We start from the raw sequence: 56,589 nt of genomic DNA, 5'->3' as shown, positions 1-56,589 counted from the left end.
CCCGGTGCCCCATACATGCGGGTTATAGCGGATGCCGAACGTCGCCGCCATATCGGCGATTTTTTTGCATTCGGTAATGCCGCCCGCCGCACAGGTATCGGGTTGCACGATGTCGAGTGCATGACCGACGAAGACATCGCGGAATCCGAAACGGGTAAATTCACACTCGCCGCCCGCGATCGGGATCGACAGGGCAGCCTTCACCGATCGATAGCCGTGCAGGTCTTCCGGCGGCACCGGCTCCTCGAACCAGGCGATGTTCTGGTCTTCCACAGCGCGACCCAGTTGAATCGCCGCGACTGCATCGTAGGCATGGTTCGCATCGATCATCAGGCCGATATCCGGACCGATGGCGGCCCGTACGGCGCGCACCGCGGCGATGTCATCGGCGATACCGAAGCCCACTTTCAATTTCACCGCGTGAAAGCCCTCTTCGACATAGCCTACAGCTTCTTCCGTCAGATAATCGAGCGGATTGCCCTGCTTGCGGCGATACAAGCCGGTGGCGTAGCATTGCACGGCAGTCCGCACCGGGCCGCCGAGCAGGTCGTAGATCGGCACTTGGAAATGCTTGCCCTTTACGTCCCATAAAGCGATATCGATGCCGCTCAGCGCCTCGATCAGCAGTCCTTTTTGACCATGATCGCGCAAATCCGCGTAGATTTGCTGCCAGATCCGTTCCGTATGCAATGGATTGGCGCCGATCAACCAAGGTTTCATGGCCTGGACGATCGCTTGCGTCATGCGGGCCGGGCCGTAGCATTCGCCCCATCCCGTCACGCCGGTATCGGTGGTGATCTCGACGAGCATGGCCGTGCGCGACGCGTACCACGCGCGCGAATAGGCGAAGGGCTCCGACAACGGGGCTTCCAGCAAGTGCGTGCGTACTTCGGTAATGCGCATTCTGCGTCTCCTGCAAGATAAAACACGATGCGCGGCGCCGCCTCAGCCCATCGCCGGTCCGAGCCGGCTTGCGATGGCGCGGCAGGCGGCGAGCAGCGGTTCGGTGTAACGCCGGTGGTCGCTCGCCTCGTGTCGGTAGGTCGGCATGCTGATACTGACGCAGCCGATGGTGCGGTTGTCGCTGCCGCGTATGGGGGCGCCGTAACAGAAAATCGCGATTTCGTTTTCCTCGCGGTCTTCCGCATAGCCGCGCTCGCGCGTCAGCAACAGATCCTGGCGAAGCAACGCGACATCCATCAACGTATGGGGCGTGTAGCGCTGAAAAACGGCTTTGGCGAGAAGCGCATCGCGTTCCGCACTGTCGAGGGTCGAAAGATAGGCCTTCCCGACCGAACTCGAGACCATCGACACGCGCGTGCCAATGCGCGATGCCATGCGTACCGCATGCGGGCTTTCGAGTTTTTCGATATACACCATTCCGAGATCGCTGGGGACCGCCAGATGGACCGTCTCGGCAGTGTGATCGCGTAGCGCAATCAAAGCATCGACGGCGGCGACGCGCAGATCGGAGCGCTCCCAACTGCGACTGGCCAGGCTGATCAGGCGCGTCCCTAACTTGAAGCTATTGCCATTCGGCGTCGGCTCGACCATGCCTTCCGCCTGCAGCGCCGAGACGATGCGATGCACGGTGGTTCTGGGATAGCCGCTCGCGGACGTCAGCCGTGCGATGGTGGCGGGTTCCTCGGCGTCCGCGATCAACTGGAGCACGGCGATGAATTTCGAGAAAGCGGCGGCGCCGGCAACCCCTTTCTGGTCGGCGGCGTGAGGAGGAGAGGGTTCGAATTCGGAGGTCGACATCGTTGGTGCGGAGCATCCCGGAAGCAAAAGCGATAAGCGCATTGTACTGGCCTCGCATCCGCGACCGTCTTTAACGGGTAGATCGCTGAATGCCCGTCGCCCCGATGCCGCGGGACGGAGCGCCGGCCGCGGCGTTTCCTCCCTTACGCCACCAGATAGCCGCCGTCGACGGGCATGATCGCGGCGGTCATGAAGGCGGCTGCCGGCGTGCAGAGGAAGACGGCTGCTTGCGCGACTTCCTCGGGTTTGCCCCAGCGTCCGAGCGGCGTGCGGGCGAGGATCTCCTTTGACCGACCGTCGTTGTCCTGGAGCGCCTGCGTCAATGGTGTCGCGATCCAGCCCGGCGCGATGGCGTTGACGCGAATCCCGTCCGCGGCATAGGCGATCGCCAGCGACTTCGTCAGCTGCGCGATGGCGCCCTTGCTGGCGCTGTAGGCCGGCACCAGGCCGCCCCCGAAAAAGCTGAGCATCGATGCGGTATTGACAATGCATCCCGACGAGGCGGCAAGCAGCGCGCGCGCTTCGGTGCATACGCGCATCGTCCCGTTCAGATTGATGTCGAGCACATCCTGGAAGACCTCGATTTTGTGTTCCTCGATGCGGCGGATCACCCCGGCGCAGTTGACGAGGATGTCGAGCTGCTCGAAGGGCTTGAGGACCTCCGTCACGCTCGCGCTGGACCGGACATCCAAGCGGCGCTGTTCGACGCCGGCGTCCAGCGGGTCGGGTACATCGGATGGCAAGGGCAGGCCGGCAGCCACGACGGTAGCGCCGAGCTGTGACAATGCGTTTGCGATTGCTGCACCGATTCCGGAAAGCCCGCCCGTGACCAGGGCGACCTTGCCTTGCAGAAGATTGTCTTGAAAAGTCATGTCGAATTTCGCTTCAGGTATTGGACGGTTGCGTGTCGAGAGGGGCCGCCGACTTCGCAGGCGCCACCTCCCGTACGACGAAGAGATAAACCAAGGCAGCGGCAAAGGCGATCGCCGCACTGATCAACAGCGCATTGACGAAGGAATGCGTTTGATCGACGACGATGCCGGTGATGACGGGCGCAAACGACCCGCCCAGATAGCCACCGAAGTTCTGCAGGCTGCCGAGCGAGGCCACCAGATGCCGGGGTGCGGCAACGCTCACGAGCGCCCACGCGCTGCCGCTGGCGAGATTGACGAAAAACATCGCCAGCGAGATATAGGTAATCGCCAGCGCCGTGCTCGGTGTGAATGCCGCTGGAATCGTGAAAGCCGCTGCGCCGATCAGGCCGATGCAGACCGGCCATTTCCGACTACGAATTGGTGCCATGCCACGGCGCAACAGATAGTCGGCGATGTGGCCGCTGCCGCCCATGCCCAAGGTGCCGAAAATATAGGGAATGGCGACGAGCCAGCCGGTATGGGCGATGCTGATATGGCGCTCCGTTTCCAGATAGCCGGGCAGCCAGGTCAGATAGAGCCAGACCATATAGATGACGCCCATGAAGCCGAAAATCATGCCCCAGGTATTCGGCAGTTTGAACAGGCCGCCCCATTCGGCAAAACTCAGGCCGGCGCCGCGGCTTTCCTGAACGGCATCGTTCTGGTCGAGATAGCGCACCTCGTCGTCGGTCAACGTCACTTCACCGCGATTGCGATAAATCAGGTACCACCCGATCGCCACGAGGATGCCCAGCACGCCCATGACGATGAACATCGTGCGCCAGCCTAGCGACAACATGATCACGGTCAGAAGGGGCGGGGCGATCATCGGCGCGATCGTCGACGAGGCGATAAAGGTCCCGGTCGGGCCACCGCGTTCATGAACGGAAAACCATTCGTTGACGACTTTCGCGCCGGCAGGAAACAACGGGGCTTCCGCTGCACCCAAGACCACGCGCGCGACGATGAAATGATTCAAGGTCTGAATGAAACCGCCGGCCAATTGCGCGACGGACCATACCAACATCCCGAGCCCGAGCATCACGCGCGAGCCGAAGCGGTCGAGCAGCGCGCCCACCGGCAATTGCGCAAACGCATAGGCCAGGGAGAATGCCGATAACAGCAAGCCGATCTGGGCGCCGGACAAATGGAGCTCCTGGCTGACCGAGTGATTGGCGATCGAAAGTGTCGAGCGGTCAAGATAATTCACTACGCCGGCAACCGTCAAAAATAGGACGGCAATCCGTTGCGTGTGTTTCAGACGCGCCGATTTGGGCTGCATAGATGTCTCCTCTGGCGGCCAGCGAGCGGCCGCTTTTCTTGTTTTTGTATCGTCGACCAGGCGAGGGCCCTGTCCAGGATGGGCGCACCGTGGCGTAAGGCCCGCCTGGATTCAGCGAATGAACTGGTCGACGTAATCTTCTCCGAGACCGACGGCCGCGTAATGCTTTCGGCACATGTCGATCTTCGTGAACACGTCTTCGTAACCGGTGTAATTGCCGAATGGGTCGCAATAGAACATCACGCCGTTGACCTGGAAATACGTAATCATTTCCTCCACGTCCTCGGGCACGTAGAGGGTATGCGTTTCGCCCGGCGGCTCGTAGACATAGCTGCCTTCGGTTGCAGTCCAATCATGCTCAAGGTATTTCCATCGCCCCTTCAGGACCATGCCATGGACCCCTTGCGGATGCCGATGTCGGCTCAAGACGCCGGATTTCCGGACGCGAAGCAGATTCATCCAGTAGCCTTGCGAGGCATTCAGGCAGAGCGGGCGGAACGACACGTTCTCCGCCTGTGGCACCCAGATCCGTTCATCGGTCGGAATGGCGAACGGCACGACCACCTCCTTCGCTGCTTCCTTCGGAAAGGGCAGTTGATAGGGGGTCATGGGCGGATAGGTGTTTTGGATATCGGGCATCGTCGAGAACTCTGTATATAACCACATTGTGGACATTCAATCCATATTGTGGTTTATTTTGAGATATCGAACATCCAGCCGTCAATCCTGGGGTTTTCACTGAGAACCGTGCATGCGGGGGTAACTCCCAATACGGGGCCGCCGCACAATTCGGTTAGTCTAGCGCCAAACTGATATATTAGTTTTCGTGAATAAGGACGTTTTTACTGCGTTCGGATCTCGCCGCGCGATAAAAGCGGCGATGTCATTGCCCGAGGGCAAACGATGCGCTGCCGGTACGACAACAAAAACGGTGGGAAGACGACGCGGTGCACGATATACGATACAAACGGCCGGCCCGTAGGCGATGGATTATCGGGGTCTTTCTCGGTCTCGGGATCATGGTCAATTACATCGACCGGATTACCTTATCGATTGCGGCCCCCCAGCTGTCCGACGCGTTTCACTTAAGCGCCGGGGAAATGGGCATTCTGTTCAGCGCGTTTTCCTGGACCTATGCGCTGTTGCAAATTCCTGCCGGCATGGTGCTCGATCGGTTCGGCGTCACCCGCGTGGGGCGCTGGGGGACCGCGCTGTGGGCGCTGGCCTCCGCGGCGACGGCGATGACGACCGGGTTTGTCGGATTGTTGTCCGCCCGCCTGATGCTGGGTGTGGCAGAGGCCCCAGGACTGTCGCTTAGCGCGAAGGCAACCGGCTATTGGTTTCCGCGCAAGGAACGGGCGCTGGCGACCGCGATATTCGACGCCTCGGCCAAGTTTGCGAATGTGATCGGCGTACCCCTCATCGCCATTGCAGTGGTGTCCCTGGGCTGGCGCTGGGGCTTCGGCATTTCCGCCGTGCTGAGCCTTCTCTATTTCGTCGGTTTCTTCGCGCTGTATCGCGATCCCACCGCGGACAAGCGCCTCGATCCGGCGGAACTGGCCTATATACAGGATGGGGGGAGCGCACCCGAAGGGGAGGCCACGGCGGACGCGGCCGGCATGCTCGGGTATCTGCTGACCAACGTCAAGGTTTGGGGGCTCACCATTGGCTATGTCGCGTACGACTATGCCTTCTACCTGTTCCTGACCTGGCTGCCGAGCTATCTGGTGCAGACAATGCATATGAGCATCATGAAGTCCGCGGCATTCACCGTCATTCCGTGGGGTTTTGCGACGCTGACCGATACCTTGATAGGCGGCTGGCTCATCGATCACCTGATCGGACGCGGCCGCGATGAGAGTCGCGTACGCAAGGCCATTCTGGTGCTGGGTCTCGTCATGGCGCTTGCCGTGATCGGCGTCACGCAGACGACGGATCCGATCTGGGCGATCGTCTGGATCACGATTTCGCTTGGTGGTTTGTCGATCGCCGGTCCGGTGACATGGTCGATGCCTTCATTGATTGCGCCGAAGGGCGGCGTCGGCACCGTGGCCGGCATCATGAATTGCGTCGGGAACGTCGCCGGTGCGGTGGCGCCGATCGCGACCGGTTTCATCGTCGGCGCGACGCATTCCTTTTCCTACGCATTCTGGGTGGCGGGCACCATCATCGTGATCGGCATTCTGTCGATCCTATTCGTGATGGGGCCGGTCGAAGCGGTGCCCGAGCCGAGGAAGAAGTCTGTGCAAACGGGCGATATCGCGGCGTAACCGCGGAGCCGCGTAAGCAGGTCAGCGGCGCGGGCGGCCGTGCCCCGTGACCTGGTGTCAGGGCGCGCGTCGGTCGGTGCTGGCGCCGGCGCGGCGCTGTCGCACGATATGGGATGCCGCATCACCGCGCGCGCATTGGCTGGCGCGGATATAGGACTCCTCGGTGCTGCGAATATGGATGGACAATTCCTTGCTCGCCTCTGCGATATCGCCACCGCGGATCAGCGCGACGATGGTCGAGTGCGTCTGATGGCACAGGTCGGTTTTGGTGTCGTCCTTGTCGAGTCGGGAGCGTAGCGCATTGATCTTGTCCGAGATCAGTCGGTATGACGCCTGCAGGTAAGGGTTTCCGCTGCAATCCAAGATCGCCCCATGGAAGGCGGCGTCATGATGATTTTGCGGATGCGTGGCCGCATTTTCCGCCGCCGATCCGCCCGCAGCACCAACCTCGTCGTCGGCCGTCAACGTTTCCTCGAGTCGGCGCACCAGCGCGGCGCTGTCTCGCAATACCGCGAAGCGCAATGCGGCGGTCTCGATGACTTCACGAAACCGGCAGATTTCCCGGACTTGGTCGTCCGTCGGCTGAAACACGAAAGTCCCGCTTTGCGGCTGTACGTCGACTAGGCCCTCATGCTTCAGCTGTAGCAAGGCTTCCCGGACGGGCGTCTTGCTGACGCCGAGCCGATTCGCCAGGACGCTCTCCGACAACTGGCTTCCAAAGGAAAATTCTCCGGCGACAATCGCCTCGCGGATATGCGTTTTAGCGGTTGTCGTCAGGGATTGCGGGCGTTCCAGTTTTGTCTCGGTACTCATGGGCAGGTCATGTGGGCGCGGACACCCAGCTTTGGCGATTCATAGCAGAAATATACCATGCCTCTCTTGCACGAAAGTTAATTGGTATCTAAGATATGAGTTAGCGAATCCAAACGACGTCGCTTTAGCGGCGCACCCGTCCCTTGGGGCGGTATAACGGAGACAAGTTTGATGAAGGAACGTAAGAGGTGCCTGGCTCGGGCGGTGGCGTGCGTTGCCTTGGCATGCGGTTTTTCCGGTGTCATGGCGCAGACGAACGCGGCGCCGATCGCACAAACCGTCGCCGAGTGGAATCGCTTGCCGTTCGTTTTCGACGATGCGAACGCCGCCCAGCGATACGACAGCGAGCAGCTGTATAAAAAAGTGCTTCTGCAGGGCGTCAAGCTCGATTCGCAAGGCAATATCTATGTCACGACTGCCCGATGGGGCGGTACGGACGTTCCGGCCACGCTGTCGAAACTGGTGCGCAAGGATGGCAATTGGGTTTTGCAACCCTATCCCAGTGCGGCAATGAACAAGGTTGGCGATCCGCATGCGCTGCAGTCGGTGCTGGGTTTCGAGATAGACCGCAACGACGTGATGTGGATCCTCGACCAGGGGCATATCGCCGGCGCACCCTCCACGCAAGGTGCCGAGAAGCTGGTTTTGTGGGACATAAAGCACAATCGCGAAATCCAGCGTCATGACTTCACCGATGCCGAGACCGATAAGAAGTGTTCGTTCCTGAACGATGTCGCGGTCGACAACGATAGCGGGTTCGCCTATATCACCGACTCCGGCATTCTCTGCGACCCCTTGCATGGTGGACTGATCGTCTACGATCAGAAACACAATACGGCGCGTCGGATTCTCGATCAAACGGTCTTCACCAATGATGAAGCCGGGTTCACTTTCCGGATCGATAACCAACAGGTCCTGCCGAAGACCCCGATGCGCACCGGCGCCGACGGTATCGCGCTTTCCGGTGACAAGCGGACGCTCTACTGGACCAACTTATCGGGACACGCGCTGTATTCGATCGATACGGCGCTGCTCCGCGATTTTCATTCCACTCCGACCACGCTGCAGACCGCTATCAAGCGTGTCGCGACGCTGCCGTCGAACACCGACGGTATGACGGCCAATCGGCACGGTCAGATCTATATGACGGCGCTGGAACACAACGGCTTGATGCGGTTCGACGAAAAAACCGGACGCATATCGACCGTCATCAGCGATCCCGATATGGTCTGGCCCGACACGCTTGCGTGGGGCCCGGACGGCGATCTGTATTTCGTCACGGGGCACCTGAACCTATGGGTTGCCAACGAAATGGATTTCGACCATCCGAGCGTGCCTAATTTCAGGATATGGAAGATCAAAGCGGACGGACCGAGTTACACCGCGAAGTGATTTTCCTTTAACTAACAGAGGTAATGGCCGTGGAACGCGCAGCGCGAAAAAAAGTCGTCGTGATCGACGACGGTTATGGATCGTATGACATCGAGCGTCGCATACTCGACGCAGCAGGCGCGGACGTCGTCGTCTCGCCGTGCGAGGGCGATGCGGCGGCGGTGTTGGATGCCACGCGGGATGCATCGGCGGTGCTGGTCCGTGAGTCACCGATACGCGCGGACGCGATCGGCGCGATGCAACGCTGCGAGGTGATCGTTCGCTATGGCATCGGCGTGGATAACGTCGATATGCAGGCGGCGCGCGAGCGTCGCATCTATGTCGCGAATGTCCCCGATTATGGGATCGAAGAGGTCAGCGATCAGGCAGTCGCGATGCTGCTCGCCATCGCGCGGCGTGTCGTGCCGCGGGACGCCGCCGTACGGCAGGGGGCGTGGAATGTGTCGCGTCAGGAAAAAATGTATCGCATTGCCGGGCGGTCACTCGGTTTGGTGGGCTACGGCCGGATCGCCCGCAAGGTCGAACAGAAGATGCGGGGCTTCGGTGTGACGCGCGTGCTGGCATACGACCCCTTCATTCGCCCCGCGGATCGTTCGGTCGATGTCGAATTCGTGGATCTCGATCGTCTCTGCGCTGAAAGCGATTACGTCTCCGTTCATTCGCCATTGACGCCCCAGACGCGCGGCATGTTGGATGCGCGGACGCTGGGATTGATGCAGCCGACCACGATCCTGGTCAACACGGCGCGAGGGGGACTGCTCGACGAAGCGGCATTGATGACGATGCTGCGCGAAGGACGTTTGTTCGGTGCCGGCCTGGACGTTTTCGAGACAGAACCGCCGCTTCCGGGAAGCGCGGTATTGTCCTGCCCCAATCTGATCGTGTCCGACCATACCGCCTGGTATTCAGAAGCGTCGGTGGCGGAGTTGCAGGAGAAAGCCGCAAACGAAGTGCTTCGCGTATTCCAGCAAGACGTGCCGCGGAACTGGTTGAATCGCTGGGATTGATGCATTAAGAATGAAGGATCAGTGTTTTCGAGTTGAAATAATTAGGTATACATAACAGTTGTAATAAACGGAGATTACGCATGGACATGCAGGCATTGCTGGATGGATTCGATAAGGTCGCAACGGCATCCGTGGCGGACGCCGTCGATCAGATTTGCGGTACGCGTGGCTTCATGGATCAAAGCATCAAGCCACGGATCAATGAAAAACGCATCGTCGGGCCGGCCGTGACAGTGCTCGAAGGGCCGACGTACGAGAAGGTGCCTCCGCAACACGCACTGGATGTCATCGACGAAGCCGCGCCGGGCAGTGTGCTGGTCATCGCAATCGCGGGAGAACTGAACGTGGCGGTGTGGGGTGGCTTGATGACGGCGGGCGCGGTGGCAAATGGCCATGCCGGAGCCATTCTTGACGGCGGCGTTCGCGACATCACGGAAATCCGCCGTGATTACGGGTTTCCGATCTACGCCCGCTCGATCTCGCCGGGAACGACGGTGGGGCGTTATGCCACGTTGGCTGCCAACGTACCGGTCGAGTGTGGCGGCGTGAAGGTCTCTCCCGGCGACATTATCGTCGCCGATATCGATGGCGTCGTCTCCGTTCCCCACGCGCACGCAGAGGCCGTATTGGCACTCGCACAGGAGATCGATTCACGAGAATTGGAGCAGGCCCAGTTGATTCTTCGAGAAAAGTCCCTGCGAAAAGGGCTTGCCAAGTATGGGCGGATCTAATATGCACGGGCTGATCGTGTCGATCGGGGAGCCGATGATTGAGTTCAATCAAGATCGGAGCGACCCCACGCATTATCTACAGGGCTATGGCGGCGACACCTCGAATTTTTGCGTCGCCGTCGCGCGGCAGGGTGGCAAAGTCGCCTTTGTCACGCGACTCGGCGACGATGGATTCGGCCGCCAGTTCTTGAAACTGTGGGAACGTGAGGGGGTGGATGTCAGTGGCGTGAGCACGGACGGGCGTGCGCCGACGGCTGTGTATTTCGTCACGCACAGCGATACCGGCCATGCGTTCAGTTATCTCCGCGCCGGGTCGGCCGCCGCGGGGCTCGCGCCCGCGAACCTGCCGACGTCGTTGCTGGAGAAGGCGAACTATCTGCACGTATCGGGGATCACGCAGGCCATCAGCGTGACGGCCTGCGATGCCGTCTTTGCCGCGATCGCGCAAGTTCGCGGCCAGGGTGGTCGCGTTTTCTATGATCCCAACTTCCGGCCGGCACTGTGGCCGCTGGCGCGTGCACGGGCGATCGTCGATGCCACCCTTCGCGATGTCGATGTGCTGATGCCGAGTCTGGAAGATGCGCAAGCGCTGACGGGCTTGGTTGAGCCGGACGCGATCGTCGACCACTACCTCGCGCGTGGCGTGGCGACGGTCTGCTTGAAACTGGGTGCGCGCGGCGTGTTGTTGGCGCACGCGGGAGTTCGTACGCGCCTCGAAGGGCATACGGTGAAGAGCGTCGATGCAACGGGGGCAGGGGATTGCTTCGATGGTTCGTTCATGGCGCGCATCGCCGCCGGCGATTCGCCGGAAGCCGCGGCGCGCTATGCCAATGCCGCCGCGGCGTTGGCCACGACTGGGTTCGGCGCGGTCGCGCCGATTCCGACACCCGACGCGGTAGCGGCCTTGCTGTAGCAAGCCGATAGGCGGGGGCGTGCTGCCTGACGCTTCGCCAGGCAGCCGGCAGGGCATCATAAAAGCGCAATGCGCACCGGAGGAGACAGCAGCATGGACGCGGATCTGACACTCGAAAAACGGGTAATGAAGAAAGTCATGCTACGACTTTTGCCATTACTGATTTTGCTTTATTTCTTCGCCTTTCTCGACCGGGTCAATGTCGGATTCGCGGCACTGACGATGAACAAGGCGATCGGCCTGACACCCTATCTGTATGGATGGGGCGCGGGCATCTTCTTTATCGGATATTTCCTCTTCGAAGTTCCCAGCAATTTGGCATTGTCGAAACTCGGTGCGCGTATCTGGATCGCGCGCATCTTGATGACGTGGGGCGTCCTCTCGGCGCTCGGCGCGTTCGTGATCGGACCCAAAACCTTCATCGCCTTGCGCTTTGTCTTGGGCGCGGCGGAAGCGGGGTTTTTCCCCGGGGTGATCTTGTATCTGACCTTTTGGTTTCCAAAGCGTTACCGCGCGCGCGTGGTCGCCTATTTCATGCTTGCCAATCCCATTTCCACCGCATTGGGCTCTCTCGTGTCCGGCGCGTTGTTGAAGCTGGACGGCGCCATGGGCATCGCCGGTTGGCAATGGCTGTTTGTGCTGGAGGGCTTGCCATCGATTGCCCTCGGCTTTGTGGCGCTCCGATTCCTGACCGACAGACCGAGCGCGGCGCGCTGGCTGAATGATCAGGAGCGCCTTTGGCTGGCACAGCGGATGGAAGGCGAGGCGGCCCTGGCACCCCGTCAGCCCGGGCGACTGGTCGACATCCTGTTCAACCGCTATGTCCTGATTTTCGGCTTGATCTACTTCCTGATCGTGACCGTGAATAACGGCATGGTGTTGTGGCAGCCGCAGATAATCCGTGCGACAGGTATTCCGGAAGGATGGATTGGCCTCGTGAACGCGATTCCCTTTTCTGTCGGGGCGTTGGCGATGGTGTTCTGGGGGCGTCGGGCCGACCGGACCGGTGGTTATCATGGCCATCTCGCCGTTGCGTGCTTTGTCGCGTGTGCGGGGCTGGTCCTGGCCGCCTTGTCGCCTACCGGGCCATGGGCCTTTGCGGGCCTCGTGATTGCCGCAATCGGCGGATATTGCGTGCTTCCCGCCTTCTGGGCATTGCCAACGTCGATGTTGCAAGGGACCGCGGCCGCGGCCGGCTATGCCTTCGTCAATTCCTTGGGCAATCTCGGCGGCTTTGCCGGCCCCTATATCCTTGGCTATGTGCGCTCGTCGACGCCGAGCTATACGGTCGGGATCGGTATCTTTGCCGTCGCCGCGCTACTCGCGGGCCTGATCGCGTTGCTGATCAGCGAGCGGGGTGCGCGCGTGCCGACAGGCAAGCCGCAGCGCGATACGGCGTAGTGTTTGCGCCGGGCTTTAGGATTCGCCGTAAGGCGCGACGCGGCCGCCCGGCCCCTGACGAACGCGCCACCAGGCCAGCGACAAGACAAGAAACCAGAGCGGTGTTGCGCAGAGCGCCGCGCGCGTATCGGCGCGCTGCCACAACATCAGCAGGATCGCCGCGAAGAAAATCAACACGATCACACACATTGGTCTTCCGCCCGGCATCTTATAGGCGGAGGCGAGATGTTGTGCGGGGCGGGTACGCCGATAGCGCAGATAGCTGAGCAGGATCATGGTCCAGACGAACATGAATAGCAGCGCGGATACCGTGGTCACCAAGGTGAAGACGGTCATCACGTCGGGGATCCAGTAGATCAGCGCGACGGCGAACAGCAGGCAGACGCAGGAAAATTGCAAGCCGCGGCTGGGCACCCCGCTTTTGGAGAGCCGGGTCAGCACGCTCGGCGCCTGTCCGCGCAGACCGAGCCCATAGAGCATACGGCTTGTCGAGAAGATGCCGCTGTTTGCCGATGAGGCCGCCGACGACAGCACGACGAAATTGATGAGGCCGGCGGCGGCCGGAATGCCGGCGAGCGCGAACAGGGCGACAAAAGGACTGCGATCGGGCGAGACGCTGGACCATGGCGTCACCGCCATAATGGCAAGCAAGGCGCCCACGTAGAAGATCAGGATGCGGATCGGAATCGCATTGATCGCGCGTGGCAAGGTACGACGCGGGTCATGGGTTTCCGCCGCCGCCGTCCCCACCAGTTCGATGCCGACGAAGGCGAACACGGCAATCTGAAACCCGGCGAAGAAGCCGGACAGACCGTGGGGGAACATACCGCCGTCTTGCCACCAATGGGCGATCGATGCCGGCGGCGATCCCGGGACCGCGAAGCCGGTTGCCACCATCACCGCGCCGGCCGCGATCAAGGCCAGGATCGTGACGATCTTGACCATCGCGAACCAGAACTCCATCTCACCGAACAGCGCAACGTGGACCAGGTTCAGGCACAACAGCAGGGCGATGCAAGCAAGCGCCGGGATCCAGGCCGGCAGATCGGGCAGCCAAAATTGCGTATAAGCGGCGATCGCGACGACATCGGCGGTGCCGGTCACGACCCAACATAGCCAGTACGTCCAGCCGACAAAGAATGCCGCACCCGGCCCCAGCAGATCACCGCAGAAATCCGTGAAGGATTTGTAGGCGAGGTTCGATAGCAGTAACTCGCCGAGCGCCCGCATGACGAAAAAAAGCACGATGCCGATCGTCAGATAGACGAACACGATCGACGGACCCGCCAAGGCGATCGTCTTACCGGACCCCATGAACAGGCCGGTGCCGATCGCGCCGCCGATCGCGATCAATTGCAGATGCCTACCGCGCAAACCCCGCTGGAGGTGCGACGAATTGTCTCGGGTCGCCTCCGGGTCCGCAGACATGCAGGCGGCATGAAGCGCATCGGTTTTGCCGGCGTGTGACCCTGCCGTAGGAGGCGCGGTAGCGCGCTCGGGAGGACCGAAGGGGGGAGTCGGTTTCGTCATGGTCGATCAGAGGTCCGGGTCAAATGAAACACGGCGCGCAGCCGCGCGCTCTGGCTGGCGCACTGTATCGCTCTGCATCGCTCCGACCTGGTGCGACATCGGCTGATGACCCCGCTGCCGCGACGACCGTCGCTAGCGGGAAAACGCGCCGTCCCGGCCTCCTTTGGGGCGCCGGGCCTTGCCTGGCGGGGCCTCCAGCGGAAGGACCGCGTTAAGACGCGAGGGATTCGATCGCCCGACAAGGGCCGGCGGATCTTTCCGGCCTTCCGAAACACGACGTAAATTGCGTAAAAGACGCACCGCCTTCCGGGTTCCCCGCCGTGGCGACAAGTGCTGCCCGCACGATATGACGACCAAGCGGTGCTGCAACGGACGCAAATGACCTATTTCAAAGCGAGCCGGCTTTGCAATGCGGGCGCGACGCGGAATCTGTCCCAAGGCCGCGACATATCCGGGCTTTTACGCGGTTTCTCGACGAAGAATTTTGTGCATGCAAGCGATTTTGATTCAGGACAGGCATAATCCGCAGTTCACGCGTGATGCTGCACTGCGGTATCGCCGGGATGACAAGCGGGGCCGCCGGCAGGTCAGGACGGCGTGCTGGATGCGTAAGCGGTTTCCCAAAAAATAAGACTTCTCGCACCTCCCTGCGATGCAGGAATCGAATATGTTTGAACTAGAACACACGCGGATCGTCGATCTGCCCTCGGCCAGCCGCATTGCGTATTTCGAAGCCGGTACAGAACATCGCGATGCACCGCCGTTGCTGCTGGTCCACGGCTCGCTCTGCGATTTCCGTTATTGGGAGCCGCAGATGGCCGCCTTGTCGGCGAAGCGTCATGTCATCGCCGTCAGCCTGCCGTATTTTTATCCCGTGACGGCGCCGCAGGGCGCGGCGTTCGGTATCCAGTCCCATGTCGATGCGTTGCTGAGTCTGATTCACGCGCGTAATTGGGGGCAGGTAACGTTGGTTGGGCATTCGCGTGGGGGCTGCGTTGCTTTCCATGCAGCGTCCCAGGATCCGTCCCTCTTCGATCGCCTGGTACTCGCCGACCCGGGCGGCAAGCCCGCCAAACCGGGCGAGGATCCGCGTCCCGTGGCCGCGATCGGTGCCGATGGGCGGCCGCAAGGCGCCTATGCACCCGAGGATCCGCGTATGCGTGCTGCGGCCCAGGTCGAAGCCGGTGACATCGATGGCGGCCTGGAAATGTTCGTCGATGCCGTCAGTCGTCCGGGCTATTGGCTGCGCAGCGCGGAAAGCTTCCGGACCATGGCGCGCGACAATGCCAGCACTTTGCCGCGGCAGGTTCGAGACACCTTGCCTTTGTATTCGCGCGAATCGGCCAGTTATGTGACCATTCCCACGCTGATCGTCAACGGCGACAAGAGCCCGCCTGGATTCCTGGCGACGTCGGAAACGCTAACCGACTGGCTTCCCTATGCGCAGCGGACGGTGCTCCGCGGTGCCTCGCACGGGATGAATCTGACGCATGCGTCGGACTTCAACCGCGAAATCCTCAGTTTTATCGGCGCCTGAATCCGCCCGGAGCCGCCTGCGCGTTGCGCTCTGCCGCGCAAACTGTTGTTTTATGCGCGAGCGCCACACCCCCGTCCGCGCCAGTGCCTAATCGCAACCGCAAGCGCGGCGAAAGACTCTATACTCAATCCATCCCGGGCGTCCTGCCGCTTGCCGGCCATCGCGATTCACCGCCTTGGCATAGGGTGAATATGTCAGGTCGCCAAGTCGGGAGTACGCATGCAGTGCAGTTCGGACGCACTTTCCACGGAAGGTTCGGTCGAACACGTGCGATGCGTATGGCGTTGCAATGGATGGGCACGTTAGGCAGAAGCACCGTCGCATGGAACGGACGTTCGTTTCAATCGTTGGTACTGCCAATTGATCTTCTGCTATTTGTTGTGTGATCAATAATTGTAAACACAACGCGTTTCATTTTCGTCATACCTAAGATGAGGATGGGCGTTGAACGAGCAGTCGATCAGGCGAAGCCTCCCCAGCGCACGTTCAGGAACGAGGGGGCGTACATGATTGTCGCGATGACGGGACGGACGGGGTCGGGAAAGACGACATTGACGCGCGCGTTGACGGGGATCGACTCTGCCGATCTGCCGGACGAGGCGCGCGGCGGCCTGTGGGTGAGTCCGGCGCAACGCTATATCGCGTCCACGCCCGATGGCGCGCCCGTCGAGGCCGACGTCGGCGCCAGCATCGTCCCGGTCATTGCCGTATTGGACGGACCGGCGAGTGTGCGCGCCCGTCAGGCGCATTGGGACATGATCGATGCGGTGATCTGGACCGTCGATGCGGCCGACGACATCGATGCGCAAATCGACGCGGAAGCGTTCAGCGCGGCGGGCTGCCCGGGCCGGCTCCAATGCGTCGTGGCGTTGACGCGCCTGGACACGCTGACGCCCGCGGCGGCGGAGCAGGCGCGCGCCGTCTTGCGCGCGCGTCTTCGCGCAAACGGCGATGCCGCCACCCCTATTTTTGAGACATGCGCGACCGATCCGTTCGACGAGGGCGTGCATGCCTTGCGCCATCATTTGGCATCGATCGGCATGTCGTTGCCGGTGCGCCCCGCGCGCACCCTTGCCGTCGAGCGTGTATTGGCCTACGAGGGCGCATCGATTCGCCTATCCGTGCTTCGGACCGATCCACATGGCCGCAGCGGGTTGACGGTGCTGGAGTCGTCCATCAGCGGGACCTGGTTGGTAGACGCGGCCGATTATGCGGAATGGTCCGATGCGGTGGTACGCACGCTGAGCGCGCACCACGCGGCCTCGCCGCATGACGAAGGGCTCGCGGCTTCTTTGCTGCGGAAGCAACTCAAGCCGTCGATCCCATCGGCGGCGTGGCAGGCAATCGCCGAATCATTGTGTGTGTCGGGACTGGTCGTGCGATGCGGCGCCTGCCTGCAGACGCCGGAGCACCGACGCGCCTCCGATGACGCCGAAAACCTGCCGGTGACGGCGATCATCGCCGACGTCGCCGCCGGGCGGTTCAATCCGCCCTGGGTGCGTGACATCGCCGCGCAACGGCAACTGCCCGAGGCCCAGGTTCGGCGCATCCTGCAGCAACTGGCGCACGAGGGGCGGGTCTATGAAGTCGTGCCGGATTTGTTTTATGACCGCTTTCAGGTGGCGATTCTGGCGCGCCTGCTGAACTCTCTGGCCCAATTGGGCGTGGGCTCGGCCAGCGGCGCCAAGGGCGAGGTGGCAGCCGCCATTTTCCGCGATGCCACCGGTGTGGGCCGGAAGCGGGCGATTCAAATATTGGAGTTTTTCGATCGCGTCGGGTTCACGCAGCGCGTGGGCGACAGCCATTGCGTCGAGACGGCGAGCGATTGGATGCGATGGTTCGATATTCAGCCGGAAGCGTCGGCCACCAAGCGGGGAGTGCCGGAAAACGGCGAAGGCGCGCATACGTCGGCGGGAGAAACGACGGCGAAGGAAAGGCTTGCTACGTAAGGTGAGGCGGGAATCCTGAATGTGGCGCGACGGGGCATCCTGTCCACGGGCCATCAGGCGGGCCCCACAGCGTCGCAAGCAATCGCGCGCCGCAAACGGGGCCGGGGTGCTGCTTAGTGACCTGCGCGGTTCTGAATGACGCGTTCCGCTTCTTGCGACCAGCGGCCGCTAGCCAGCATGACGCGCAGTTCCGAGTGACGCAGATACGATTGCCACACTTCTTGGAAGAAACGACGCACACCACTGCCTTGTGCGCGCGATTTTGCAGCGTTCGAAGCAAAGGAGGGGGTCGGCGAGGCGCTCATGATATGTCCTATATGACAAGTTCACACGTTTCGAGGGCTGTTCGACGCCACCCGGCGTCGTTCTTACAAGTGCCCTAGGTGTTAACCCTATTATAGGACGATCTTGATCAAGCGCAAGGGTTAACCCCTAACGTTTTGCCAGACTCAGCCGAGATGGTCCAAACCGTTGCCAAAAAGCCCAGCCTGGTAATCGCGGATCGCCTGATGGATCTCCTCACGGGTATTCATCACGAACGGGCCGTGCGACACGACCGGCTCGCCGATCGGATCCGCCAGGCAGAGCAGAAGGCGGGCCGACTGGGCGCCTGTCTGCAGCGTCAATGTATCGCCATCGTCGCCGATGCGCGCCAGGTGATGTTCCGGAAGCGTGGCGCCGGCAATCTCCACCGCGCCAGACACCGTATACAGGAATACCTGCTTCGCGGCCTGGGCCGGGATCGCCAGCGTCGCGCCGGGGCGCAAGGTGAGCACCATGGCCTGCACGCCGGTCAAGGAAACGATCGGTCCGTCGGTCTGCGTGCCAGCATCGGTCCACGTGCCTGAAATCACCGTGACGTCGGCGCGTCCCGCGTCCGCCTGCACGGTCGGCAGCTGATCCGCCTGGAGCCCGGTATAGCGCGGCGGGGTCATCTTCAGACGACTTGGCAGATTCACCCACAATTGCAGGACCTCCAGCGGGCCGCCGTCCCGTTTGAACGTATCGGGCGAAATTTCGGCGTGTATCAGGCCGCTGCCCGCGGTCATCCATTGGACGCCGCCGGCCTCGATCACGCTCTCATGGCCACCGGTGTCGAGATGGGCCAGATTGCCTTCCAAAATAAACGTGACCGTCTCGAAGCCGCGGTGCGGATGCGGACCGAAAGGGAGCCCGTGATTGTGCGGGGGATAGACCTGGGGGCCGTGGTGATTCAGGAACAGAAAGGGATCGAGTTGGTCCACACCGGGACTGGGCACGGGGCGGCGGGTCAGCAGATCGCCGATATCGTCGCGACGGGCGCGGTAGTGTGCAATAAGCGAACGCGGACGCATGGGGCGAGTCATCTCGAAAAACGAAAAGTCCTCATTGTAGGGGATCGTGGCCCTATTCTTTCATTCCCCATTGTCACGCGTCAGTCGTCTTCGCTCAGGCGAGCGCGGATTTCGTCCTCGCGCAGATGCGGCGCGAGCATTTCGATCAGACGATAGGTATAGGTGCGCAAATACGTGCCGTTGCGAATCCCGATCCGCGTGGTGTTCGGCTCGAACATTCCCGGCGTGTCGAAGACCACCAGATGGTCGTCGCGAACCGGATCGACGGCCATCGCGGCGAGAATACCGACGCCTAAGCCGACCTCGACATAAGTCTTGATGACGTCGGCGTCCATGGCAGTCAGGACGATGTCCGGGTTCAAGCCGGCCTTCTCGAACGCCGCGTCGATATGCGGCCGACCCGAGAAATCCTTGTCGTAGGTGATGATCGGATAGTTGGCGATGTCGGCGAGACCGACCTGCGATGCCTCGGCCAGCGGATGGCCGCGGCGCACCGTGATCACGTGATGCCAGCTATACGACGAGAAGGTCGTGATATCGGGATAGCGATTCAGCGCCTCGGTGGCGATGCCGAGGTCGGCTTCGCCGCTCAGAACCATTTCGGCGACCTGCGTCGGGCTGCCCTGGCGCAAGGCCAGATGCACCTTTGGGAACGCTTCGCGGAACCGCTCGATGACCTTCGGCAGCGCATAGCGGGCCTGCGTGTGCGTGGTCGCCAGCACCAGGCGGCCGGCTTCCTGGGCGGCGTAATGACTTGCCGCGCGCTTCAGGTTTTCCGTATCCAGCAGGATGCGCTCGATCAACTTCAGCACGCCGGTGCCTGGATCGGTCAATGCCGTCAGGCGTTTGCCGCGGCGGACAAAGATCTCGATACCGAGTTCATCCTCGAAATCCTTGATCTGCTTGCTGACGCCGGACTGCGACGTGTGCAGGACATTGGCGACCTCGGTCAGGTTGAGGTTGCGGCGGGCGGCTTCGCGAACGTAGCGCAATTGCTGAAAATTCATCGAGCGTCCTTAAAAAGCGGGCAGGATCGCGCCATGGTAGTGGCTCTTGATATAGGCACTGACGGCGGCGGATTGATACGCGGCGACCAGCGTCTTCACCCAAGGGGCGTGCTGGTCCTGCGTCCGTACCGCGATCAGATTGGCGTACGGGCTATCCGATCCTTCGCGCGCCAGGGCGGACGTCGTGTCCAGGCCGGCGTCGATCGCGAAGTTGTTGTTGACCGCCGCCGCCGTCAGATCGCCAAGCGCGCGCGGCAGCTGTGCGGCATCCATTTCCTGCAGCTTCAGCTTTTTCGGGTTGCTGGCGACATCGAGGACCGTGGCGTTATTGCCGTTCACGCCCGCGCCTGGACGTAGCGTGATCAAGTGTTGCGACTGCAACAGCAGCAGGGCACGGTTTTCATTCGACGGATCGTTCGGAATGCCGATGGACGCGCCATTCGTCAATTCAGACAGTTTCTTGATCTTGTGCGAGTAGATGCTCAACGGCGCGATATAGGTCAAGCCGACGCTGACGATCTTATAGCCGCGCTGTTGAATCTGACTATCCAGATAGGGCTTATGCTGGAACGCATTCGCATCCAGATCGCCTGCGTCCAGCGCGGCGTTCGGTTGCACGTAGTCGTTGAATTCGGTGATCTTGACCGTCAGGCCGTGCTTCGCGGCTTCCCCGCGCGCAACCTGCCAGATGTCCGCATCCGGACCGCTCATCGTGCCCAGTCGGACGACTTTCTTGGCCGCGCTGTCTGCGTCGGCGGCATGCGCGGTGCCGGCGAGGCCGGAGAGCGAGCAGACGGCGAGGCTGAGCGATGCGAATCCGATGCGGTTGATCCAGTGACGACGTTTCATGATGCCATTTCCTTGCTGCGGTGAGATATCTGCATGCGGCGGGACCCCTCAGGTCCTACAGCACAGCTCGGCATCCTCCCACACCCGTCTCAGCGGGGGAAATCACTTATCGTCATTAGGATATGCAGTCGATGGGCGGTGTATCGGCGTGAAAGTCCAGTGTTACGGTGATCCAGCCGCTCTCGTCGCACTGAATCCAGACGCCGCCGCCGTGCACGCGCATGATCGCGTGCACGATCGACAGGCCGAGGCCGCTCGATTCGGTCGATGCCGAACGGGACGGGTCGCGCCGGTAAAAGCGATCGAAAAGGCGGGCCAGATCGCTCGCCGGAATCGGCTCGCTCTGGTTGCCGATCACGATGCGTCCCTCGCTGCCGCGCAGCGTGATGCACGTTCCCGGTGTCGCATATCGGACCGCGTTCACGACCACATTGTTGATGGCGCGGCGACACATCAGCGAATCGGCGCGGACCTCGCCACTGGCCGCGATGTCGAAGCGCAGATCGCGCTCTTCGGCCAGGCCCTCGAAATAGTCGCCGATCGTCTCCAGCAGGTCTTGCAGCGGCATCGCGGTGCGGGCGCTTTCGGGTAATCCTTGGCGCTCATGGTCCGTCCGCGCCAGAAACAGGATGTTTTCGGCGATGCGGGCCAGTCGCTCCAGCTCCTCCAGATTGGATTCGAGGACCTGTCGGTATTCGGCGGCGGTGCGCGGATGCACGAGCAGCACCTGCGTCTGTCCGATCAGAACGCCGACAGGGGTACGCAGCTCATGCGCGAGATCGGCGGAAAACTGCAGCAGGCGTTGATAGCCGACGGTCAAGCGATCGAGCATCGCATTGAACGACGCCGCGAAGGTTTGCAATTCGGCGGGCGCGGCGCCGACGTCGAGCCGCACGGCCAGATTCTCCGGCGTGACATCGGCGGCGCGCGCGGCCATCTGGCGCAGCGGTGCGAGACTGCGCCGCAGACTCCATGCCGCCAGGATCAGCGTAGCCAGCAGGGCCAGCAATACGGTCGCGATCACGCGTTGGCGATACAGCGCCAGCACCTTTTCTTCCTGCGTCATCACATGCGCGGCGATGATTTCGATCGTCTCGCCGTGATTGCCGATGGTGGCGTCGGCGGCCAGCCAGCGCATGCGCCAGCCGTCGGGACGGCGACCGTCCTGCAGCGCGCCGAATTTGATCGGCTTATCCGGGGGCACCGGCGTCAGATCGGGGAGCGCCGTATGCTGAGGGTTGACGTTGATGAAAGGCGGCGCGCCGGGACGCCGGAACACGATGATGTCCTGCTCGTCGCCCATCATGGTCTCGAAAAGGGCCGGCCGTGCTTCGATCTGCTGCACCGTGTAGAGGTCGCGCAGCAGCGTGCGCATATGCTCGATCCGTGCGATCAACTGCAGGTCCGCGCGTTTGCTCAGCGCCGCGCGCGTGGCGTCGTAAAGCGACATGCCGACACCGCCCAGTGCGACGCAGACGAGAAGGCCGATCAGACAGGTGACGCGCGTTGCGATCGACGCGCCGCGCCAAGGCCGGCGCATGCGTGGCACCGATCGATGGGCCGCCATGGTGTCGGACGCGTCCATCGAATCGGATCTGGTCCTCGCATCCGTCGCGTCACGGCTGTTGCGTTCGAGCGTCTCAAGCACCGTCGGCGATCCCAAAAGCGTAGCCGATGCTGCGGACCGTATGAATCAACTTGATGGGGAAGGGCTGGTCGATTTTGGCGCGCAGTCGTTTGACGGCGACATCGACGACATTCGTATCGCTGTCGAAATTCATGTCCCAGACTTCGGAGGCAATCAGCGTGCGAGACAAGGCTTCGCCCTCGCGCTTGCAGAAAAGATGCAACAAGGCGAATTCCTTGTTCGTCAAAGTGATATCCACGCCCTGCCGGCTAGCCTTGCGTCTCAGCACATCGACATGGAGATCGGCGACCTGAAAGGTGTCCAATTCCCGTATGACGCCGCGCCGCAGCAGCGTCTTGATGCGCAAGGTCAATTCGATAAAGGAGAACGGCTTCACCAGGTAGTCGTCGGCACCCAGTTGCAGTCCCTGGATACGGTCCTGCAATTGATCGCGCGCAGTCAGAAAGATCACCGGCGTATCGCGTTTTGCCCGCACCGCCGCCATGATCTGCCAGCCGTCGATGCCGGGTAGCATCTGGTCCAGGATGATCAATTGATAGTCCTGACTCAGCGCCCATTGCAGGCCGGTCGCGCCATCACGCGCGAGATCCACCTGATAGCCGGATTCGCCGAGGCCTTTTTTCAGGTAGTCGCCGGTCTTGGGGTCGTCCTCGATGACGAGCAGGGTCATGATTGCACTAGACTAAGTATTTGCTGAACAGGCGGCCGGATGATGCGCGCGGCTGCCGCACGGAGTGCGATGGCAAGACAGGATCGGGGTCTGAAGAAAGGCGGCTGCCGCACCGCTCCGATGCCTGTATTCTAGGGGAATCCGACTGGCGTTGAATGACAAAAAAGTCATCGTCGCGTCATCCGCCCGTCAGAAGCGGCTGCGTAGTATCAAAATCCCGTTGGGAGTGATTTGAATGAGCGTACAGCAGACGATACCGAACGATGCGCGGCCCGCTGGCGGCGGCCGCAGGACGATTCAGCCGTTATGGGTGCGACTGACTCATTGGCTGACCGCTCTGTCGATCCTGATCATGATGCCCAGCGGCTGGCAGGTGTACAACGCCTCGCCTTTGTTCGCGTGGTGGGTATTCCCGCCGAATAGCACGCTGGGCGGCTGGTTGGGCGGCGCGTTGCAATGGCATTTCGCCGGGATGTGGCTGCTGTTCGGCAGCTTCGGCGTGTATGTCCTGGCGAATCTAGTCAGCGGCCGATTCGTTCAGCGATTCGGTCAATTGCGCGCGGGCGCATTCTTCGGCGATCTGAAGGCGGCGCTGACGCTAAAACTCGCGCACGCGGATCTGAGTCGGTATAACGCGGTGCAAAAGCTGGCGTATCTGGCCGCCACGCTCGATCTGTTGATCCTGGTGCTATCGGGGCTGACGCTATGGAAGCCTGTGCAGCTCTCGTGGTTACGCATTCTGATGGGCGGATATGACGCGGCGCGCTATGTCCATTTCGGTGCGATGACCTTCCTGGCATGTTTCATCGTGATCCATTTGCTGATGGTGATGTTGGTCCCGCGCAGCCTGTTGCTGATGCTGCGTGGACGCTGATCCGCTAACCCTCTTCCGATCGAACCCGCATGTCCTCGAAAAAATCCCTGCAACGTCGCCGTCTGCTTCACGGCGATAACGCGCCTAACGCGCACGACGTGATTCACGATGTTCAGCGTACGCTGTCGGTGCCGTCGCGGCGTTTGTTCGGTCGCCGATTGCTGACGCTGGGCGGCATCGCCATGCTGTCCGGATGCGATCTGAGCAACGACAAGTCGGTGAATACCGCATTGCAGCGGATTTCGGCGTTCAACGATACGGTACAGGGATGGATGTTCAATCCCGATGCAATGGCGCCCACGTATCCGGAGTCGATGATCACGCGGCCGTTCCCGTTCAACGCCTTCTACGATATCGACGACGTCCCGCAGGTCGATCCTGCCACGTACAAGCTGCAAGTCGGCGGCATGGTCAGCGGCAAGAAAACCTGGACGCTCGACGAGCTGAACGCCTTCCCGCAAGAAGGGCAGATCACGCGGCATATCTGTATCGAAGGCTGGAGCGCGATCGGTCATTGGGAAGGGGTGCGCTTCTCGCGTTTTCTCGCGGCTTGCGGTGCCGACACGCATGCCAAATACGTGGCATTTCACTGCGCCGACGACTATTCCACGAGCATCGACATGCCGACGGCGCTGCATGCGCAGACGTTGCTGACATTGCGCTATGACGGGCAGACATTGCCGCCGAAGTACGGCTTCCCGATGAAACTCCGTATGCCGACGAAGCTCGGCTACAAGAATCCCAAGCATATCGTCGCGATCACGTTGACGAATACCTACACCGGCGGTTACTGGGAGAACCAGGGTTATAACTGGTTCGGTGGCTCATGATCGCCAATCGTTCGATTACCCAAGCAAGGAGCATTGCCATGAAGTTGTCTCGCACCCGCACTGTTGGCACGTTCGCCGCTGCCGCGCTGTCTGCCGCCTGCCTGCTCGCCTCGGCGCAAGCATCGGCGCAGACGGCGAAGCCGTCGCGTATCCGTGGCGCGATCACGGCCGTGTCGCCGACGGAATTGACCGTGCATCGCAACAGCGGCGATGACGTCAAGATCATGATCACCGACAAAACGCCTGTCGGTGCGTTCAAGAACATCAAGCTGAGCGATATCAAAGCCGGCTCCTTCATCGGCACCGCTGCCACGACCGGTACGGACGGCAAGTTGACGGCCCGTGAAGTCGTCGTGTTCCCGGAATCGGCGCGTGGCCAGGGTGAAGGGCATTACGACTGGGATTTGGGCGCAAACAGCACGATGACGAACGGCAATGTCGACGCCGAACTGAAAGCGGCCAACGGCCGGAATCTGACCGTGTCGTACAAGGGCGGTACGAGTCAGATCGTCGTGCCGGACAATGTGCCGGTCGTAACGTTCGCGCCAGCCACGCATGCTGATTTGCTGGCGGGCAAGAAGGTATTCGTCGTCGCGACGAAGGGCAGCGATGGCATGTGGACCGCCACGCGCGTGGCCGTGGAGAAGGACGGCGTCGCACCGCCGATGTAAGGCCGGAGGGCGCGGCATCGTGATCCTGTCGATGTCCGCGCTGTCCGCTGTCGGCATCGACAGCCCAGACGGCGCGGGCCCTCACTGAAGCACAAGCCGCCTGCCTTGCTATACCGGGTCCTGCGTTGCATCGCGCGACGCCACCGGATCACGCGATCCGGTGTGGATCGCGCCCCCTGAGCGCAGCGTGGACGTCGGCGGTGCGGCCCCGAAAGGCCGCGGCGGCGCGTGTCGCGTTGTCGCTTGGCGTTCCCCATGACGACGCGAAGACAGTTGTTCCCGCCCTTCGTCGTCGCTGGCCGGAAAACGCGTCTGGCCGAATCTCAGAATCAAGATGCCCACCGCGAGCAGCACGATGCCGAAGGTGACGACCAGCATATGCGCATTGCTTGCGTCGTCGAAGCGCAGGATCAATTCTCGCGCGAGCGAGGCCATCGCGATGTAGAGCGGGAAACGGACCGGCAACTGGCCGAGCCGCAGATAGCGTCCATCCATCGCCAGCACTTCCAGATACAGGAACATCAACAGCAGGTCGCTCAAGGTGACATGGCCCGAGCTGAGTACCTTCCATGTCTCCTGTGCCATCGCGACGGTGGTGGCCAGGCCAATCAGTATCAGTCCGGCGATTTCGACGTAATTGATGAAATGGTCGAAGTAATGCCGGATTCGTTCAGCCAACGGCAGGGAATCATGAGGGTGGGACATAGGTTCGCCGTAAGTGGAAGGACGTCCACTTGATAATAGCGAGAAGGAAGTGTCCGACACTGCGGCGCGTTGGCGCAATGGACAAAAATAAAAGAGGGGGCGTGTGCGTGTCGCCGATTAGCGACAGCTTGCCTGTCGCCGCGTCTTGCAATAAACGGCGTGGGGCGAACAGGTAAAAGACGGTGCGCGTGGCGGCGGTGTCGCGCGCACCTATCGGCGCGTCAGTGTGTCGACGGCGTGGTCGGTGCCGGTGGTGACGGCTCGGCGGCAGCAGCGGGTTCCGCAGCGTCGGCGGTTGGCGTGTCGACTGCGGAAGGGGCGGCCGTCTGCGATGCTTCGGGCGAGTCCTTTACGGCAAGCACCGCCGCAGCGGTCGTGGCATCCGTCGCATCCGTCCGGGGAGCGTCGACGGTTTGCGGCGTCTGAGCCGACGCGTCGCTGGCGGGGTCGTCGGTCGGGGGGACGGGCTCGGCAGCCGCTTTCGCCGTCGCATCCGCCGTCGCGCCGTCAGGCTGCTTATCCTGACGCTTCGCGCGACGTGCCGCGGCTGCCAGGTAGCGCGCATGGCCGGCTTGCTCCGGCGTCACGATGCCGTCCGGTTCGCCGTTCAGATCCACGCGGGCCGCGCCATTGCTCATCGCTGCCCAGTAGCGGCTACCCTGACACCATACCTTGATGGCTTCGAGAATGGCCGGCTCCGCGAGCGCCAGCGTTTCCGCTTGTGCCGCCAGATCCTTGCTGATGCCGAGCTTCAGCGGCTTCTTCGGCTCCGGATTCTTCGGGAACGCCAATGGGAAGTGCTTCTGCAATTGACCGATGGTCAACACGACCGGATCGACCTGGCGTTCGGGCCGGGTCGGACGCGTCGGGTGACCGACACCCGGCTGCCGCTCGCGCGGCGGCCGCTTGCCGGCACCGGCACGCGGCGCGTGCTGAGTGGCCTCGGCGGATACAGCACCCGTCGTGCCGTCGGCCGGCTTCGCATCGCGTTGCTGCGAGGGGTTGCCATTGCGACGCGGCGGACGGCGTGCGCCATCTGCCGGACGGGATGCGCCTTCGCCGCGTGCGGCGTCGGGACGCGGTCCGCGACCGGACGCAGGACGCGCCTGGCCGGGCGTTTGCACGCGTTTTTGACCGCCGGGTTGCGCAGGGCGAGCCCCGCCCTGACCCCGTCGCTCGGTCGTGCGCGACTGCTCCGCACTGTTTGCTGCAGCAGCGGCCAAGGCTTTGCGTTCGGATTGCGTGGCGCGGGCGGCGCCGGAGGCCCCGTCGTTCGTCTCGCGTTTGCCCTGAGATTGCTTGCTCAGCTGCTGCTTCAGTGCTGCCAGTTCTTCAAAACCCATGTTCAGTCGTCTAAATCGCGTCGATGCTTTGGCCGAAAGGCGGTGCGATCGCTCAAGCCCGGCCGGGCCTGAGTGGTCCATCATCGCTGACAGTGTCATGCAACGACAGCATCGCAGCCCGGAAGCCGAAAAGGGAAAACGCGTCGCGCGCGCCGGAGACCGGCGCGCGCGACAAGGAGTCAGGTCCCGGCGGCAGAAGCGTGCCGGTGGCGCATTGTAACGCCCCGCATTGTAACGTTCCTTTCGCCGAGTGTAGCAGGCTCGTGCGCGACGCACCGATCTAATCGGGCGTGCGGTGCGTTTGTGCCGTGCGCATTGTGGCACATCTGGCCGCGATAGCGGGAACATCGCGCCAATCCACGTCCTTATACGTCGCCAAAAATCGCTGCGACGAGACAGATTCGGATCAAATCGCATTTTCGCGTGCTGTTGCGCCGCCAGAATGTCGGGGTTTTCATCGAATTTGGTGATTTTGCAATCGGCAACCGCATCACGCGATAGAATAATTGTGCAATCTACTACCGTGCCTGGGTGACTGACATCTTGACTATGAGCCCCCCGTCCGAGGACCCCGCCTTTATTCCGTGCCACGCCAGCGACGCGCCGTCGCCGGGCAGTGTGCCGGCCCGTCCGCCCGTGGACCCGCGCAATCCGTTGGGCATGACCGGTCTGGAGTTTGTCGAATTTGCCGCGCCGGACCCGCAGGCGCTCGGCGCGATGTTCGAGCGGTTGGGACTGGTCGCGGTGGCGCGGCACGTCAGCAAGGCCGTGACCTTGTATCGGCTCGGCGACATCCGTTTCCTCGTCAATGGCGAGCCGGACTCTTTCGCGCAGCGCTACGCTGGCGAATACGGCGTCGGCATCTGCGCGCTGGGCGTGCGCGTGCAAAGCGCGAAACAGGCGTTCAAGCACGCGTTGACGATGGGCGCTTGGCCCTTCGAGGGCGAGCGCACCGGGCCGCACGAATTGAAGTTGCGAGCGATTCAGGGCATCGGCGATTCGCATATTTATTTCATCGATCGATGGCCCGGTCGTCCGGACGACGCGTTCGGCACGCATACGCCGTCGCTGTATGAAATCGATTTTGCGCCGCTGAATGGCGCCGATCTTGCCGCCGCTACCGGTCCGGCGCCCGCGACCTCACCGACGCATCTGACGCTGGTGGACCATTTCACGCAGACGGTCGGGGCCGGGCGGATGCAGGAATGGCTGGGTTTCTATGCGGAGTTGCTGAGCTTCCATGAGCTGCAAGACCGACACCCCGACGGCTTGACGCCCGGCGCGGCAAAGGTGGTCGTCTCGCCTTGCGACAGCATTCGCATCCCGCTTTACGAGGAAGGCAAGCCGCCGACCGAGACGATGCACCGCTTTCTCCCGGATCATCCGGGCGAGGGCGTTCAGCATATCGCGCTCGCGAGCGATGACATCGTCGCCTCCGTCGATGCGTTGCGGGCGCGCGGCATGCGTTTCATCGAATGGCCGGACGCCTACTACGATCAACTCGACGCGCGCCTGCCAGGGCACGGTCTCGATATCGCGGCTTTGCGCGAGCGGCAGATCCTGGTCGACGGTCACGTGGACGACAGCGGCGCGACGCGGCTATTCCTGCAAGCTTTTCTGCGCCATGCCCCGGGGGAGATTTTCTTCGAGATCGTGGAGCGACGCGGGCATCCCGGCTTTGGCGAAGGCAACCTCGCCGCCTTGCAGCGGGCGCAGACCGCCTGATCTATCACTTCTACTTGCAACGGTCACGAAGCCGCGGTTACAATCGCGCCGTCTTTAGGGAGTAGCCTGCCTCCTGCAATGGGAGGCGGACACGTCAACATTCTCGGCCTTGGCCGTGGCGTGTCCAACCATCCGGTTTGGCGAGACTATCGACGCTGACCTCGTCCAGGGCTGGACGGGAGGTCGGCGTCATGGTTTCGCACCGTCCGGCCCTGGAGAGTCCCCATAAACATGAAATGCCGTTACCTCGGCGCTTGCGCCCCGGTCAGCCATTCGCCTGCCCTTTGCCATTGCGTGACAGGGCGTATCCCGCACTGCTTTGCTGGTTCTCATTCGATTCGTCTCGACGGCGCCGCCAAGGCAAAGGCGGGTTGCGCATGATTCGCTTGATTTTGGAGTTGCTTGTCACGCTGGCGATCATTCTCGCGTCGGCGGAATTGTTCACGAATGCGCTGGAACATCTCGGCGAACGTCTGCATATTTCCGAAGGGGTGACGGGGTCACTCTTCGCCGCCGTGGGAACGGCGCTGCCCGAAACGATCGTGCCGTTGCTCGCGGTCCTCGGCGGCGGTGGCGCGCAGCAGGTCAACCAGGAAATCGGCGTGGGCGCGATCCTCGGCGCGCCGCTGATGCTCGGCACCTTATCGACTTTTCTGATGGCCTTGGCGGTATGGCGCAGCCGCGGCACATCTGGACGAATCGTGCCGGAACGGACCGGCTTCAATCGCGACTTGCAGTACTTTCTGGTCGCCTTCGTGGTCGCGACGATTGCGATGTTCGTCCCGCATGAGCAACGCAGCGTCCGCATCGGCCTGAGCGTCGCCCTTGTGCTGGTCTACGTCGTGTATGTCGTCATGACGTTCCGCGCATCGGCCTCCCTGGTGGATGCCGGACACGGCACGGAAGCGCCGGAGCCGATGTTCGCCTCCAAACTCGGCTTGCCGACCAATCTGGCGACCATCGGGCTGCAACTGGTGGTCGCGGTCGGGTTGCTGCTGATCGGTGCGGAAGGGTTTATTCATGGCGTACGCGGCGTTTCGACGATGTGGGGGATTTCGCCGTTGCTGATTTCGCTGCTGGTCATTCCGATCGCGACCGAGTTGCCTGAAAAAATCAATAGCATCGTCTGGATCCGGCGCGGCAAGGACACGCTGGCCTTCGGGAATATCACCGGCGCCATGGTGTTCCAGGGCACGCTGTTGCCCGCCATCGGCATTTTACTCACGCCCTGGGAGCCTCGGGTCGAGGTCCTGACCGGTGTGCTGATGACGATTGCGGCGGCAGCGTGGCTGCGCGCGATGTCGGCCCGCAGCGGACTACTCGTCGGCGCGCTCGGCCTGAATGGCGCGCTGTATCTGCTGTATCTCGGCCTCACGATATTTCGATGAGTTGGCGAAATGTATACAGTCGACCGTTTAATTCGAGCGCCGACCATTGCGCCGACGTAATCACGATTACAATCGATGAAAGCTGTCCATGTGGGCCGGCGCTTTAACCCTTCGAATCGAGGTCTAATGCAAAACGGTTTGACCGACGTCGTCGCCAATTGTGACCAGGAGCCGATTCACGCCCTGGGCAGTGTCCAGCCGCACGGCGCACTGCTTTGCTTCGACGACGCGGGGCGCCTGATCGCCGCAAGCGCGACGGCGGCCCAGTTCCTCGGCGAACTGCCGCCGCTCGGCGCAGGGTTCTCGGAACGCCATTTCAGCGCCGATGCGCGGCAGCTGCTCTCGCAAGCCTTGGCCGATCGTCAGGCGTTGTTGGAGCCCGTGGAGGTCAGCGGCCAGGCGGGCACGCGATTCGATCTGATCCTGCATTGGTCGAATAGCGTGCTGATCGCCGAATGGGAGGCGATCGACGACGTGCCGCTCGGCGCCGCCCATTCGGGACATTACGCGGCGTTGGCGCAGCGCGCGATCCAACGTTTGCAACGGACCGATTACGACTCCGTCTCGGCCTTGATGCAGGATGCCGTGGAAGCGGTTCGATCGATGACCGGCTTTGACCGCGTCATGGGCTACCGTTTCCTGCAGGACGATAGCGGCGAGGTGATTGCCGAGGCGCGCCGCGACGATTTGTCGTCCTTCCTCCATCAACGTTATCCGGCCGGCGATATCCCGGCCCAAGCGCGTCGCCTGTACACATTGCAGGCGATTCGACAGATCATGTCGGTGGATGCGATCTCCGTGCCGATCGTCCCTTCGCAGCATCCGCGCAGCGGCCAGGCTTTCGATTTGAGCCAGGCCGTATTGCGAAGCGTCTCGCCGATTCATATCGAGTATCTGAAGAATATGGGCGTCGCGGCATCGATGAGCATCTCGATCGTCATCAATGGTCGCCTCTGGGGGCTGATCGCCTGTCATCACATGCAAGCGCACCGCGCGCCGCTGGCGGTGCGTCTGTCTTGCACGGTGCTGACGCAGGTCCTATCGATTCTGATCGAGCGCATCGAGTTCAAGCGGCGGATGTCGGCGGAAGTCTCGTGGAATGCGCTGAGCCTGGAAATTGCGAATTTGATGGCCGATGCGCCGGACCTCGCGGCCGGCATCGCCGCCGCCGGCGATGCCATCGGCAAGATGGTCGATTGCGACGGCCTCTCGGTCGTCGTGGACCAACGGGTGCTGTTGCTAAGCGAGTCGGCCAGCCGTCAGGGGATGCTCGAGCTTGCCGATCATATGGCCGATCAAAGGCTCGATACGGTGGTGGCGCGTTCGATGTCGAAATCGACGCCCGATCTGCCACGGCCGCTGACGCGCAATGGCGTGGCCGCCGGTTTGATGGCGATCCAGGTGGTCAGTGAGGCGCGCATTACCGTCGCCTGGCTGCGCGACGAGCTGGTCGAGACCATCCGGTGGGCCGGTCCGCCCGATAAAATCGTTGCGCTCGGTCCGCATGGCCGGCGATTGACGCCGCGCGGATCTTTTGAAGTCTGGCAGCAGACCGTGCGCGGCAGCTGCCGCGAGTGGAGCGATACGGACCAAAGCGCCGCGCGTGCCGTCAAGGCCGTGCTACAGGACGTGGCGCTCGAGCGCCTGCGTGAAAGCGACCGCGAGCGGATGACGCTGCTGGCAACGCTCGGGCACGATCTGCGGGATCCGTTGCAGGCGATCAATCTCGCCGTGCAATTGATGGGCAAGGGTCTGGCGACGTCGACGGACACGGCCAAACGCGTTGAAGGGTCGACGCGCCGGATGCAGTCGTTGATCAGCTATATCCTGGACGTCAGTCGGATTCGTTCCGGGATCGGCCTGAGCTTGACGCGACGGCCCACGTCGCTCGACGCGGTTCTATCGACACTCGTCGAGGAGATGCGTTTCAACTATCCCGGCAGCGATGTGCAACTGGACAGCGACGCCCTCGGCGAAGCGGAGCTGGACGAAGATCGCTTCGTACAGGGTATGACGAATCTGCTGAGCAATGCGCGGCAGCACGGGGATCCCAGCGCGCCGATCGTGATCGTTGCGCGGGCCGACGGCGTGCACCGCCGTATTGAAGTGCGCAATAAAACGACGCAGCGGGTGAATGTGCCGTTCCGTCGTCTGATCGACCCGTTCAAAGGCGGTCCGTTAAACCTGAATAACCGTTCAGGCCTCGGACTTGGCCTGTTCATCGCCAACGCGATCTTTACCGGCCACGGCGGTGCTTTCGACGCCGTGTTCGAAGAACAGCAAGCGCGCTTCATCGTCACGCTCTAAGGCGGCGGCGAAGCAGGGCGCCGCGCCGATGCCGACCGCATTGGGCGCCCATTGCCTCGTGTGCTCAGCTTGCGAGGACGGCCGCGATGCTGGCTTCGAGCGAGATCGTGGGGCGACCGATCAGCGTGGCAAGCGTGTCGCTGTCGTCGAACAGCGCGCCACCGGCCGCGCCGCTGTCCGAATCCGCGATCACGCCGGCAAACGCTTCCGGCAACCCGTGCTGCACCAGCGCCGCCTGATAGTCGCTTTGGGACACGTTCTCATAACGAATCGGCTTACCCGATACGGCGGAAACCTTGGCCGCCAGTTGCGCGAGCGAGTAGGCATCGGACCCCGCCAGTTCCAGGACCCGTGTCTGCGTGGGTAGCGTTCCACTCAGCACCGCGGCGGCGGCATCGGCATAATCGGCACGCGCCGCGGCGGAGAATCGTCCCTCGCCGGCGCTGCCGTGCATCACACCGGTTGCCACGGCGCCCGCGATACGGCTGGCGAAATTCTCGTTGTACCACCCGTTGCGCAGAATGACGGCCGGCACGCCGGACGCCGCGATCGCTGCTTCCGTTTCGCGATGTTCGCCGGCCAGGAAGAGCGGCGATCGATCCGCATGCAACAGACTCGTGTAGGCCAGCAGTGCAACGCCGGCGCGTTTTGCCGCGTCGACCACCGCGCGGTGTTGCGCCGTACGCTGACCGATTTCGTTGCCCGAAATCAATAGGACGCGCTGCGCGCCGACGAAGGCGGCATCGAGGCTTGCCGGCTCCGCATAATCGGCGCGTCGCACGACGACGCCGCGTGCGGCGAGGTCCTCCGCTTTTGCCGGGTTGCGTACCGCGGCGACAACAGTGTTCGCGGGAACGCCGCGCTTCAACAAGCTAGCGATGACAAGGCGGCCCAATTGCCCAGTGGCGCCGGTGACGACGATCATGATGACACTCCGTTTTTTGATTGAGATGAGGCACGTCTGCGTGGCAGAATAAGACATCCGCTAACTTTTCGTAAGTACGCACGAAAAGGTAAGTGTCAAATGCGCGCAAAGGGCGCGCTCAAAAATCAGGAGAGGGCGATGGCGAGGCAGGAAGAGGAGGGGGCCGACGTGTCGACGCATGTCGGCGTGGCTGAACGCCTGCGGCGCGGCTATGTGTTCGCGCACGATTGCCCCTCGCGTGACGTGCTGAGCCATATCACCAGCCGTTGGGCGGTGCTGGTTCTGGTTGCCTTGATGGCGGGAACCCATCGCTTTAGCGCGCTGCGCAGAAAGGTCAGCGGCGTCAGCGAAAAAATGTTGGCGCAGACGTTGCAGACGCTGGAAGCGGACGGTTTCGTCGATCGTGTCGCCTATCCGGTCGTGCCGCCAAAGGTCGAATACCGTTTGACGCCGATGGGCGATGCCGTTGCGGCGCGTCTGGAAGGCCTCGCCGATTGGGTGGAGATCCACATCGGCGATATCGTCGCGCATCGTACCGGGCATGATCAAGCCACGCGAATCGCGGCGCCGTTAACCGCCGCGGCGGAAACGGTGCAAGCGGCCGATGCCCTATAGCTGCACCGATAGAATCTGCTTCATGCATCGCAGCGCGAACATTGAGCGGCTGTGACGGATGCCGCTGATTTTGTACAATTTTTCCCGCAAGAAACGTTCATACCCGGCGGTGCCATCGACGGCGACCTTGACCAGGTAATCGTATTCCCCCGAAATCAAATAGGCCTCGATCACCTCGGGTAGCGCGGCCAACTCTTCGCCGAAGCGCGCCAGGCGTTCGTCTTCATGCCCATCCAGCGTGAGTTCGATCAACACGGTATCCGAGAAACCGAGCTTTTTCTGGTCGAGCAGCGCCGTATACCCTTGGATATAGCCTTCCTTCTCCAGTTGGCGGGTGCGATTCCAGCAGGCGCTGGCCGAGATGCCAATTTTCTCGGCGATCTCGGCATTGCGTTGACGGGCATTGCTTTGCAGCTCGCGCAAAATCGCGCGGTCATGGCGGTCGAGGGCATCGAGAGCAGTCGGCATGGACGCTTATCCTGATAAAAAAAGATTCTTCTGAGAAATGATCGAATATCGAAAGGCGCTGCGTTTTCGTGACGATTCTACCGGGAAATAGGAAGAGAATTCTGCGGTGTCGACGCTACACTTGTTATACGTCGCAGCGTCAGGCAAGCAATGAAGGGTGCGCTCCCGCATTGCGATGGACGCCTTATCGGTGTTCCGGCTGATCCACCCTGCCTTACCGGGCACGGTTCCGTCAGCGCTTCAGCGATCGCGCGGCTTGCGCGATTTTGCCGATCCGATGGTTGATGTCCGACGTTATCCCCCCGCGCCCCAGCGCCGCCTCCCACTTCGGGATGCGGCGCTATTTTTTTGGCATCGACGCCGAACTGGCGCAAAGCGCCGATTTCCGGTATCGATTTGCACATATGTTTCTGACGCGCGTGGGTGGCGTGGTTCTTCTCAATTATCATAGGCACAGCAATGTGCGCGGCGTGCCCTGGTCGTTCGGACGCGTCGTGTTTCCGACCTTTGGTAGTGTGGCGTCCTGGAGGCGTCTAGCGGTGAATATCCGTCTCGAATACAGCGCGCTTGTGGATGCCGATCATCTGGCGGACCTGCGTGTCACGGCAATGCGCGAAAGTCTGATGCGCATCGGTCGCTTCGATCTGCATCGCGCGCGAAGTCGCTTGCTCGACAATTTCGATCCTGCTTGCACCCGCCATATTTTGGTCGATGACTTCCGCGCCGGTTGCGTTGCCACGCGGCTTCGCGGCGATCATCTCTTGCTGGAGCATCTCTATGTGCTGCCGGCGTACCAGCGCTGTGGGGTGGGGAGCGCTGTATTGCGCACGGTAATCGACGAAGCCTCGTTACTGCGCGTACCGATCGTGCTGGGGGCGTTGAGAGACAGTGAGTCGAACGATTTCTACCTGCGTCACGGCTTTGTAAAAACCGGCGAGCAGGATGTCGATATTTACTACGTCCGCGCCGCGAGTACCGCGACTGAGACGCCAATCATCGTGCCGCTGCGCGACGCGCCTGCCTGAACGCAACGCGTCGCTTGATGTCGGGTCGCGCTTGACGATGACTCCGTGAACGCCCGCTGGCGGGCGTTCACGGGGTCGGCGTATGTAATCGATGACATTTCTCCGGGTGAATGCCCTGAACTGGAATGTTTCGTGCTTTGCACAGTCCTCCTTTGAACCGCGTCTTCCGGACCTGCTGTCCGGCGATCTATTCAGCGAGGCGAAGCGATGAAGCCGTCTATTGCCGACACCGTCCGGGCCTACCTGTTGCCTGCCGTCGCCACCGTATGTTCCGCCCAAGTGGCAATGTTGTTCGCGATGCTCTTGCTCGACACGCCCGAGAGCGTGTTCCAGGGCCCGTTGTTTCGCTGCGGCATAGGGCTGGCGATCATGGTCGCGATCGTATCGGTCCGACGTCGCGCGGGTCGGGCTTTCCACGCAGCGACGCGTAATGGCACGGTGCGCATGCGCCACGCACGCGCATCGAGCGGCCGTAGCGCCGACGCGATCGCGGTGCGTCCCAGCACCCTCGTCGCAGGCGCTGTGCCGTCGATCGCCGATACCCATCCGGTGTCGAAGACAACGGCATCCGATGCGTACGTCAGCGTGCTCGCTTCCTGTCCGGAGCGCGCGCTGGTCGTGCTCTACCTCCAGTTCCGTCGTCTGCCCTTCGCGATAGAATCGGGCGAGCGTAGCTATACCGCGCCCTCGGTGCGACACGCCTGAGAGGCGCCGCCATACGGTCGCCGCGACGATCGATCCGCGGCGCTATCCGGGTCTTTCGTGCCTCGTACCCTTTCACGCCGTTCCCCCGCCATCAGCCGATTCCCGCGCCCTTCGTGCGCTGCTGCAGCGTGCGCGGATTAAGCGACAAATTCGAATGTGTACATCCTATTGCCATTCGGCAGACCGAGTGAGAAGGGCAGTACACGTTTTTTGACATGCTATGCTGGCCTCGCTGAAACCCGGCTTCGCGGCGCATCGTTCGTCGCGCGGCGAAGGGCCTGTCGGTGACGTTCGGCTGCTGCTGGACGTCGTCAGGAAATGGGCAAGTCGAGTTGCCACATGGGGCGTCGATGTTTTCGAATCTTCTCGTTCAGTTGATCAACGGACTCGCCGATGCGTCGGCGATGTTTTTGGTTGCGGCAGGGCTGTCGCTGATTTTCGGCGTCACCCGCATCGTCAATTTCGCGCATGGTTCGTTCTATATGCTGGGCGTCTATGTCGCCTATACCTTGACGACGCGATTGGCCGGCAGTGCCGTGGGGTTCTGGGGCGCGGTATTGCTCGCGGCGATTATCGTCGCCTGTCTGGGCGCCTTGGTCGAATTTCTGGTGCTGCGTCGCATCTACCGCGCGCCGGAGTTGTTCCACCTGCTCGCCACGTTCGCCTTGCTGCTGATTTTTCGCGATGCCGCGCTGTATATCTGGGGCCCGGAGGATTTGCTCGGACCGCGCGCTCCGGGATTGGGCGGCGCCTTCACCGTGTTCGGTAATGCGGTCCCCAGTTATAACGTGCTGCTGATGGTGGTCGGGCCCGTGGTGCTCGGCTTGCTGTGGTACGCATTGGCGCGCACGCGTTGGGGTCGTCTCGTGCGTGCGGCTACCAGCGACCGAGAGATGCTGGGCGCCTTGGGAATCAACCAGGCCTGGCTGTTCACGGGCGTCTTCTTCGTCGGCGCGTTTCTCGCGGGATTGGGTGGGGCGCTGCAGGTGCCGAAGTCGCCCGCCAGCTTGTCCCTCGATCTCGATACGATCGGCAATGCCTTTGTCGTCGTCGTGGTGGGCGGCATGGGGTCGATCCCCGGTGCCTTCGTCGCCGCCGTCCTGATCGCTGAAATCAAGGCTTTGTGTATCGGCATCGGCGACGTCTCGGTGTTCGGTGTCACGTTCTCCCTCAGCAAATTCACGCTGGTCGCCGAGTTCGTCGTGATGGCCGTCGTTCTGGTCGTGCGGCCATGGGGTCTGTTCGGGCGGGCGCAGTCGGCGATCCGTTCCGCGGCGCTGCCGGATTCGCCGTTGCGACCCGCGAGTCGGCGTGCCCGCTATCTGGCGGGTGCCGCCATCGTCGTGTTGCTGGCATTGCCGCTCTTGGCCGGTCGCTTTCCGTATATCCCCGTGTTGATGGTGGAGATTCTCGTGGCGGTGCTGTTTGCCGCCAGCCTGCACTTCATCATGGGCCCCGGTGGACTTCATTCCTTCGGGCATGCGGCCTATTTCGGCCTGGGCGCCTATGGCGTGGCCTTGTGTCTGAAGGTGTTGAATATGCCGATGGAGGCGGCACTCTTGCTCGCGCCGGTGCTGGCCGGGCTCGGTGCGATCGTGTTCGGCTGGTTCTGTGTCCGGCTCTCGGGCGTCTATTTCGCGATGCTGACCTTGGCGTTTGCGCAGATCGTCTGGTCCGTCGTGTATCAATGGGACGACGTAACCGGCGGCAGCAACGGTATTTTCGGGATGTGGCCGGCCGGATGGTTGAGTTCGCCCACTGCGTACTACTACTTGTCGGTCGTCATTGCCTTGGGCGGCGTCTGGTTGCTGCGCCGCATGTTGTTTTCGCCGATGGGCTATGCCTTGCGTGCGTCGCGCGACTCGTCCTTGCGTAGTGAGGCCATCGGCATCGACGTGAAGCGGGTGCAGTGGCTGGCATTCGTCATCGCCGCCGTGTTCGGCGGCCTGGCCGGTTCGCTTTATACCTTTTCCAAAGGCACGATTTCGCCGGAAACGATCAGTGTCGGACGGTCTGTGGATGGTCTGGTCATGGTGCTGTTGGGAGGGATTCAAACCTTGAGCGGCCCCATCGTCGGGGCGGCGATCTTTACCTGGCTTCAGGATACGCTGGCCCGTCAGACCGATTACTGGGAAGCGCTGCTCGGCGCCGCGATGTTGCTGATGGTGATGGCTTTCCCGCAAGGTATCGTCGGCTTTGTACGAGCGCACTTCGATCGGCAAGCCGATGGAGAGGGCGATGCGGCGGCGTCGACGCGAGACGCCGCGCCTGTGGTGTCGGTGGCGGCTGGGCCGGGCACGTCGACGGGCGCTGTGACGTCGCCGCCGATGGCGGGTCAGTCAGGGACAGCGATCGCCGGCGCGCGGCAATCGGCCCCTACCGGAGAAGCGCGATGAACCTGTTGGAAGTGTCGCATCTCAGTAAAGCATTCGGCGGCGTCAAGGCGGTCGACGATGTGAGTTTCGCATTGCCTGCCGGTCAGCTTCTGGCGTTGATCGGCCCGAACGGCGCCGGGAAGTCGACGTGCTTCAATATGCTGAACGGGCAGTTGAAGCCGAGTGGCGGCGCGATTCGGTTCGATGGACAGGACATTGCCGGACGCAAGCCGAAAGATATCTGGCGCATGGGTATCGGGCGTACCTTCCAGATTGCGGCGACCTTTGCGTCGATGACGGTGCTTGAGAACGTGCAAATGGCGTTGCTGTCGCACGCGGGGCGGCTGTTCAATGTCTGGCGCCCGGTGGCGGATATGTATCGCGACGAGGCGATGGTGCTCTTGGAGCAGGTCGGCATGGCCGCGCACGCGCAACGTGCCTGCGGCGTGCTCGCGTATGGCGATGTAAAGCGGGTCGAACTGGCGGTGGCACTCGCGAACAAGCCGCGCCTGTTGCTGATGGACGAACCTACCGCGGGGATGGCGCCAAAGGAACGGAATGCCTTGATGGCCCTGACCAAGCAGTTGGTCGTGGAGCAGCAATTGGCCGTCCTCTTCACCGAGCACAGCATGGACGTCGTGTTCGCGTATGCCGATACGATGATCGTACTCGCGCGGGGGCGCTTGATCGGGGCCGGGGATCCGCAGACCGTGCGTAACGATCCGATGGTGCGGGAAGTGTATTTCGGGACGGGGAAGACATTCATGCCACGTCGCAGCGAAGCCGATACGCCGGCTTTGCGGGAAACACCGTTGACGGAGATCTCGCCATGAGCGTAACCGACGAGGCCCTCATCGGTGGGCCTGCCGCCGTTGCGGCAACGCCTGAAATAAAAAAGGCCGGCGCGGCGGAGCCGTTGTTGCGTGTCAAAAACCTCAATGCGGCGTATGGCCGTGCGCAGGTCCTTTACGATATCTCGCTGGAAGTCGGGCGCGGCGAAGTGGTGGCCTTGATGGGCCGCAATGGGGCCGGTAAATCGACGACGATGAAAGCGTTGATGGGGATGTTGCCTACCCGCACCGGCGACATCACGTTTCTCGGACAATCGGTCGGCGATTGGGCGCCGTATCGGATCGCGCGTCTGGGCATGGGCTTTGTGCCGGAGGACCGTCGCGTGTTCGGCGACTTGTCGGTGATGGATAATCTCGATATGGGTCGGCAGCCGCAGCGCGCCGATGCGCCGTATTGGACGCCGGAAAAATTGTTCGCCCTGTTCCCGAATCTCGGCGAAATGCCGCATCGGCCGGGCAGCAGGATGAGCGGCGGCGAGCAGCAGATGTTGACCGTTTCGCGTACCTTGATGGGCAATCCCTATCTCGTATTGCTCGACGAGCCCTCGGAAGGGGTGGCGCCGGTGATCGTCGAGCAGATGGCGAATATGATTCTGGAATTGAAGCGCGAGGGCCTGTCGATTCTTTTGTCGGAGCAGAATATGCACTTCGCCGAACTGGTGAGTGACCGTGCCTATGTGCTGGAAAAAGGACAAGTGCGCTTCAGCGGCAGCATCGAGGCGCTGGCGCGGGATGAAGCGGTGCAGCGCGCGTACTTGAGCGTCTGAAGCAGCGGGTGCGGGGCAACAATATTTCGTCGTTATCTTGGAGAAACCATCGATGAGCAAGGGTGCGGGAACGGGGCGCGGGATGGAACAGGGGCTGCAGGACCAAGACGGGTTGCGTCGGACGTTTTTTCGCCGATCGGCGGCAAGCATCGCGGTTGCGGCATGCGCGTTGATCATGGCGCCGGGCTTCGCCCAGGCGCAGACCATCAAGATCGGCGAAATCAACAGCTATAAGGCACAGCCGGCCTTCCTCGTGCCGTACAAGAACGGCTGGAATATGGCATTGGACGAGATCAATGCCGGCGGCGGCGTCAATGGCCAGAAGCTGGAAGTGATCTCGCGCGACGACAATGGCAATCCGGGGGATACGATCCGGGTCGCGCAGGAACTGGTGGCCGGGGAGCAAGTCAAAGCGCTGTTCGGCGGCTTCCTGTCCAACACGGGGCTGGCGCTGGCGGACTACGCCAAGCAGCGGAAAATCTTCACGCTGGAAGCCGAGCCGCTGACCGACAAGATCGTTTGGCAGGACGGCAACAAATACACCTACCGTCTGCGGCCCTCGACGTATATGCAAGTGGCGATGTTGATGCCCGAGGCCATCAAGCTGCATAAGAAACGCTGGGCCGTGGTGTATCCGAATTACGAGTTCGGTCAGTCGGCCGTGGCGACGTTCAAGAAGCTGTTGAAGGCGGCACAGCCGGATGTCGAATTCGTCGCGGATCAGGCAACGCCGCTCGGCAAGCTCGACGCCGGCGCGGTTTCGCAGGCGCTGGCCGACGCTAAGCCGGATGCGATTTTCAACGTGGAATTCGGTGCCGATCTTGGCAAGTTCGTTCGCGAAGGCAATACGCGCGGTTTGTTCAAGAACCGCTCGGTGGTGTCCTTGCTGACCGGTGAGCCGGAGTATCTCGATCCGCTGGGCGCGGAAGCACCCACCGGTTGGATCGTGACTGGCTGGCCGTGGTACTCGATCACGACGCAGGACAGTCAGGCCTTTGTCGCGGCCTATAAAGCGAAGTATCACGACTATCCGCGACTCGGTTCCGTGGTGGGCTATCTGGCGTTGAAATCGCTGGCACTGGGTATCGAAAAGGCGAAGTCGACCGATTCCAACGCGCTGTCCGCGGCGTTTCAAAATCTGACCGTCCCTGGCCCATTGGGTCCGATCACGTATCGCGCGCAGGATCATCAGTCGACGATGGGCGCCTATGTCGGTACGACCGCTTTGAAGGACGGAAAGGGCGTGATGGTCGATTATCACTATGTGGACGGTGCGAGCGTGCAACCGTCGGATGCGGAAGTGAAGAAAATGCGTCCGGCGGATTGAACGCGGCGGGCGGCGTTATTCCGAGACGTGATGTAAAAGCGTAAAAAAGGGCCCGCGTTGGTGACGCGGGCCCTTTTTTTCTGACGAAGTCATCACGCGGCCGACGCCGATGGCCCGCGCTTACTCCGCCACGACCTTGCCGTTTCGAACGACGGCCACGCCATCGAGCAATACATCGCAGTGACGCAGCGGGATATCGATATGGCAGGCGGTGGTGCGCTTGCCGCCCGCTTCGTTGTTCGGGCCGAGCGAAAACAAAAAGTTGCCTTCGAACGCGCGTGCGTCCATGCCGATCGTCGCCTCGCGATCGTACAGTCCCAGCGTCGACCACTTCGCGCGCGGCTGCAAACCCCAGCCGATATGGGAAATGGCATAGCCCTCCGGGTCGTCGAAGGATGCCATATAGTCTTTCAGCAGATCCGCATCAAGACCGCCGGCGATATGCGTGGCATAGCCGTTTTCCACCGTCAGTTCGATGCGATCGCTGACGTATTTTTTCTGCGGTAGCAGGATGTCGCCGCGATCGATGACGATGCGGCCGCTGGCTTTGCCTTCATCGGGGAAAGTCAGCACAAAGCCGCTCGGCCAATGATCCCAGCGACCGGGCTCGTCGACAAAACCATACTCGGTAATGACCGGAAACTCGCCCAAGGGGCAAACGAGCAGGGTTCCGGCTTCCGACGTCACGCGCATTTCGCGAGACTGCTCGATGCGGGCAGCCGCGGCGCGCACACGTTCGCGATCTTCGAGCGTGGGGACCATCCGTGCCAGGATTTCCGGCGGCTCGACCGCCAGCAGGATCTTCGTGCCGGTTTTCAAGATGTCCAGTTGCTCGGGCGAGAACAGCAGCGTCATCAGATCGAGGACGAGATCGCTGGCGGTGAGCGCCGCGATGGCGGCATGGTTGCCCGTCAGCGGCGTCTCGCCCAAAAACGACAGCGCGTCGCGGCTCAGCGACTTCTCCCCATTTACCGGCAGCAGGTCGAGCCGGTTGACGATCGCGCCCATCGACTGGGCAGCGATCAGGGCCGTCTGCAAGGTTTGCGGATGCGTGGCGGCGCCCGTGAGCACTGTGACCGTCTGGCCGGCCTCGAGTTTCGACAGCGTCAAAACCTGCTTCCAGGCATCGATCATCGCAAAATCAGATATCGGCATGAAGCCCTCCCAGGCGCATGTTCGGAATTGATAGATATAGTGTACACACCAAAATAACGCGTTCAAGCATCGGCTTTTTTGGCGCGCTTTACCGAAAAAAATACGATGTGTACACTCAATCTCTAACGCGCCATTCGTCGTGCGTTTCCACCGATTTTCCGCTTGCCGTAATTTGGGAGAGGGATGATGAGCAAGGCTGGTCAACCGCGTATTGCCGTGATTGGAGCAGGTCTGGGGGGCACTGCGGCGGCAGCGCTGCTTCAGCAGGCGGGTTATGACGTGCGGGCGTACGAGCAGGCGCCGATGTTTTCGCGGCTGGGCGCGGGCATTCACGTCGGCCCGAACGTGATGAAGATCCTTCGACGCATCGGCATCGAAGATGAAATGAACATCATGGGATCGCATCCCGATTTTTGGTATAGCCGGGATTGGAAGACCGGCGAGGCGATCTCGCAAATCCCGCTCGGCGATTTTGCCGTGAAGGAATACGGCGCGAGCTACCTGACCGTTCACCGCGGCGACTTCCATGCGCTGATGACGCAGAAGCTCGCGCCGGGAACCATTGCCTTCGACAAACGGTTGACCGAAATCGAGGATACCGGCGATGGCGTGCGGCTGACTTTTTCGGATGGCTCGGTGGAGACGGCCGATCTGGCGATCGGCGCCGACGGCGTCGATTCCCGTCTCCGTGAGCATTTGCTGGGCCCGGAGCCGCCGCGCTATACCGGATGGGTTGCCCATCGCGCCGTGTATCCGGCGCATTTGCTAGGGAATACGCCGGTGGATCTTTGCGTGAAGTGGTGGTCCGACGATCGCCACATGATGGTGTATTACGTCACCAGCGCGAAGGATGAAATCTATTACGTGACGGGCGTGCCGCATCCCGAGTGGCCGGAAGGCGTGTCGATGTTGCCGAGCAGCCGCGATGAAATGCGTGAGGCATTCGCCGGCTATCATCCGACGGTCCAGGCCTTGATCGATGCGACGCCGGAGGTGACGAAGTGGCCGTTGCTGGAACGCGATCCGCTGCCGCTGTGGAGCCGAGGGCGTATCGTTCTGCTGGGCGATGCCTGCCATCCGATGAAGCCGCATATGGCGCAAGGAGCGGCGATGGCCATCGAGGACGCCGCCATGCTGGTGCGCTGTCTGGGCGAAACCGGTGTGAGCGGTTATGCGCAGGCCTTCAAACTGTATGAAGCCAATCGCGCGGAGCGCGCATCCAAAGTCCAACGCGTCTCGCATAACAATACCTGGTTGCGGACGAACGAAGACCCGGCCTGGGTGTTCGGCTATGACGTCTTCACCGTGCCGCTACGCGATGCGTGAAGACCGGCCCGACGCACGGGCATGGCCGCGCCCGCAGCGCCTGTTCGTTCGGGTGAACGGTACCGGACAGGACGTGGACGTCGTGCCGGAAACGCCGTTGCTCTACGTCCTGCGAAACGACTTCGCGCTGAACGGGCCGAAGTATGGCTGCGGGCTGGGGCAATGCGGCGCGTGCACGGTGCTGCTCGATGGCGCGGCGGTCCGCAGTTGCGTGCTGCCGGTCAAGGCCACGATCGGCCGTGATGTCAGGACGCTGGAGGGATTGCCGGCCTTGTGGCAGAGCAGCACGCAGGGGGACGATGCGATCGCTGCTGCGATCGATGCGCCAATGGCCGGCGTCGATACGGAAGTCGACGGCGATGCCGGAATCGACCCGGCGCGTCTGCATCCGGTGCAACGCGCCTTTATCGAGGAACAGGCTGCGCAATGCGGGTATTGCCTTAACGGGATGATTTGCAGCACGGTATCGCTGTTGTCCCGCTCCCCCGATCCCGACGATGCGGAGATACGAAGCGCACTGCGATTCAATCTCTGTCGATGCGGCTGCCATGTCGAGGTCATGCGCGCGGTGAAACGCGCGGCCGTCTATCTGAAGCAGGCGGCGCGATGACAGCGGCGCGGCACTTGTCCGACGGCAGTGATGGCGCCTTGCCGAACGAGGAAAGCGCGACGTTGCACGCCGAATACCATTGGATCGCGCATCAGACCGCGACCGTGACGCTGCAGGCCGAAGGTGAAATCGACGCGTGCGCCACGCCGCGGCGGAGCGACGGCGACCTCGGTGACGGTTCCGGCAACGGCGAGCAAACCGACTCCTCGGAAAAAACCTATCGTTTGTCGTCGATGCGGATTCACGCAAAGACGTCAGGCGGGGAAGACGGGGCGGGGCACGACACGGACGATGGCTGGCATTTCGCGCATGAGAGCCTCGTCGACGAGCTGCGGACAGCCCCCCAAATGCCGCAGGGCGACGCCATTCACTGGCGTGGCGCGCTGCTCGACCCGGTCACGGAGGCGGGCGGTAAAGCCTTGCTGCGGGCGCTGGCGGACAGGTTGGCCGCGCCCGCAGCGTGGGCGGACGCCATCAAGGCCGCGCGCAACAAAGGCTTGCTTCTGGGGCGCGGCGTCGCGTATGCGACCTTGGGCGCCGAAGTCGGCCCGGTGCAAACGGCGGATCATCGCGCCGACGCATCGCTACCGGTCGACATCGGGCGTAACGCGCCATCGTATATGGCATGGATCGTCGAACTTGCCGTCGATCGCCGTACCGGCGCGATGCAGTTGCAACGCGTGGTGGCGGGACGCGCCGAGGGCGTTCTGCCGGGAGCGAACAGCGCCGACCCGGCGTTCCAGATCGACGGTTTGAGCGAGTCCCTGGTGACGCAGGCCTTGCAAGGTCTGCTCGGATCGCCGTCGGCACAACAATTGGACGGCCCGGGGCTGTCGGTGCCCTTCGACGAGTCCGCCGACAGTCAGCCTTGGGTCCGCACCGCATCGCTCGGCGGCCCGGCAACAGACGCCTCGATTGCTCAGTATGCCGGATCCGAGGGGGCGCTCTCGCCGGCTCTCGGACCTCGGGACACCACAGAGACGACGTTCGACCCTGCGGGGAAATCGCGATGGCAGCGCGTCGCGGCCGGATTGGCGGCGGCCGCTGTCGCGAATGCGGTGTTCGCAGCCAATGGCAAGCGCGAACGCTCGATGCCTATCCGCTTGTTCGGCCCCGTGGCAGGCGCGGCGGACGGCGCTGACCGTGATGCCGTGCTTCCGCGCGGCGCGGCACCACGCGGCGATGTTGGTACCGTCGACGACGTACCGGCGTCTGCTTCGCGTGTCGAGCATGTCGAGCGTCGCGATATCCGGCGCGCGCCGCTCGTGGGAGGACGACGCCGGTGGGGCGGCCGGCTCGCCGCTACCGCGGGCGCGATGGTCGTCGGTGCGCTGTCCTGGCAGGCTTTGGTGACCGATGGGGCGGTGCGCATGCTCGGTCCGTTGCGACCGTTTCGGAACGAGATCCCGCGGGTTGCGCCGCCGGCGCCGGACACCTGGACGGCCGCCACGATCGAACGGGGGCGCCGTCTCGCCGCCGCCGCGGACTGCGCGGTGTGCCATACGGCGGAAGGCGCGGCAGCCAGCACCGGTGGCCGGCCCTTCGATACGCCGTTCGGCACCGTTTACTCGACGAATCTGACGCCCGATGTAAAGGATGGCATCGGTGGCTGGTCTTATTCGGCATTCGAGCGCGCGATGCGTGAAGGCATCTCGCGTGACGGTCGTCATCTCTATCCGGTGTTTCCGTACACGGCGTTCGGCAAGATGACCGACGCGGACATGACCGCGCTATATGCCTTCTTGATGACGCGTGCGCCCGAGGCGACGCCGGCGGCGTTGGCGACGCGTCGCACAGCGCTCGGCTTCCCATGGGGCGTGCGGCCGTTGCTCGCCGGGTGGAACGCGCTCTATCTCGATAGGCAGCCTTTCGCGCCGGACCCGTCGCGCAGTGCCGAGTGGCGGCGCGGTGCCTATCTCGTCGAGGCCCTCGGGCATTGCGGTGCCTGCCACACGCCGCGCAATGCGCTGGGCGCCGAGCGTGGCGGTCCGGGAACGGCAGCCTATCTCAGCGGTGGCCTGGCCGATGGCTGGACCGCGCCGGCGTTGATCGGTCAGGGCGACGCGCCGCAGCCGTGGACCGAAGCGGCCTTGTATGACTATCTGCGCGTCGGTTTCTCCGCCGAGCATGGGGTGGCGGCCGGGCCGATGGCGCCGGTGGTTCGCAATCTGGCGACCTTGCCGGCTGCCGATGTCCGCGCGATCGCGCACTACGTCGCCTCGTGGCACGCCGCCGGACAGCAGACGATCGCGCCCGCGCCCGACGCCGTGTCGATGCCGCGATCGGAGGTCGCGCTGCCGGCCGCATTGCAACCGGGCAAGCGACTCTTCGATGCTGCCTGCGCGGTCTGCCATACGCCGCAGGCCGGCGTCGGTCATTTCGGCGTACGTCCGGAAATGGCGTTGAACAGCAGCATCCAGGCGGAGAAGCCGGATAATCTGCTGCGAGTGATTCTTGCCGGCATCGACGATCCAGCGAGCCCGGACCTGGGTTTCATGCCGGGATTCGCCGATGCATACGACGACGCCCAGATCGCCGCGCTGGCCGGCTATCTGCGTGCCGAACACGCGCCGGATCGGCCCGCCTGGACAGACTTGCGCGCCGCATCGGCACGCGTGCGGGCCGCCTTGACGCACGAGCATGCGACGCAATAGCCGCATCGCATGCACCGTTTCCTTCATCGATCGAGCTTTGCCCTTATGTCAGACGATTCACAGACCGGCACACCGCTCCCGTCCGATGTTACGTCGGACCGGCCCGTTGAGGGCGGCCTATCCGATTACGATGTTCAGCAGCAGATCGGGCATCTGCTGCGCAAGGCGCATCAGCGTCATCTGGCGATCTTCAATCAGACGATCGCCGATCCGCAACTGACGGCCGTGCAATTCGCCGTGATGAGCGCGAGCCGACGGATGGGACCCTCGTCGATGAGCGATCTCGGCAAGGCGACGGCGATCGATGCCGCCACCGCGCGCGGCATCATCGAACGCCTGCGCGCGCGCGGCCTGATCGCGCTGCGCACCGATGCGACGGACCGCCGCAAGACCGTCGTCGAATTAACGGCGGATGGCGAACAGGTGCTGAACGACACCACCCCGTCGGCTGCCCGGATCAGCGAATTGACCATGGCCGACCTGAATGCGGTGGAGCGGGTCGCGATTTTGTTCCTGCTGCGCAAGCTGGCCGGCGACAACAACGCCTAGTGCGGCCGCCTTATGCAGCGAACGCGCCGCATGAGCGATAATGCGGCGCAGCGGCGGAGGCGCGATGAATCGAAAAATGACAATGGAGCAGTTGAGTACGGTCGACGACGACGGCTTTCTGGTCGCCCTCGAGGGCCTGTACGCACACAGTGAATGGGTGGTTCGCCGGGTGGCGAGGGCACGCCCTTTTGCGAGCCCCGCGGCCTTGCTTCACGCGCTCTGGCGCAGTGTCGCGGATGCGAGCGAAGATGAGCAATTAGCGGTCATCCGGGCGCATCCGGATCTGACCGATAGCGCGGCTACGCGCGAGACGTTTGGCGGCGGGTGCCACCTGGGAACGCTGGCGACGTCGCCAGCCGAGCGCGATTCCGCGGCACCATCGAAACCTGAAGACGACGATGCCGGCCTGCTCGACAGTCTGCGCGAGAAAGTGATCGCCGAAAATCTCGCGTATCGGAAACGCTTCGGCTTTCCTTTCATCCTGGCCGCCGACCATCTCGATCGGTCCGGCGCGAGTGTTGTTGCTGCGGTCGGGGCAGCGGCCGCGATGGCCGACATCCTCGCCGCGCTGCAACGTCGCCTGCGGGCGCAGCGTCGCGACGAATTGGCCGAGGCCGTCCGTCAGGTCAATCGCATCGCCGAGTTGCGCTTCAATCACTTGCTGGGGCGCCAGGTATTCCATGGGCGCGAGGTGATGCGCTGGTGCGAGGCGTTGGCAGTGCATAGCGATGACGCCGCCGTCGATGCCGCTGGTCGTGTGCCGGCCGTATTGACCTGCACCTATCTGACGCCGGCGCATCATGCTTGCGCGGATCTGATCGCCGAGTGGATGCGTCGCGCCGGCATGCAGGCGCATATCGATATCTTCGGCAATGTGATCGGCCGCTATCGCTCGTCCGTCGTGGGGGCGCGCAGCGTGGTCACCGGCTCGCATTACGATACGGTCCGCAATGGCGGTAAATACGATGGCCGCGTCGGTATCCTGCTGCCCATTACGCTGATCGCCGAAATGCATCGGCGGGGCGAGCGATTCCCGTTCGATATCGATGTGATCGCCTTTGCCGAAGAGGAGGGCGTGCGTTTCAAGACGTCTTTCCTCGGCAGTAGCGTACTCACCGGCAATATCGATGCATCGGTGCTGGCACGCACCGATGAACAGGGGGTGCCATTGCGCGAGGCGGTGCTGGCCAATGCGCAACGGCTGGCCGCGCGGGATGGTGCCGCGCAAGACTTACCGTCCGCGCCGGACAAGCCGAGTCTGCCGCACGACGACGAAAACGTCTTGCAGCAGGCATTACGGGACGGAAAACGTGATCCGTCCACGGTGTTGGCTTTCCTTGAGGTCCATATCGAGCAGGGGCCAGTACTGTTCACCGAGCAAGTGCCGGTGGGCGTGGTCACCGCGATCTCCGGCAGCAAGCGCTATCTCGTGCATCTGACCGGGATCGCCGGACATGCCGGTGCGATGCCAATGGATTTGCGTCGCGACGCCGCCGCAGCGGCAGCCGAGATCACGCTGTATGTGGAACAGCGCTGCAGCGGCGTGCCCTCTTTGGTGGGCACGGTCGGCCGGCTCGAAGTGCCGAACGGATCGGTGAATGTCGTACCGGGCCGCTGCCTGTTGTCGCTGGACATTCGCGCGGGCGAGGACGGGATACGGGACGCCGCCGTGTCGGACGTGATGACGCGTATCCAGGCCATCTGCGCGCGGCGCGGCATCCAGGTGGAGACGGAATTAGTATTGGCATCGGATACGGTGCCCTGCGCGCCGGCGCTGCAGGCGCGGTTCGTCCGTGCCCTGGATCGACTCGGCGTGCCGATCCGGCATTTACCGTCCGGCGCCGGGCACGACGCGGTGGAAATGAGTCGAATCGCCGATGTCGCGATGCTGTTTGTACGTTGCGGCAATGGGGGCATTAGCCATAACCCGCTGGAAACGGTGACGGCGGAGGATCTGGATCTGGCCGCGCAAGCTTTTCGAGATACGCTGGATGGCCTGGCCGCGGACGAGTGGCGACGCGTGGCGGAACTGGATCGGATGCGGACCTGATGCGCGTCTGCGTGCGCGCCCCCTACGTCCCGTAGGCTCCGTGTGTGTGCGAGGCAAGCGCGATCTGGGCGTGATGAGTGTCATATCGCCTTCGCAATACAGCGCACGCACGACCCTGGTACGATGAGTTGCGCTAGATAAATGGCGCGGGCATCATTACCGCGTGGCAAAACAAGTGTGCGGTCCGGTTGGCGGCCATCGCGCCCGGACGGCGCTCGATACGAATTTCAGATTACTCTACCATGACGCGAATCAAGATCACCTCTGGCGACGACGTTTTCATCGCTGAAACCCATCCGGATGCGCCGCATACGGTAAAGGCTTTCCTGGCCTTGCTGCCCTACGAGCAGAAGCTGATCCACGTCCGTTGGAGCGGCGAGGGGTGCTGGGTACCGCTGGGCGATTGGAAACTCGAGCTGGACGGCCAGCCCCTGGGTTTCGAGAATCACACCAGCCATCCCTCGGTCGGCGATGTGCTGTTCTACCCGGGTGGCTATAGCGAGACGGAAATCATCATGGCCTATGGTTCATGCTGCTTCTCGAGCAAGCTGGGCCAACTGGCCGGCAACCACTTTCTGACGATCGTCGAGGGTAAGGAAAAGCTGCGGGATCTGGGCGTGCGGACCTTGTGGGAAGGCGCACAACCGATTCGCTTCGAATTGGCGAACGCCGACGAATAAAACGCCTGCGTCTGAACGAACCCGCCGCATCCGCGAGCGGGTCCGTGGACGCGGTATTACAGGTCGAAGAAGACCGTTTCGCCGTCGCCTTGCATGCGGATATCGAAGCGATAGGTCTTCTTGCCGGACACGGCTTCCGTTTTAGCGACGAGCGTTGCCCGGCGCGCGGCCGGCACCATGTTCAGGACCGGATCCTTCTCGTTCGCGGCGGCTTCATCGTCGAAGTAAATGCGGGTGAAGGCGTGCAGCAGCACACCACGCATCAACACGATGACGTTGATATGCGGCGCATCTCCCGCCGTGGCAACGCCGGGCTTCAAGGTCTCGATCGTATAGCGGGCCTTCGGATCGGTACCGGTGCCGACGCGACCAAAACCGCTGAAGCCGGTTTCGCTGGCTTCCTGCGGGGTGCCGATGTAGCGCCCCTCGCTATCCGGTTGCAGAAACTCCAACAACGCATCGACGATCGGCGCACCGTTCGCATCGAACACCTGGCCGGTGATCGTGATGTGCTCGCCGCGCGCGGTGGGCTGTGCGATGACGGGCGTGAACAGACTGTCGAAGCCGTAGTTGTATTGTGTCGGCGTCAAGCCATAGGCAAAGAAGGGACCGACGGTTTGCGACGGGGTCTGCTTCAACGGATTGCCGTTATGGTCGGCGGTGGCCAGCGGGGTCGTATTGTTCGTCATGTCGGCTTACTCCATCGGCGTCTGTTGCGGGCCACGCAGGACGATATCGAACTGATATCCCAATGCGAAATCGGCCTCGGTCGTATCCAGGTCGAAGCGTGCGACCAGACGGTTGCGATAGGCTTCTGGCGTACCTTGATAGATCGGATCGAACGCGAACAGCGGGTCGCCCGGGAAGTACATCTGCGTTACCAGGCGCGATGCGAAGTAATCGCCGAACAAGGAAAAATGGATGTGCTGCGGCCGCCAGGCATTCGGATGATTGCCCCAGGGATAGGCGCCCGGCTTGATCGTCATAAAGCGATAGCGTCCCTGATCATCGGTCATGCAGCGGCCGGCACCCAGGAAATTGGGATCGAGCGGGGCGCCGTGCTGATCGACCTTGTGGACGTAGCGCCCGGCGGCATTCGCTTGCCAGATTTCGACCAAGGTATTGCGCACCGGTTGCCCGCCTTCGTCCAGCACCCGGCCGGTGACGATAATGCGTTCTCCCAACGGCTCGCCATTGCGCGCCGCATTGCGTGTCAGGTCATGATCGAGAGCGCCGAGACGCTCCGCGCCATAGACCGGTGCGCGCAGTTCGCGCAGCTTTGCCGGCAGTGGAATCAATGACTGGCTGGGTGCCCGTAATCCGGTCGAGCGATAGGATGGGGTCGAATACGCGGGCTGGGTTTCCCAGTCGCGCGGCGTGATCAGCAATGAGGACATACGCTTGTCTCCTTTTTTTGGCGGCCGCGGTCTGATGCAGTCTTGCGCGTGCGCGTGCTCGAGCTTCGGTGCGTCGGGGCCGCATACTGCAGGGTCATTTTGATCGCAATGCGATGACGACACTGTATGCTTAACCGTTTCACATGCAAAATGGTGTTTTCTCAGGGTTATCCCAACCGCTGGTTTGAGGGTGTTAACCCTAGGTCCTGCGGTATGTCCTCCTGTACACCCGTATCACGCTGGAAAGGTGCATGACCACGCTTAACCGCATCAAGCTTCGCCACCTCCAATGTTTCCTGGCCGTCCTGCAGCAGGGGAGCCTGCAAAAGGCGGCCGATGCCTTGTCGATCAGCCAGCCTGCCGCATCGAAGACGCTCTCGGAACTCGAAGGCGCGTTGAACGTGGTGCTATTCGTGCGCGGCCGTAACGGCGCGACGCCGACCGCGTCGGCGATGGCCTTTCAGCGGCATGCCGCAGCCTGCATGATCAGCCTGCAGGACGGCATCGACGCCGCGATACACGCCACCGATGTCGGACCGGAACGTCTGCGCATCGGCGTGCTTCCCACCCTGGTCAGCGACTGGGTCACGCTTGCCATCAAACGCTTCGGTGATGCCTGGCCGCACGTCACGCTGCAACTCACCACCGGCACCAACCGTGCCTTGCTGAATGGCATGCGAGACGCCGAGCTCGATATGGCGCTGGGTCGTATCGCCGATCCTGCGGCGATGTCGGGCCTCAATTTCGAATTCCTGCGTAGCGAGCCCCTCAGTGCCTGCGTCGCGCCAAAGCACCCGTTGCTGTCGGAGAGACGGATCGGTGCGACGCAGTTGCTGGCGTATCCGCTGATTCTGCCGCCGGCTGGTACGCTGATCCGGGAATCGGCAAATCGGATACTGGCGACATTGGAGGACGGGGGCGCGCGAACGGCGGCGCCGCGGATTGAGACGGTGTCGGTGTCGATGGGGCGGCAACTGGTGCGCGAGCACGATTTCGTCTGGTTCGTGCCGCATAGCGCGATCCGGCTCGACGTGGAGTCCGGCCTGTTGCAGACGCTGCCCATTTCGACGGCGGGATCCGAGGAGCCGGTCGGGATGATCCTGCCGGTCGACCGGCAGACGCCGGTCGCCTTGCACGGATGGTTGGCCTGCCTGCGGGAAGCCGCCAAATTGGGATAAGGTCAGGCCGCGCCGCGGCACAAGGCGGCCGCCTCCCATGGCGGATGCCACCCGCCACGATGAGCGGCCGGCATCTCCTATCGTTTACCCGCGAAAAATCATCCATCGTGCGCGGCGGCGTGCGCAGTCCGTTGACAATGCTTCGAGGCGAGACCTAAGATAAAAAAGGTGTTCGTTTATAGAATTTACGTTCGTCACGCGAACATCGATAAAGCCCGCCATGACTGCCACGACCTCCACGCCATCCCCTTCCCAATCCTCGTCTCCGGTTTCGGGGCGCATAACCGATCGACTTTACGGCGGCCGCGCCATGCTGCCGATCTGGGAAGTCGAGACGACGCTGCAGCGCATGCTCGATGTCGAAGCCGCCCTGACGCGCGCCAGTGCCGACGCCGGCGTCGTGCCGCACGCGGCGGTGGCGCCGATCGCCGCCGCGTGCGACGTCGCGCTGCTCGACATTCCGGCCTTGTTGGACGCGAGCGCTTCCGCGGGCAACACGGCCATTCCGCTCGTCAAGCAATTGACCGCCGTGGTCAAGGCTCGGGATCCAGAGGCGGCACGCTACGTCCATTGGGGGGCGACCAGCCAGGACATCATCGACACGGCCACCGTGCTGCAGTCCCTGGACAGTTGCGACGTGATCGACGCCGCATTGGCGCGGGTCTGCCAACTGCTCGCGAGCTTGGCCGCGACGCATCGCGATACGCCACAGGTCGGCCGCACCTGGTTACAGCAGGCGCTGCCCATCACGCTCGGCCTGAAGTTCGCCCAGGCCTTGGATGCGATGCTGCGTCATCGGACACGGCTGGCCGCCGCGCGCGAGCAGGTCCGCGTGCTGCAATTCGGCGGCGCGGCCGGCACGCTGGCGAGCCTCGGCGCACACGCGCCCGCCGTGCTGCGAGGTTTGGCCGCGGCGCTGGACCTTCGGGCACCGGACGTGTCCTGGCATACGCAGCGCGACCGCCTCGCGGAGCTGGCATGTTGTTGGGGCATGGTAACCGGCAGTCTCGGCAAGCTGGCCGGCGATATCGCGTTGCAGATGCAGACCGAGATCGGCGAACTGGCGGAGCCGGCCGGAGCGGGCAAAGGCGGATCGTCGACGATGCCGCACAAGCGTAATCCCGTGGGCTGCGCGGCCGTCTTGACCGCGGCACAGCGCGTGCCGTCCTTGGTGGCGACGATGCTCGGTGGCATGGTGCAGCAACACGAACGGGCGCTGGGCGGATGGCAGGCGGAGTGGGATGCGCTGCCCGATATCGCACGGCTGACCAGTGGCGCGCTCGATGCCGTCGTCGGTATCCTCGACGGCTTGAACGTCGATCGCGGGCGCCTGTCGGCGAATCTGGATCTCACGCAGGGACTGATTCTCGGCGAGGCGGTCATGCTGGCCTTGGGCGAACGCTTGGGGCGCATCGAAGCGCATCATCTGGTCGAGGCGGCATCGAAGGCCGCCGTCTCGCAAAAGTGCACCTTGCGAGAGGTGTTGCTGGAGCAGTCGGAAGTTCGTGCGCAATTGTCGGAGACGCAATTGACGCAATTATTGGATCCCGCCCATTACACGGGGCAGGCCGGCGCCTTTGTCGACGCCGTGCTGGCACGATATCAGGCAAGCGACAGCGCGCCGCAGGCGTCCCGCTGACCGGCTCGCCGCAGCGGGACGACGCTGATGCCGACGTCATGCGTGCCTGTTGTCACCGTCAGCCGCGATGAACCATGCGCTGGCTCGCCTTGCCACCCTATATACGAAATCGTTTGGAAACGGAGAGAATCGATGGAGCCAAATGCGACACCTCGCACGGCGCCGCAGGCGCAGGACCAATGGGCCGACGTGAATGGCGTGCGTCTGCGTTATCGCGTGGAAGGCCCGGAGGGCGCGCCCTGGTTGACCTTGTCGAATTCCCTGGGCACGGACTTGACGATGTGGTCGGCGCAGGCCGAGGCGCTGTCGCCGTATTTCCGCCTATTGCGTTACGACACCCGCGGTCATGGCCAGTCGAGTGCACCGCAAGGACCCTATGCGATCGAGCAGTTGCGCGATGACGTCATCGCCTTATGGGACCATCTCGGCATCGCGCGCAGTCATTTCTGCGGCATCTCGATGGGGGGACTGACCGGCCTCGCGCTCGGGATCGAGCATCCGGATCGACTGGACAAACTGGTATTGAGCAATACCGCGGCACGCGTGGGTAGCGAGGCGTCCTGGCAGACGCGCATCGACACCGTACAGGAAAAGACCCTCGCCGGATTCGCCGATACGATTCTGTCGCGCTGGTTTACCGAAGGGTTCCAGACCGCGCATCCCGAAAAGCTGGTGCCTTTGCGCGCGGTACTGACGACGACATCGGAAGCAGGCTATTGCGCGAACTGCGGCGCATTGGCCAGCGCGGATTTGCGGGACGCGGCGGCGTCGGTCAGCGTGCCGACGCTGGTCATTGCCGGCACGCACGATCTCTCCACGAGCGCCGAGCAGGGCCGCTGGCTGCATGCGCAAATCCCAGGTGCACGCTACAAGGAATTCGCCGCCGGCCACATCGCGAATGTCGAGAAGGCCGACGCGTATTCGCAGACCTTGCTGGACTTTTTCGATCGGGGCGCGCTGCAGGAGAAGACGCGCTATCAGAAAGGACTCGCGGTACGCCGCGAGGTGTTGGGCGCGGCGCATGTCGATCGCTCGCTGCAGCACCTGACGCCGTTCAACGAAGAATTCCAGGACATGATCACGCGATACGCGTGGGGCGGGATCTGGACCCGCGACGGCCTGCCACGTCACACGCGGAGTCTGCTGACGATCGGTTTGATGATCGCCTTGAATCGAAACGAGGAGTTGGCACTGCACCTGCGCGCCGCGCGCAACAACGGCGTCACGCGCGAGGAGGTCAAAGAGGTGTTGCTGCAGTGCGCGATCTACTGCGGCGTGCCGGCGGCGAATTCGGCCTTCCATCTGGCTGAGACGATCTGGCAGGAACAGGACAAGGCGCAGAACGGCTAGACCGGATCGGTCCGTGTGGCGAAGGCGCCGGCGCGGACCGCCGCTTCCTGATGCCCTGGACGCAATGTCCAGGGCGCGGCAGCAGGGTCAAG

General features: G+C 62.6%; 49 protein-coding genes, 1 pseudogene and 1 riboswitch (1 of these 51 only partly in view). Of the genes and pseudogenes, 30 read left to right on the top strand and 20 right to left on the bottom strand.

Annotation, left to right across the window (positions count from 1 at the left end; all coding sequences use genetic code 11):
* The 5 genes from ABEG21_RS24545 to ABEG21_RS24525 all read right to left on the bottom strand — a co-directional run.
* Positions 1-903: the 5' portion of a mandelate racemase/muconate lactonizing enzyme family protein gene (locus tag ABEG21_RS24545; RefSeq protein ID WP_347558215.1), read on the bottom strand. 234 nt of this gene lie to the left of the window's left edge; the window shows 903 of its 1,137 coding nt (coding positions 1-903); the start codon lies at positions 901-903; its stop codon lies off the left edge, out of view.
* Between the two features lie 42 nt (positions 904-945).
* Positions 946-1,761, bottom strand: coding sequence for an IclR family transcriptional regulator (locus tag ABEG21_RS24540; protein WP_347558214.1), 816 nt, complete (start codon positions 1,759-1,761; stop codon positions 946-948).
* A 143-nt stretch (positions 1,762-1,904) separates the two neighbouring features.
* Positions 1,905-2,633 (bottom strand): SDR family oxidoreductase, encoded by a 729-nt coding sequence (locus tag ABEG21_RS24535; protein WP_347558213.1) that lies wholly within the window; start codon positions 2,631-2,633, stop codon positions 1,905-1,907.
* 13 nt (positions 2,634-2,646) lie between these two features.
* Positions 2,647-3,957, bottom strand: coding sequence for an MFS transporter (locus tag ABEG21_RS24530; protein ID WP_347558212.1), 1,311 nt, complete (start codon positions 3,955-3,957; stop codon positions 2,647-2,649).
* A gap of 111 nt (positions 3,958-4,068) precedes the next feature.
* Positions 4,069-4,596: a 2,4'-dihydroxyacetophenone dioxygenase family protein gene (locus tag ABEG21_RS24525; RefSeq protein ID WP_347558211.1), complete on the bottom strand. Its 528-nt coding sequence runs from the start codon at positions 4,594-4,596 to the stop codon at positions 4,069-4,071.
* Between the two features lie 380 nt (positions 4,597-4,976).
* On the opposite strand from ABEG21_RS24525, the gene ABEG21_RS24520 reads away from it, so the two are divergent.
* Positions 4,977-6,227, top strand: a complete 1,251-nt coding sequence (locus tag ABEG21_RS24520; protein ID WP_347558210.1) for an MFS transporter — start codon at positions 4,977-4,979, stop codon at positions 6,225-6,227.
* A gap of 57 nt (positions 6,228-6,284) precedes the next feature.
* Here the strand turns inward: ABEG21_RS24520 and ABEG21_RS24515 are convergent, their stop codons facing one another.
* On the bottom strand, positions 6,285-7,040 hold the full coding sequence (locus tag ABEG21_RS24515; RefSeq protein ID WP_347558209.1) for a GntR family transcriptional regulator: 756 nt from the start codon (positions 7,038-7,040) through the stop codon (positions 6,285-6,287).
* A gap of 171 nt (positions 7,041-7,211) precedes the next feature.
* Between ABEG21_RS24515 and ABEG21_RS24510 the strand changes: the two genes are divergently transcribed.
* The 5 genes from ABEG21_RS24510 (at position 7,212) to ABEG21_RS24490 (ending at position 12,484) form a co-directional block, all read left to right on the top strand.
* Positions 7,212-8,432 carry an L-dopachrome tautomerase-related protein gene (locus ABEG21_RS24510; RefSeq protein ID WP_347558208.1) on the top strand — a complete coding sequence of 407 codons (1,221 nt, stop codon included), beginning with the start codon at positions 7,212-7,214 and terminating at the stop codon, positions 8,430-8,432.
* A gap of 29 nt (positions 8,433-8,461) precedes the next feature.
* Positions 8,462-9,439, top strand: a complete 978-nt coding sequence (locus ABEG21_RS24505; protein WP_347558207.1) for a C-terminal binding protein — start codon at positions 8,462-8,464, stop codon at positions 9,437-9,439.
* Positions 9,440-9,519: 80 nt separating this feature from the next.
* A complete protein-coding gene (locus tag ABEG21_RS24500; protein WP_347558206.1) occupies positions 9,520-10,170 on the top strand; it encodes an RraA family protein in 651 nt (216 codons plus the stop codon).
* Between the two features lies 1 nt (position 10,171).
* Entirely contained in the window at positions 10,172-11,083 is a 912-nt protein-coding gene (locus tag ABEG21_RS24495; RefSeq protein WP_347558205.1) for a sugar kinase, read from the top strand.
* 93 nt (positions 11,084-11,176) lie between these two features.
* Positions 11,177-12,484, top strand: a complete 1,308-nt coding sequence (locus tag ABEG21_RS24490) for an MFS transporter (RefSeq protein WP_347558204.1) — start codon at positions 11,177-11,179, stop codon at positions 12,482-12,484.
* Positions 12,485-12,499: 15 nt separating this feature from the next.
* On the opposite strand, the gene cycA is transcribed toward ABEG21_RS24490, so the two are convergent.
* Complete coding sequence (gene cycA / locus ABEG21_RS24485) at positions 12,500-13,912, bottom strand: D-serine/D-alanine/glycine transporter (RefSeq protein ID WP_347559085.1); 1,413 nt, start codon at positions 13,910-13,912, stop codon at positions 12,500-12,502.
* Positions 13,913-14,681: 769 nt separating this feature from the next.
* Between cycA and ABEG21_RS24480 the strand changes: the two genes are divergently transcribed.
* Positions 14,682-15,551 carry an alpha/beta hydrolase gene (locus ABEG21_RS24480; protein WP_347558203.1) on the top strand — a complete coding sequence of 290 codons (870 nt, stop codon included), beginning with the start codon at positions 14,682-14,684 and terminating at the stop codon, positions 15,549-15,551.
* A 506-nt stretch (positions 15,552-16,057) separates the two neighbouring features.
* Positions 16,058-17,500: a SelB C-terminal domain-containing protein gene (locus ABEG21_RS24475; RefSeq protein WP_347558202.1), complete on the top strand. Its 1,443-nt coding sequence runs from the start codon at positions 16,058-16,060 to the stop codon at positions 17,498-17,500.
* Between the two features lie 113 nt (positions 17,501-17,613).
* Here the strand turns inward: ABEG21_RS24475 and ABEG21_RS24470 are convergent, their stop codons facing one another.
* From ABEG21_RS24470 to ABEG21_RS24445, 6 genes are all read right to left on the bottom strand, one after another.
* A complete protein-coding gene (locus tag ABEG21_RS24470) occupies positions 17,614-17,805 on the bottom strand; it encodes a hypothetical protein (protein WP_347558201.1) in 192 nt (63 codons plus the stop codon).
* Positions 17,806-17,949: 144 nt separating this feature from the next.
* Entirely contained in the window at positions 17,950-18,834 is an 885-nt protein-coding gene (locus ABEG21_RS24465) for a pirin family protein (protein ID WP_347558200.1), read from the bottom strand.
* Positions 18,835-18,914: 80 nt separating this feature from the next.
* Positions 18,915-19,841 carry a CysB family HTH-type transcriptional regulator gene (locus ABEG21_RS24460; RefSeq protein ID WP_347558199.1) on the bottom strand — a complete coding sequence of 309 codons (927 nt, stop codon included), beginning with the start codon at positions 19,839-19,841 and terminating at the stop codon, positions 18,915-18,917.
* Positions 19,842-19,850: 9 nt separating this feature from the next.
* Positions 19,851-20,690 (bottom strand): MetQ/NlpA family ABC transporter substrate-binding protein, encoded by an 840-nt coding sequence (locus ABEG21_RS24455; RefSeq protein WP_347558198.1) that lies wholly within the window; start codon positions 20,688-20,690, stop codon positions 19,851-19,853.
* Between the two features lie 115 nt (positions 20,691-20,805).
* On the bottom strand, positions 20,806-22,275 hold the full coding sequence (locus ABEG21_RS24450; RefSeq protein WP_347558197.1) for a heavy metal sensor histidine kinase: 1,470 nt from the start codon (positions 22,273-22,275) through the stop codon (positions 20,806-20,808).
* A gap of 55 nt (positions 22,276-22,330) precedes the next feature.
* The gene (locus ABEG21_RS24445) at positions 22,331-23,008 is read right to left on the bottom strand and encodes a heavy metal response regulator transcription factor (protein ID WP_347558196.1); all 678 of its coding nucleotides are present in this window, start codon (positions 23,006-23,008) and stop codon (positions 22,331-22,333) included.
* Between the two features lie 235 nt (positions 23,009-23,243).
* Here ABEG21_RS24445 and ABEG21_RS24440 point away from each other — a divergent pair, with 235 nt between their 5' ends.
* The 3 genes from ABEG21_RS24440 to ABEG21_RS24430 are packed head-to-tail and all read left to right on the top strand — an operon-like array spanning position 23,244 to position 25,383.
* Positions 23,244-23,882 (top strand): cytochrome b/b6 domain-containing protein, encoded by a 639-nt coding sequence (locus ABEG21_RS24440; protein ID WP_347558195.1) that lies wholly within the window; start codon positions 23,244-23,246, stop codon positions 23,880-23,882.
* A gap of 29 nt (positions 23,883-23,911) precedes the next feature.
* Positions 23,912-24,712, top strand: a complete 801-nt coding sequence (locus tag ABEG21_RS24435) for a molybdopterin-dependent oxidoreductase (RefSeq protein ID WP_347558194.1) — start codon at positions 23,912-23,914, stop codon at positions 24,710-24,712.
* Positions 24,713-24,750: 38 nt separating this feature from the next.
* Positions 24,751-25,383, top strand: coding sequence for a DUF5666 domain-containing protein (locus tag ABEG21_RS24430; RefSeq protein WP_347558193.1), 633 nt, complete (start codon positions 24,751-24,753; stop codon positions 25,381-25,383).
* A 285-nt stretch (positions 25,384-25,668) separates the two neighbouring features.
* Here the strand turns inward: ABEG21_RS24430 and ABEG21_RS24425 are convergent.
* Positions 25,669-26,088, bottom strand: a pseudogene (locus ABEG21_RS24425) (phosphate-starvation-inducible PsiE family protein); the annotation flags it as partial.
* Between the two features lie 221 nt (positions 26,089-26,309).
* A complete protein-coding gene (locus ABEG21_RS24420) occupies positions 26,310-27,431 on the bottom strand; it encodes a ProQ/FINO family protein (RefSeq protein WP_347558192.1) in 1,122 nt (373 codons plus the stop codon).
* A 549-nt stretch (positions 27,432-27,980) separates the two neighbouring features.
* Between ABEG21_RS24420 and ABEG21_RS24415 the strand changes: the two genes are divergently transcribed.
* The 3 genes from ABEG21_RS24415 (at position 27,981) to ABEG21_RS24405 (ending at position 32,851) form a co-directional block, all read left to right on the top strand.
* Positions 27,981-29,156: a VOC family protein gene (locus tag ABEG21_RS24415; protein WP_347558191.1), complete on the top strand. Its 1,176-nt coding sequence runs from the start codon at positions 27,981-27,983 to the stop codon at positions 29,154-29,156.
* A 44-nt stretch (positions 29,157-29,200) separates the two neighbouring features.
* Positions 29,201-29,366: riboswitch (yybP-ykoY riboswitch) on the top strand.
* A gap of 167 nt (positions 29,367-29,533) precedes the next feature.
* Positions 29,534-30,544 carry a sodium:calcium antiporter gene (locus tag ABEG21_RS24410; RefSeq protein ID WP_347558190.1) on the top strand — a complete coding sequence of 337 codons (1,011 nt, stop codon included), beginning with the start codon at positions 29,534-29,536 and terminating at the stop codon, positions 30,542-30,544.
* A gap of 126 nt (positions 30,545-30,670) precedes the next feature.
* Complete coding sequence (locus ABEG21_RS24405; protein ID WP_347558189.1) at positions 30,671-32,851, top strand: GAF domain-containing protein; 2,181 nt, start codon at positions 30,671-30,673, stop codon at positions 32,849-32,851.
* A gap of 64 nt (positions 32,852-32,915) precedes the next feature.
* Here the strand turns inward: ABEG21_RS24405 and ABEG21_RS24400 are convergent, their stop codons facing one another.
* Positions 32,916-33,776: an SDR family oxidoreductase gene (locus tag ABEG21_RS24400; protein ID WP_347558188.1), complete on the bottom strand. Its 861-nt coding sequence runs from the start codon at positions 33,774-33,776 to the stop codon at positions 32,916-32,918.
* 138 nt (positions 33,777-33,914) lie between these two features.
* Between ABEG21_RS24400 and ABEG21_RS24395 the strand changes: the two genes are divergently transcribed.
* On the top strand, positions 33,915-34,391 hold the full coding sequence (locus tag ABEG21_RS24395; protein ID WP_347558187.1) for a helix-turn-helix domain-containing protein: 477 nt from the start codon (positions 33,915-33,917) through the stop codon (positions 34,389-34,391).
* Here ABEG21_RS24395 and ABEG21_RS24390 read toward each other — a convergent pair.
* Entirely contained in the window at positions 34,386-34,859 is a 474-nt protein-coding gene (locus tag ABEG21_RS24390) for an Lrp/AsnC family transcriptional regulator (RefSeq protein WP_347558186.1), read from the bottom strand. The genes ABEG21_RS24395 and ABEG21_RS24390 overlap by 6 nt on opposite strands.
* A 284-nt stretch (positions 34,860-35,143) precedes the next feature.
* Here ABEG21_RS24390 and ABEG21_RS24385 point away from each other — a divergent pair, with 284 nt between their 5' ends.
* The 6 genes from ABEG21_RS24385 (at position 35,144) to ABEG21_RS24360 (ending at position 41,909) form a co-directional block, all read left to right on the top strand.
* Positions 35,144-35,884: a GNAT family N-acetyltransferase gene (locus tag ABEG21_RS24385; RefSeq protein WP_347558185.1), complete on the top strand. Its 741-nt coding sequence runs from the start codon at positions 35,144-35,146 to the stop codon at positions 35,882-35,884.
* A 207-nt stretch (positions 35,885-36,091) separates the two neighbouring features.
* Entirely contained in the window at positions 36,092-36,589 is a 498-nt protein-coding gene (locus ABEG21_RS24380) for a hypothetical protein (protein WP_347558184.1), read from the top strand.
* 350 nt (positions 36,590-36,939) lie between these two features.
* A complete protein-coding gene (locus ABEG21_RS24375) occupies positions 36,940-38,985 on the top strand; it encodes an ABC transporter permease (RefSeq protein ID WP_347558183.1) in 2,046 nt (681 codons plus the stop codon).
* Entirely contained in the window at positions 38,982-39,797 is an 816-nt protein-coding gene (locus tag ABEG21_RS24370) for an ABC transporter ATP-binding protein (RefSeq protein WP_347558182.1), read from the top strand. Before ABEG21_RS24375 ends, ABEG21_RS24370 begins: the two co-directional genes overlap by 4 nt.
* Positions 39,794-40,582, top strand: a complete 789-nt coding sequence (locus ABEG21_RS24365) for an ABC transporter ATP-binding protein (RefSeq protein WP_347558181.1) — start codon at positions 39,794-39,796, stop codon at positions 40,580-40,582. The genes ABEG21_RS24370 and ABEG21_RS24365 overlap by 4 nt, the downstream gene beginning before the upstream one ends.
* Before the next feature lie 175 nt (positions 40,583-40,757).
* The gene (locus ABEG21_RS24360) at positions 40,758-41,909 is read left to right on the top strand and encodes an ABC transporter substrate-binding protein (RefSeq protein WP_347559084.1); all 1,152 of its coding nucleotides are present in this window, start codon (positions 40,758-40,760) and stop codon (positions 41,907-41,909) included.
* Between the two features lie 120 nt (positions 41,910-42,029).
* Here ABEG21_RS24360 and ABEG21_RS24355 read toward each other — a convergent pair whose 3' ends face one another.
* The gene (locus tag ABEG21_RS24355) at positions 42,030-43,064 is read right to left on the bottom strand and encodes a 2,5-dihydroxypyridine 5,6-dioxygenase (protein WP_347558180.1); all 1,035 of its coding nucleotides are present in this window, start codon (positions 43,062-43,064) and stop codon (positions 42,030-42,032) included.
* Between the two features lie 186 nt (positions 43,065-43,250).
* Here ABEG21_RS24355 and ABEG21_RS24350 point away from each other — a divergent pair, with 186 nt between their 5' ends.
* The 6 genes from ABEG21_RS24350 (at position 43,251) to ABEG21_RS24325 (ending at position 50,933) form a co-directional block, all read left to right on the top strand.
* Positions 43,251-44,390 (top strand): FAD-dependent monooxygenase, encoded by a 1,140-nt coding sequence (locus ABEG21_RS24350; RefSeq protein WP_347559083.1) that lies wholly within the window; start codon positions 43,251-43,253, stop codon positions 44,388-44,390.
* Positions 44,383-45,000 (top strand): (2Fe-2S)-binding protein, encoded by a 618-nt coding sequence (locus tag ABEG21_RS24345; protein ID WP_347559082.1) that lies wholly within the window; start codon positions 44,383-44,385, stop codon positions 44,998-45,000. Before ABEG21_RS24350 ends, ABEG21_RS24345 begins: the two co-directional genes overlap by 8 nt.
* A complete protein-coding gene (locus tag ABEG21_RS24340; RefSeq protein ID WP_347558179.1) occupies positions 44,997-47,654 on the top strand; it encodes a cytochrome c in 2,658 nt (885 codons plus the stop codon). Before ABEG21_RS24345 ends, ABEG21_RS24340 begins: the two co-directional genes overlap by 4 nt.
* Before the next feature lie 45 nt (positions 47,655-47,699).
* Positions 47,700-48,203: a MarR family winged helix-turn-helix transcriptional regulator gene (locus tag ABEG21_RS24335; protein WP_347558178.1), complete on the top strand. Its 504-nt coding sequence runs from the start codon at positions 47,700-47,702 to the stop codon at positions 48,201-48,203.
* Positions 48,204-48,267: 64 nt separating this feature from the next.
* Complete coding sequence (locus ABEG21_RS24330) at positions 48,268-50,253, top strand: hydantoinase/carbamoylase family amidase (RefSeq protein ID WP_347558177.1); 1,986 nt, start codon at positions 48,268-48,270, stop codon at positions 50,251-50,253.
* A 242-nt stretch (positions 50,254-50,495) separates the two neighbouring features.
* Complete coding sequence (locus ABEG21_RS24325; protein ID WP_347558176.1) at positions 50,496-50,933, top strand: DUF3830 family protein; 438 nt, start codon at positions 50,496-50,498, stop codon at positions 50,931-50,933.
* Positions 50,934-50,989: 56 nt separating this feature from the next.
* Here the strand turns inward: ABEG21_RS24325 and pcaG are convergent, their stop codons facing one another.
* Together pcaG and pcaH are read right to left on the bottom strand one after the other, a co-directional pair.
* Positions 50,990-51,622 carry a protocatechuate 3,4-dioxygenase subunit alpha gene (pcaG, locus tag ABEG21_RS24320; RefSeq protein WP_347558175.1) on the bottom strand — a complete coding sequence of 211 codons (633 nt, stop codon included), beginning with the start codon at positions 51,620-51,622 and terminating at the stop codon, positions 50,990-50,992.
* A gap of 6 nt (positions 51,623-51,628) precedes the next feature.
* The gene (pcaH, locus tag ABEG21_RS24315) at positions 51,629-52,330 is read right to left on the bottom strand and encodes a protocatechuate 3,4-dioxygenase subunit beta (protein ID WP_347558174.1); all 702 of its coding nucleotides are present in this window, start codon (positions 52,328-52,330) and stop codon (positions 51,629-51,631) included.
* 251 nt (positions 52,331-52,581) lie between these two features.
* Between pcaH and ABEG21_RS24310 the strand changes: the two genes are divergently transcribed.
* The 3 genes from ABEG21_RS24310 (at position 52,582) to pcaD (ending at position 56,497) form a co-directional block, all read left to right on the top strand.
* A complete protein-coding gene (locus tag ABEG21_RS24310) occupies positions 52,582-53,508 on the top strand; it encodes a LysR substrate-binding domain-containing protein (RefSeq protein WP_347558173.1) in 927 nt (308 codons plus the stop codon).
* A 220-nt stretch (positions 53,509-53,728) separates the two neighbouring features.
* The gene (locus ABEG21_RS24305) at positions 53,729-55,147 is read left to right on the top strand and encodes a 3-carboxy-cis,cis-muconate cycloisomerase (protein ID WP_347558172.1); all 1,419 of its coding nucleotides are present in this window, start codon (positions 53,729-53,731) and stop codon (positions 55,145-55,147) included.
* A 132-nt stretch (positions 55,148-55,279) separates the two neighbouring features.
* Positions 55,280-56,497 carry a 3-oxoadipate enol-lactonase gene (gene pcaD / locus ABEG21_RS24300; protein WP_347558171.1) on the top strand — a complete coding sequence of 406 codons (1,218 nt, stop codon included), beginning with the start codon at positions 55,280-55,282 and terminating at the stop codon, positions 56,495-56,497.
* The last annotated feature ends 92 nt before the right edge of the window (positions 56,498-56,589 follow it).

Origin of the sequence: Robbsia sp. KACC 23696 (assembly GCF_039852015.1) — a bacterium.
In the GTDB taxonomy this organism is placed as follows: Bacteria; Pseudomonadota; Gammaproteobacteria; order Burkholderiales; family Burkholderiaceae; genus Robbsia.
Note: the sequence above shows the minus strand (reverse complement) of the source record. Positions and strands in the feature narration are given on the sequence as shown.

What these genes read in the sequence shown, in the direction of transcription:
- ABEG21_RS24335 (WP_347558178.1), top strand. Translation starts at nt 47,700, where the DNA reads ATGTCAGACGATTCACAGACCGGCACACCGCTCCCGTCCGATGTTACG.
- ABEG21_RS24440 (WP_347558195.1), top strand. Translation starts at nt 23,244, where the DNA reads ATGAGCGTACAGCAGACGATACCGAACGATGCGCGGCCCGCTGGCGGC.
- ABEG21_RS24460 (WP_347558199.1), bottom strand. Translation starts at nt 19,841, where the DNA reads ATGAATTTTCAGCAATTGCGCTACGTTCGCGAAGCCGCCCGCCGCAAC.
- ABEG21_RS24495 (WP_347558205.1), top strand. Translation starts at nt 10,172, where the DNA reads ATGCACGGGCTGATCGTGTCGATCGGGGAGCCGATGATTGAGTTCAAT.
- ABEG21_RS24375 (WP_347558183.1), top strand. Translation starts at nt 36,940, where the DNA reads ATGTTTTCGAATCTTCTCGTTCAGTTGATCAACGGACTCGCCGATGCG.
- ABEG21_RS24510 (WP_347558208.1), top strand. Translation starts at nt 7,212, where the DNA reads ATGAAGGAACGTAAGAGGTGCCTGGCTCGGGCGGTGGCGTGCGTTGCC.
- ABEG21_RS24420 (WP_347558192.1), bottom strand. Translation starts at nt 27,431, where the DNA reads ATGGGTTTTGAAGAACTGGCAGCACTGAAGCAGCAGCTGAGCAAGCAA.
- ABEG21_RS24540 (WP_347558214.1), bottom strand. Translation starts at nt 1,761, where the DNA reads ATGTCGACCTCCGAATTCGAACCCTCTCCTCCTCACGCCGCCGACCAG.
- ABEG21_RS24350 (WP_347559083.1), top strand. Translation starts at nt 43,251, where the DNA reads ATGAGCAAGGCTGGTCAACCGCGTATTGCCGTGATTGGAGCAGGTCTG.
- ABEG21_RS24435 (WP_347558194.1), top strand. Translation starts at nt 23,912, where the DNA reads ATGTCCTCGAAAAAATCCCTGCAACGTCGCCGTCTGCTTCACGGCGAT.
- ABEG21_RS24365 (WP_347558181.1), top strand. Translation starts at nt 39,794, where the DNA reads ATGAGCGTAACCGACGAGGCCCTCATCGGTGGGCCTGCCGCCGTTGCG.
- ABEG21_RS24415 (WP_347558191.1), top strand. Translation starts at nt 27,981, where the DNA reads ATGAGCCCCCCGTCCGAGGACCCCGCCTTTATTCCGTGCCACGCCAGC.
- ABEG21_RS24430 (WP_347558193.1), top strand. Translation starts at nt 24,751, where the DNA reads ATGAAGTTGTCTCGCACCCGCACTGTTGGCACGTTCGCCGCTGCCGCG.
- ABEG21_RS24455 (WP_347558198.1), bottom strand. Translation starts at nt 20,690, where the DNA reads ATGAAACGTCGTCACTGGATCAACCGCATCGGATTCGCATCGCTCAGC.
- ABEG21_RS24450 (WP_347558197.1), bottom strand. Translation starts at nt 22,275, where the DNA reads ATGGACGCGTCCGACACCATGGCGGCCCATCGATCGGTGCCACGCATG.
- ABEG21_RS24475 (WP_347558202.1), top strand. Translation starts at nt 16,058, where the DNA reads ATGATTGTCGCGATGACGGGACGGACGGGGTCGGGAAAGACGACATTG.
- ABEG21_RS24530 (WP_347558212.1), bottom strand. Translation starts at nt 3,957, where the DNA reads ATGCAGCCCAAATCGGCGCGTCTGAAACACACGCAACGGATTGCCGTC.
- ABEG21_RS24500 (WP_347558206.1), top strand. Translation starts at nt 9,520, where the DNA reads ATGGACATGCAGGCATTGCTGGATGGATTCGATAAGGTCGCAACGGCA.
- ABEG21_RS24370 (WP_347558182.1), top strand. Translation starts at nt 38,982, where the DNA reads ATGAACCTGTTGGAAGTGTCGCATCTCAGTAAAGCATTCGGCGGCGTC.
- ABEG21_RS24305 (WP_347558172.1), top strand. Translation starts at nt 53,729, where the DNA reads ATGACTGCCACGACCTCCACGCCATCCCCTTCCCAATCCTCGTCTCCG.
- ABEG21_RS24325 (WP_347558176.1), top strand. Translation starts at nt 50,496, where the DNA reads ATGACGCGAATCAAGATCACCTCTGGCGACGACGTTTTCATCGCTGAA.
- ABEG21_RS24310 (WP_347558173.1), top strand. Translation starts at nt 52,582, where the DNA reads ATGACCACGCTTAACCGCATCAAGCTTCGCCACCTCCAATGTTTCCTG.
- ABEG21_RS24385 (WP_347558185.1), top strand. Translation starts at nt 35,144, where the DNA reads ATGTCCGACGTTATCCCCCCGCGCCCCAGCGCCGCCTCCCACTTCGGG.
- ABEG21_RS24490 (WP_347558204.1), top strand. Translation starts at nt 11,177, where the DNA reads ATGGACGCGGATCTGACACTCGAAAAACGGGTAATGAAGAAAGTCATG.
- ABEG21_RS24520 (WP_347558210.1), top strand. Translation starts at nt 4,977, where the DNA reads ATGGTCAATTACATCGACCGGATTACCTTATCGATTGCGGCCCCCCAG.
- ABEG21_RS24400 (WP_347558188.1), bottom strand. Translation starts at nt 33,776, where the DNA reads ATGATCGTCGTCACCGGCGCCACTGGGCAATTGGGCCGCCTTGTCATC.
- ABEG21_RS24360 (WP_347559084.1), top strand. Translation starts at nt 40,758, where the DNA reads ATGGCGCCGGGCTTCGCCCAGGCGCAGACCATCAAGATCGGCGAAATC.
- ABEG21_RS24380 (WP_347558184.1), top strand. Translation starts at nt 36,092, where the DNA reads ATGAAGCCGTCTATTGCCGACACCGTCCGGGCCTACCTGTTGCCTGCC.
- ABEG21_RS24330 (WP_347558177.1), top strand. Translation starts at nt 48,268, where the DNA reads ATGAATCGAAAAATGACAATGGAGCAGTTGAGTACGGTCGACGACGAC.
- ABEG21_RS24390 (WP_347558186.1), bottom strand. Translation starts at nt 34,859, where the DNA reads ATGCCGACTGCTCTCGATGCCCTCGACCGCCATGACCGCGCGATTTTG.
- pcaD (WP_347558171.1), top strand. Translation starts at nt 55,280, where the DNA reads ATGGAGCCAAATGCGACACCTCGCACGGCGCCGCAGGCGCAGGACCAA.
- ABEG21_RS24470 (WP_347558201.1), bottom strand. Translation starts at nt 17,805, where the DNA reads ATGAGCGCCTCGCCGACCCCCTCCTTTGCTTCGAACGCTGCAAAATCG.
- ABEG21_RS24515 (WP_347558209.1), bottom strand. Translation starts at nt 7,040, where the DNA reads ATGAGTACCGAGACAAAACTGGAACGCCCGCAATCCCTGACGACAACC.
- cycA (WP_347559085.1), bottom strand. Translation starts at nt 13,912, where the DNA reads ATGTCTGCGGACCCGGAGGCGACCCGAGACAATTCGTCGCACCTCCAG.
- ABEG21_RS24405 (WP_347558189.1), top strand. Translation starts at nt 30,671, where the DNA reads ATGCAAAACGGTTTGACCGACGTCGTCGCCAATTGTGACCAGGAGCCG.
- ABEG21_RS24395 (WP_347558187.1), top strand. Translation starts at nt 33,915, where the DNA reads ATGGCGAGGCAGGAAGAGGAGGGGGCCGACGTGTCGACGCATGTCGGC.
- ABEG21_RS24340 (WP_347558179.1), top strand. Translation starts at nt 44,997, where the DNA reads ATGACAGCGGCGCGGCACTTGTCCGACGGCAGTGATGGCGCCTTGCCG.
- pcaG (WP_347558175.1), bottom strand. Translation starts at nt 51,622, where the DNA reads ATGACGAACAATACGACCCCGCTGGCCACCGCCGACCATAACGGCAAT.
- ABEG21_RS24355 (WP_347558180.1), bottom strand. Translation starts at nt 43,064, where the DNA reads ATGCCGATATCTGATTTTGCGATGATCGATGCCTGGAAGCAGGTTTTG.
- ABEG21_RS24525 (WP_347558211.1), bottom strand. Translation starts at nt 4,596, where the DNA reads ATGCCCGATATCCAAAACACCTATCCGCCCATGACCCCCTATCAACTG.
- ABEG21_RS24410 (WP_347558190.1), top strand. Translation starts at nt 29,534, where the DNA reads ATGATTCGCTTGATTTTGGAGTTGCTTGTCACGCTGGCGATCATTCTC.
- ABEG21_RS24535 (WP_347558213.1), bottom strand. Translation starts at nt 2,633, where the DNA reads ATGACTTTTCAAGACAATCTTCTGCAAGGCAAGGTCGCCCTGGTCACG.
- pcaH (WP_347558174.1), bottom strand. Translation starts at nt 52,330, where the DNA reads ATGTCCTCATTGCTGATCACGCCGCGCGACTGGGAAACCCAGCCCGCG.
- ABEG21_RS24465 (WP_347558200.1), bottom strand. Translation starts at nt 18,834, where the DNA reads ATGCGTCCGCGTTCGCTTATTGCACACTACCGCGCCCGTCGCGACGAT.
- ABEG21_RS24345 (WP_347559082.1), top strand. Translation starts at nt 44,383, where the DNA reads ATGCGTGAAGACCGGCCCGACGCACGGGCATGGCCGCGCCCGCAGCGC.
- ABEG21_RS24480 (WP_347558203.1), top strand. Translation starts at nt 14,682, where the DNA reads ATGTTTGAACTAGAACACACGCGGATCGTCGATCTGCCCTCGGCCAGC.
- ABEG21_RS24445 (WP_347558196.1), bottom strand. Translation starts at nt 23,008, where the DNA reads ATGACCCTGCTCGTCATCGAGGACGACCCCAAGACCGGCGACTACCTG.